Raw genomic sequence first — 55,965 nt, 5'->3', positions numbered from 1 at the left:
GTCTGCGCTTGATCAGCGGCTTGGTTCTTTTCGGCTATGTGCTGACGCATCTCCTGAACCTGACGCTGGGGCTCATTTCCTTCGAGGCCCTGGAGGCTGGTCGGGCAGTTTTCCTCACCGTCTGGCGGTCCGGGCCAATGACCATCCTGCTGTACGGCGCCCTGCTGGTGCATCTGGCCCTGGCGCTCACCGCCATCTTCGTGCGCGAACGATTGAGCATGCCGCCGGTCGAGGCGCTCCGCTACCTCCTGGGACTGGTCATCGTGCCGCTGGCGGCGCTGCACCTCGTGGGCACCCGCTTCGCGCACGAGGTCTACGGACTGCAGGACAGCTATCTCTACATAGTCACGGTGCAGGTCGCCTTCGACATCACCACCGCCATACAACAGGTCGCTCTGGTGCTGGTCGTCTGGCTGCACGGCTGCATCGGCGTGCACCTCTGGCTGCGCCTGAAGGACTGGTATGCCCGCGCGGCGGCGCCTTTGCTGGCTTTGGCGGTCCTGGTGCCGACGCTTTCGCTGAGCGGCTATCTGGTGGCCAGCCTCGAGGCCCTGCGCCTTGCCGCCGATCCGGACTGGCTGTCGGCGATGCTGCGCCGCTCCGGCTCTCTGGAGACGGAACAGATCCACGAAGTCCTGGCCGTAAGCGACGCTCTGGTCTACGGCTACCTGGCGCTGCTCGCAGTCACCGTTCTGCTGCGCCTGGTCTGGCGGTTCTGGAAACGCCGCCGCGGGATGGCGCGCCTGATCTATCCGGGCGGGCGCAAGGTTTCGGTCGCCAAGGGCACCACCGTGCTGGACGCCAGTCGCGCCGCCGGCATCCCCCATGCCTCGGTCTGCGGCGGGCGCGGGCGCTGTTCGACCTGCCGCGTCCGGGTTGGCCGCGGCGGGGCCCGGCTGTCGCCGCCGGCGGCCGACGAGCGCAAGGTGCTGGCCAGGGTGGGTGCCGCCCCCAACGTGCGGCTGGCCTGCCAGACGTCGGTCTTTGCCGACTGCGAGGTGACGCCCTTGCTGCCGCCGGCGGCCGGCCCGAAGCAGGCTCAACCCCGACCCGGTTACCTGCAGGGCGACGAGCGGGAGATCGCCATCCTCTTCGCCGACCTGCGCGGCTTCACCACCTTGTCGGAGGACCGCCTGCCCTACGACGTGGTTTTCATCCTCAATCGTTATTTCACGGCCATGGGCACGGCCGTGGAGGATGCGGGCGGACGGGTCGACAAGTTCATCGGCGACGGGGTGATGGCCCTTTTCGGGATCGAGAAAGGCGTCGCCGACGGCAGCCGCAACGCCCTGGAGGCGGCCCGGCGCATGGCGGAGAACCTGCAGGAACTGAACCGCAGCCTCGCCAACGACCTGCCCGCGCCGCTGCGCATCGGCATCGGGCTCCACGCCGGCCCGGTGATCGTCGGCGAGATGGGCTTTGGCCCGGCCACCTCGATCACCGCCATCGGCGACGCGGTCAACACCGCCAGCCGGCTGGAAGCCCTGACCAAGGAGTTCGGCGCCCAGCTCATCGTCTCCTCGCCGCTTGCCCGCCACGCCGGGCTCGATCTCAGCGGCTTCCCGAGCCATCAGATCGATGTGCGCGGGCGCAGCGCGCCGCTGGATGTCCATGTGCTGGAGGACGCCGAGGCGCTGCCCGCCAAAGCCGCCGAGGAAGCGCAGGCTAGCTCCCGGTCTTAGCCTTGTAGTCGGCGATCGCCTCCTTCAGCGCGGTATACTCCTTGCAGCCGAAGAAGCAGGCGTCGTCCAGCACCTCCAGCCGTTCCTCCGCTTTGGCCAGCTCGCCCAGGGTCAGGTAGAGTTCACCCATGTATTCGTTGGCCCCACGGTGGCGCGGCTCGACCTTCAGCGCCGCCTCGTAGTGGCCGAGGGCGACCTCGTTGTTGCCCAGCTTGCGGTTGGCGTAGCCCAGGAGGTTGAGGGCATCGGCGTTCTCCCTGTCCTTGGCGAGGACCTTTTCCAGGAGAACGATGGCGTCGGCATAGTGGCCGTCATCCACTTTTTGCTGGGCCAGGGTGTAGTCCGGATTGGCCTTGTTCTTGGCTGCGGAGTCAGCAGCACTCGAATCCGCCAGCGCCGGGCCGGCGGCCAGGCTGAGAGCAAGGGCAAAAGGCGTGAGAAACCGCAGGAGATTGCTCATGAGATCTCGGTTCCTTTTCCAGTCTCCATCCGGGCCTCGTCTTCCGGCGGGACCCGATGGAGCCTCTTTACGCAGCGCGGCTTTACTATGGTCAGGCGCACCGGTTCCTCCAAGTCAAAAGCCGTTGATCCTTTGTGTCACCCCGGTTACGGCGCCGGCGGCAGCACCTGCTCGACCGCCGAGACGATGGCCTCGGACAACGGGGCGGTTCTCGCACCCCAGCCGGCCACCACGCCGCCCTCGGGCGTGATGAGGAACTTGTGGAAGTTCCAGCGCGGCCTGCCGTCGCGGCCCAGCTCCGCGGCAATCCAGCGGTAGAGCGGATGGGCGTCGCGTCCGATGACCTTCTGCTTCTCGGTCATCGGGAAATCGATCCCGAAGTGGACCTCGCAGAACTCCTTGATCTGCGCCTCGCTGCCGGGCTCCTGACCCAGGAAATCGTTTGAGGGCACCCCCAGCACGATGAGTCCGCGCGCGCGGTACTGCTCCCAGAGGTTCTGCAGGCCGGCATACTGGGGCGTGAAGCCGCAGCGCGAGGCGGTGTTGACCAGAAGCACCGCCTTGCCGGCGTAGTCGGCCAGCGGCAGTGGCTCACCCTCGATGGAGGTGAAGCGGAAGTCGTGCGCGGAGGCGGCGCCGGCCGGGGCGGGTCCGGCGGCCAGCAGGCCGGCGACGGCCAGAACGGCAAGGGCAAGCGATCGCAAGTCCATGGTCGACAAAGCTCCTCCACAGGCCGCTTCCGGTGTCTTTGCGGCCATCTTCCCGCCCCCTTTCCGCGTCTTGATCAGACTATCTAGTTTATACGCCGGCCAGGGCAAATGGGATGCCCGGTTGCAGTCCTTCGTTTTCGCCGAGCCGGCCCTCCTTTGGTGCCGATCCGCCCCTCGACCTACCCCTTTGTGCGGATTGCCATATCGGCCGAGTACCATAGGCTGAGCGCTCTCCTGGTCGCTCGACGTCAGGTGTGTCCCAGCAGCCTGCCTTGGAGGCCCTGCGGACGGTCACGCCCGGCTTCATGTGCCAGCCGCGTCGGTGCAGTGACACTTCTCTTCAGGTCCAAGGAGGACGGCCCATGACGTTCATCAAGCCATGAGCAGAGAGGCGCTGTTTCCCGCGATCGAGCCCTATGCGACCGCCGAGCTGCCGGTCTCGGATCTGCACACCCTCGTCTATGAGGAGGCCGGCAATCCCGAGGGGCGCCCGGCGCTGTTTCTTCACGGGGGGCCCGGCGTCGGCATCCGCCCGGACTACCGCAGGTTCTTCGATCCCGCGGCCTACCGGGTAGTCCTGCCGGACCAGCGGGGTGCGGGGCGCAGCAGGCCCTTGGCCGAGATCCGCGAGAACACGACCTGGGAACTGGTCGAGGATCTGGAACGGCTGAGGCGCCATCTGGGTATCGAGGACTGGATCGTAATGGGTGGAAGCTGGGGCAGCCTGCTCGGGCTCTGCTATGCGATCCGGCATCCGGAGAGCGTCGCCGGGCTGATCATGCGCGGGGTCTTCATGGGGCGGCCGTCGGAGATCGCCTGGCTGCACGAACCGGGCGGCGCCTCCAAGGTCTATCCCGACGAGTGGGAGCGCTATCGCGCCGGCGTTGGGGACACCGGCGCGGCCAGTCTGGTGGGCGCCTACTTCCAACGGCTGACCGGCGGCGACGAGGCCGGGATGACCGCCGCCGCCAAGGCCTGGGCACGCTGGGAAGCCGCCATCATGGCCCTGATCCCCGATGAGGCGGCCATCGTCCAGGGCTTGGGGCAAAGCACCGTTCTGGCGAAGGCCAGGATCGAGTGCGCCTACACCCACAACGGCTTCTTCCTGGAGGGCGACAACTACGTCCTGGACAACGCGGCGCGCATTGCGGATATCCCCTGCCGCATCGTGCAGGGGCGCTATGACGTGATCTGCCCGGTGATCTCCGCCTGGGAGCTGCACAGGGCGCTGCCGAAGTCCGAGCTGCGCATCGTGCCTGACGGCGGCCACTCACCCATGGACCGCGGCATGGCCGCCGAGTTGGTCCGCGCCAGCGAGGACTTCAAGGCGCTGAGCGCCTGATCCACCCGCCAACGGCCGGCGCCGTCATTCCTCCGGCGACAGCGCTGCCAGCAGCTCCTCGGCATCGCCGCAGTCGATGACCCGCCGGGCGGTCTCGTAGTCGAAGCCCTGGCGGCCGAGGGCGGCGAGGTCGCGCTCGCGGCGCTCCTGCCTGTCCTCCAGCCGGAAGGGACCGAGCCGGCGGCGCTTCGCGTAGGTGACGGCGGCCGGGAAGTCTCCTTGCTCTAAAGAGCCTTCGAGCTCCGCGGCCAGCGCCGCGTCGATGTCCGCCTTGGACAGGCCCTTGGCGGCGAGGCGGGCACGGATCATGGCCCGGGAGGTGCCGCGGCCGCGCAGGCTCTCAACCCGCTGGCGCGCGTAGCGGGCGTCGTCCAGCACGCCGGCCTCGAGGAAGCGTTGGACCAGCCGCTCGACGGTGGCCGCGCCCTCCTGCGGGTCGGTGCCGTGGATCCGGGCGGAGAGGGCGACCTTGGCCAGCAGCAGGCGCCGCAGGTGGCCGCTGGCGGTGTCGTAGCGCTCCAGATAGCGCTGTGCCGCGCGCTCCAGGCCCTCGGCCGTGGCCTTCAGTGGCTGGCGCCGCCGCTTGCGCGATCCGCCGTAGCGGACTATGTCATCGGCCATGCAACACCAGACTGTTTCCTTCGCCGCCCGCTCGGTCCGCCGCATGGGGCGGGTCAACGGGCGCGGCCTTTGGACCCTCTACATGAAGGAAGTGCGCCGCTTCCTCAACGTCTTTACCCAGACGATTCTGGCGCCGATGGTGACGACCCTGCTGTTCCTGGCCATCTTCACCTTGGCCCTGGGTGGCGGCGGGCGTCAGGTGGGCGGCGTCGACTTCGCGGTCTTTCTGGCGCCGGGCCTGATCATGATGTCCATGGTGCAGAATTCCTTTGCCAACACCTCCTCCTCGCTGGTGATCGCCAAGGTCCAGGGCAACATCGTCGACATCCTGATGCCGCCGCTCTCGGCCAGCGAGCTCACCCTGGGCATCGCCGGGGGTGGCGTCACGCGCGGGCTGCTGGTGGGCCTGGCGGTGGGCCTGGGCATGTGGCTCTTCGTGCCGATGCAGATCCACGCGCCGCTCTTCGTGCTCTATCACGCGGTGATGGCCTCCCTGATGCTGGCGCTGCTCGGCATGATCGGGGGCATCTGGTCGGAGAAGTTCGACCACATTGCCGCGGTCACCAACTTCGTCATCACGCCGTTTTCCTTTCTTTCCGGCACCTTCTATTCCATCGAGCGTCTGCCGCCGGTGTGGCAGACCGTCGCCCACTTCAATCCTTTCTTCTATATGATCGACGGCTTCCGCTACGGCTTCATCGGCCATGCCGACGGTTCGCTCGTGGCCGGTCTAATCGTCATGGCGCTGTTCAACCTGTTCCTCTGGACGGTCACCCACCGCATGTTCGCGACCGGCTATCGCCTGAAGCCATGAGTGAGGGGACACCCGCCTCGCGGCGCGGTGCGGCGAAAGCCCTGCTGTCATTTCGTGCCTGGCAGCCGCCCACATTCCGCCACTTCAACAAGAGAGGCTTCTGGGCGCTCTACTTCCACCGCGGGGTCTGGCGCTTTTACCGCTTTGGGCTGGAACTGCTGGTCGGCCCGCTGGTCTCCAGCCTGCTCTTCGTCATGGTCTTCGTGGTCGCCCAGAGCGAGCGCGCCGCCATGGTGCCGGGGGTCGATCTGATCCAGTTCATCACCCCGGGCATCATCCTCTACGCGGTGGCCCACACCGCCTTCGAGAACGCCGCGGCCATGCTGGTCTTCGAGAAGATGGAGGGCATGATCGCCGATGTGCAGATGGCCCCGCTCAGCCCGCTGGAGCTGCTGGCAGGCTATGCCCTCTCTTCGGCAACCTGCGGGCTTTCGGTCGGTCTTCTGGTGGGCGGGGCGGCGGCGATCTTTGTGGATTTTTCATACTTCGATGCAACGTTGGTCTTCGGTTTCGCAGTAGCAACGGCCCTGCTTTTCGGCCTCCTGGGCACCGTCGTCGGGCTCTGGGCCGAGCGTTGGGACCACTACTCGGCGGTCGAGGGGTTCTTCGTGGTGCCTCTGGGCCTGCTGTCGGGAACCTTCTTCTCGGTCGAACGCCTGCCGGAGGCCCTCAAGGAATGGATCTATTTCAATCCCGTCTTCTACGCGATCGACGGCTTCCGGGCCGGCTTGATCGGCTATGCCGAAAGCTCGTTGACCGTCGGCCTGACGCTGCTGACGGCGCTGATCGTCGCACTGGCCCTGCTCGGCTGGCGGCTTTTTGCCATCGGCTACAAGATCAAGCCCTAGCACTCTTCGCTACGCTCATACTGGCCCTCGCTCTGGTCGGCGGCGGGATCGCTTCGGCCTCCGACGAAACCCCCTTCGGGCGCGGCATTCTCTGGAAGGTCGAGCGCGACGGCGGCCCCAGCAGCCACCTCTTCGGCACGGTACACGCCACCGACCCGCGGCTGCGCGACCTGCCGGAGCAGGTGCGCCGGCCCTTCGTCGAGGCCCGCGCCGTGGTCTTCGAACTGCCCAGCGATCCGCAGGGCCAGGCCCGCATGGCCCAGGCCATGGTGCGACGCGACGGACGCCGTCTGGGCGATGTTCTGGGACCGGAGCTCTTCGCCCGGGTGAGCGAGGCAGCGGCCCGCTATGGCCTTGCGCCCCAGGCGCTGCAGCCCTTGAAGCCCTGGGCCCTCAGCTCCTTTCTGATCTTTCCGCCGCCGGAGCTGGCGCGCATCGCCGGCGGCGAGAAGGTCCTCGACGAATGGCTGAGGAGCGAGGCCCAGCGCCGCGGCAAGGCGGTGCACGGCCTGGAGAGCTTCGACGAGCAGATCGCCGTCTTCAGCGAGATGACCGAGCCGGAACAGATCGCCATGGTGCGCGATCTGCTGGCCGACAACGCCGACATCGATACACATTTCGCCGATCTTCTGAACGCCTACCTGCGCAGCGACATCGGCCGTCTCCTGGCCGAGATGAACGACGTCTCCGGGGTCAGCGACGTGGCTGCCGCACGGCGCTTTCAGGCGCGTCTGATCGACCAGCGCAATGTCCGCATGGCGGCGCGCATGGAGCCCTTCCTGGCCCGCGGCGGTGCTTTCGTCGCCATCGGCGCGGCCCATCTGCCGGGCGAGACCGGTGTATTGGGCCTGCTGCAGGAGCAGGGCTACCGGGTGACCCGGGTCTACTAGAGCAGATCCTGGTTCGATGGAATCGCGGGAGCGATCCATCGAGCCTGGTGAATCTGCTCTAATTCTTGAGTGTAGAGCGGATTCACATGTTTAGACGCAAACACGCAGGTGTTTCCGTCTAAACATGATCCGCTCTAATGTGATGGTTCCAAAGTTCGTCACATTTGATGTGACGATCTTTGGAAGCCGAATCACACTAGCCGGAGATTCCCCGGGTCGCGGCGCCGCTGCAGACGTCATCCCCGCAAGTTGAAAAATCAGACTTCAATCTTCGCCTCTGAGATGCAATTCTCTTGCTCCTTCAGGGACTGGGGAGATGCCAGAGGATGATGGTTAAGCTGTCTTGGACCGCTGCGAATCTGCGGTGGCGATCCGCGCTGCTGTTCCTTGTGGGGGTGTCGGCGCTGCTGCTCTCTGCCTGTACGCCACGCCAACCCTATGTGCCGGAGTCCTCGCAAATCCCGTTCGGCCAGGGGCGCCTGTGGAAGGTGGAGGGGGACGGCATTGAGACCAGCTACCTCTTCGCCACCTTGGATTTCTTCGATGAGCGGATTCACGAACTCCCACCGGAGGCCGAGACCGCGTTTGGCAAAGCAGAAGTCCTGGCGCTGGAACAAATTGAGGATCCCTACATCCTGAGAGACCTCTACAAAGAAGAAAATCTGGAAATGTCCGGCGACCGGACCCTGCACGATCTGATCGGCGCCAGAACGTACGGCACCTTGAGCTGGCACATGAAGCGCAACCTGCGAAAACCGAACGACAAGATCAAGCCCTGGGTCCTCTGGGCCTACCTGGGCGGCGAGCACTTCGGTTTCTTCGACTATGACTACGAAGTCGACACCCGCTCCGACAAGAGTCAGGCGGATTGGCTGGAAGACCGTGCCGTTACGGATGGAAAGAAGCCCATTGCGCTGCAGACGGAGCAGGAAGTCTTCGACATATACGACAAGATGCCGTTGGAGCACCAAGCGGCAATGCTGCAGGAAAGAGCGGATCGCCTCGGTGAGATGAGTCCTGGTCCGCAGATGATGCAGTTCTACCTGGATGGTGATCTCGCGCGCCTGAAAGCGCTGTGGCTTGAGTATCTGAGCTGGCTTCCTCCCGCCACCGCCGAAGTGCTGGACGCCCGCAGGATTACCGACCGTAACCTTGTCATGGTCGAGCGCCTACTGCCGCTGATGAAAGAGCAGCCCGTTTTCACCGCCGTGGACCACCTCCATTTGACAGGTGAGAAAGGAATGCTGCGCCTTTTGGAGCAACGGGGCTTTTCCGTCGTGTCGTTGCGCTGAGGATGGCGGTGCGCTGCGTGTTGCCGCTCTTTCCCACCGTCCTTGCCCTAAGGGTTCTGCGCCTGCCGGCGTTGATTTTGGCCGCGACTGCGTTCTTGGTCTCGGGCTGTGCGAGCCCGCTGCCGCTGCCGGGACGCCCGGACATTCCCTTTGGTGAGGGCCGGATTTGGCAGGCCGAGCGTGCCGGACAGCCGCCAAGCTACTTCTTCGGGACCATTCACGTCACCGATCCGCGTGTCTTTGAGCTGCCGGAGGCGGCGGAGACGGCATTCGAAAAGGCGGAGACGGCCGTCTTCGAGATCGACTACCGGCGGCGCTCCAGCCGCAAGGAATTGAACCAGTTCTTCTATCTGCCTGAAGATCAGAGCCTGCGCGATGTCCTTGGCTACGATACCCACCGGGACCTGCGCCAACTGGACCGGTCTCTTTCGATTTCCAGATACCAGCCCTGGGTCGCCTGGATGGCCCTTACCGATCGAGAGATCCCGGTCGGAGAGCAGGAAGACCCAGAGCGTCCGGTCCTCGACGACTGGCTCATACTGCGCGCCAGAAAAGCGGGCAAGGAACTCGTCTTTCTGGAGACCGACGTGGAGCAGTGGCGGGTTTTCGGCGGTATCCCCATGGACGACCAGGTCTCGATGCTGCGCTCCGCCATCGATACCTATTACAGCGCGCGCACGCGGGTTGATCGCATAGACCTCTATCTGAAGGGCGATCTGGCGATGATCTATGCATTGCGGCAGCGCTCCCTCAGCCATCTCGATCCTGCGCTGGCACGGCGCTATCTCGAACGCCTCCTGCTGGATCGCAACCGCCGCATGGTCGAACGCATACTCCCGATCATGGCGGAAGCCTCGATCTTCGTCGCCGTCGGTGCCCTGCATATGCCGGGCGAGGAGGGGATCCTCGACCTTCTGGAAAAGCAGGGCTATCGGATCACCCGGCTGAATTGAGACAAATCCCCGATTTGCCGGAATCTTAAGGTTTCCGGGGCAGTCTGGATCAACCGGCAATTGATCTGATGCGACAATGCGCCGGTCTGGGGCCTGCTGCGAAACCCGGGAACCTGCCATGATCGCAAATCGCTGGGAAAAGCCGCTGTCGCGCGCCATCGGCGTGCCTTTCGTCGCTCTCTTCCTGGCCTTGTGGGCCGGCCTCGCCGCAGCCTCCGACGTCCACCCGGTCAAGCACGGCGAAGGCCGCCTCTGGCGGGTCGAGCGCCCCGGCGGTCCGCCGAGCCATATCATGGGCACCATCCATGTCGCCGATCCGCGGGTGCGCGATCTGCCCGTGCCGATCCGCGAGGCCTTCGAGTCCTCCAGGCGCGCCGCCTTCGAGCTGCTGCCGGACCCGGAGGTGCGCCAGACCGTCCAGCAGGCACAGCGGCTGCCGACCAAGAAGTCCCTGGCCAAGCTGCTCGACAAGGACACCTATCGGAAGACCCTGGCCGTGGCCGCCCGCTACGGCCTGCCGGCCGAGGCGGTGGATCAGATGCAGCCCTGGGCTCTGGCGATTCTCTTCCAGACGCCGCCGGACGAGTTCCGCCGGCGCCTCGACGGGGATCTCATCCTCGACGCCTGGCTCATCCAGTGGGCCTACGATCTCGGCATGCGGGTGGTGGCCCTGGAGAAGCCCGAGGAGCAGATGTCGCTCTTCGATGCCTTCGAGCCCCGCGACCAGGTGGAGATGTTGCGCGAGATCCTGACCCAGCTCGAAGAGGAACCGAACGGCGTCGAGCGGCTGATCGACGACTATCTCGACGGCTCCATGACCGCGGCCTACCGTCGGGTGGAGGAGATGGCCCGCGCGGACAAGGAACCCGGCGCCCGCCAGTTCAAGGAGCTGTTCCTCGACGCCCGCAACCACACCATGGTGCGGCGCATGATCCCGCTGCTGCAGGAGGGCCACGCCTTCGTTGCCGTCGGAGCCCTACATATGCCCGGCGAAGAAGGCATCCTCAATCTGCTGGAACGGCGGGGCTACCGCGTCACACGGCTCTACTGAAGCACCCCCGGCCGCTGACGACCGCCCCTCGGCCCTGACGAACTGCGGCCTTAGCGATTGCCGGGAGATGAAATAGGCTGGCCCGATCCTATTTAGGATTGGGGGACGGCGGCGTCCGGATCGATCAAGGGGGAAATCGGCAATGCTAGGTACACGCTATCCGGACATGATCCGCGAATTCCTGCGCATGGAATCCGCAGGCGGCATCCTTTTGGTGCTGGCGACGATCCTGGCGATGATCCTGGCCAACTCCGGGCTCGGTCCCTTGTACGACGCCTTCCTCGAAACGCCGGTGGCCATCCAGTTCGGGGCGCTGGAGATCGCCAAGCCGCTGTTGCTGTGGATCAACGACGGCCTGATGGCCGTCTTCTTCTTCCTGGTCGGCCTGGAGATGAAGCGCGAGTTCAAGGTGGGGGAGCTTTCCAGCCCCGCCCGCGTGGCCCTGCCCGGTATCGGCGCCATCGGCGGCATCGCCCTGCCGGCGCTGATCTATGTCGCCATCAACGCGGGCTCGCCCGAGAACCTGGCGGGCTGGGCCATCCCGGCGGCGACGGACATCGCCTTTGCCCTGGCCGTCATGTCTCTGCTCGGGAACCGCATCCCGGTCGCCGCCAAGGTCCTGCTGCTGGCCATCGCGATTTTCGACGACCTGGGGGCGATCCTGATCATCGCCTTCTTCTACACCGGCCAGCTTTCCCAGCTCTCCCTGATCCTGGCCGTGATCCCCATCGTCGGCCTGCTGATCCTGAACCTCAGCGGCACGACGCGGCTGGCGCCCTATGTCGTGCTCGGCATCATCCTCTGGGTGCTGGTCCTCAAGTCCGGGGTCCACGCCACCCTGGCCGGGGTGATCACGGCCCTCGCCATCCCGATGAAAAAGCGCGAGGGGGCCGAGCACAGTCTGTTGGAAGAGCTTGAGCACGCGCTGCACCCCTGGGTGGCCTTCGGCATTCTGCCGCTCTTTGCCTTTGGCAATGCCGGCGTCTCCTTCGCCGGCATGGGGCTGGAGAGTTTCGTCGAACCGGTCAAGCTGGGCATCTCCCTGGGACTCTTCGTCGGCAAGCAGATCGGCATCTTCACCTTCCTGTGGCTGACCATTCGCTGGGGCATCGCACCGATGCCGCAGGACACCAGCTGGCGCCAGCTCTACGGCGTCTCGCTGCTGGCAGGCATCGGGTTCACCATGAGCCTCTTCATCGGCTCTCTGGCCTTCGAGCATACCGACTTCGACGCGCCGATCCGTCTTGGCGTGCTGACCGGATCGCTGCTCTCGGCCGTTGCCGGCTTCCTGCTGCTGAGCACCACCGACAGCCGGCAAGCTGCGGCACAGAGGACACAGCAGGCTGCCGTCCCCGAAGAGGTCAGACCGTCTTAAGTGCCCGCCGGTCGCGTCTGGCTGTCGTCGCCGGGGAGCAGGCCGGCGGCGAGGGCGATGACGGCGACGATGCCGGCCAAAACCAGCAGCAGATGGTCGAAGCCGGCAGCCTCGTCGAACAGCCAGGAGACGAGCTGCACGCCCAGGGGGCCGGCGGCGATGGCAATGCCGTTGCGGATGCCGTAGGCCAGGCCGCGGCGCCGGCTGGAAGTGAAGCGTGCGATCAGCACGCTCTCCAGCGGTGCGGCGATGTCGAAAACGAAGATGACCACCACCGCCACCGCGACCACCGGCCAGCCCGCGACGGAGAGCGCCAGCAGCAGGGCCGCGAGCTTGAGGCCATAGCTGAGGACGTAGACCCGCTTGGCCGCGCCGCGGTCGGCGAAATAGCCGCCGACGAGTTGGGCCGTCGCGCCGAGCAGATAGACCGCGGTCACCAGGGCGCCGAGGCCGAGCAGGCCGTCGCCGAGAGCTGCGCCTACCTGGCGGTCGAGCCACTTCGGCAACATGGTGGTGAAGGCGTAGTAGACCACGGTGGTCAGCGACATGGTGACCGCCAGCACGGCGAAGGCCTGGCGCACGTCCTTGCGGCTCGCTTCCGGCGTGGGGAGGACGTCGCTCTCGCGGTCGCGGAGCAGTCCGGTGGCGAGCGCCCAGGCGAGGGCGGCACCGGCGAAGATGGCAAGAAGACCCGGCAGGACGAAGGCCAGGCGCCAGTCCAAGAGATCGGCGAGCACGGCGGCCACCAACGAAGCCGCGGCGGCGCCGATGCTGCCGGAGATGCCGAGCACCGCCACCGAGCGGCCCCGCCGCGTCGCATGCTTGATCACCCAGGCGGTCCCCACGGGGTGATAGATCGCCCCGAAGAGGCCCATGAGGCCGAGGGCGGCGGTGAGCATGGCCGGGCCGGTGGCGAAGCCGCAGAGCAGCGTGGCGATGCCGATCCCCAGGAAATAGACGACCATCAGATTGGCCTCGCCCCAGCGGTCGCTCAGCCAGCCGGCAAGCGGCGCGGCAAGCCCCAGCAGCAGGGCCCCCAGGGTCCAGAGCCCGATCAACTCGTCATAGGGCCGCTGCCAGACCGGCTCCAGCACCAGGACGAGGGTGAGAAACAGGGCCACCAGGACATGGAACCAGGCATGGCCGAAACAGGCGAAGACCATGATGAGCCGCAGGTTGTTGTCTCGCATGGCCGCCGCCTCCCTCGCCGATCCGGGGTGTCGCCTGCCATCAGCCTAGCGGGGAGCCCGAGCATGAGAAGCCGCGAAAGCTGCAGGCAATGCATGCAGATTTGTCGGTCTTCTTGGCGGTCTCGGTCAGGTCTGTCTGTGGCCGAGAAGTCGGTCTTGCCGGTCCTGGATCAGTTCGGTCAGCGCGTCGGCGACCCGGCGCACGGCGGGCTGGTTTCGCGCGGTCTCGTGCATCAGCAGGTAGATCTCTTCCTCCAATTCGGCGATGGGCGGATGCACGCGCGCCAGGTCGTCGGCTGCGTCACCCAGATGGCAGGGCAGGATGGTGATGCCCAGGCCCTGGCGGGCGGCTTCGTGGCGCAGGTGGAGTTCGCTGACCCGAAGGGGAAAGGTGCCGTGTTGACCGAAACGGAACAGCCAGCCCGACTGCGATTTCTTGCGCGGGTTCTGGCGGAAGCCGATGAAACGGGCCCGCCGGTTTTCTTCAAGAGGCTCGCCCGCCACTTCGCGCGCGTAGGCCGGGCTGGTGTAGAGGGCGAAGGCGAGGCGGCCGACCTTGCGGCAGACGAGGTCGCCGCGCGCGGGCACCGCATTCATGCGAAAGGCGATATCGGCCTCCTGGCGGGCCAGGTTGAGCCGCTCGCCGGTGCTGATGAACTCGACAGCAGAGGGCGCGCAGCGCGCTTCAAGCTCCGCGAAGGACCGCGCGAAAAACAGCGCCAGGGAGCCGATGGCGGTGACACGCACGAGGCGCTGGTCCGGCTCCGCGATGCCTTCCAGTGCGCGGGAGAGGTCGTGGCTCTGCCGTTCCATGTCCTCGGCGAAGGGCAACAGGGCGCGCCCCGCCTCCGTCAGAACCACGCGGTCGGTGTGGCGTTCGAAGAGCGTTGCGCCGAGCTTTTCTTCCAGGGCTTTCAGCCGCCGCCCGACGGTCGGCTGGCTGACCCGCAGGCGGCGCGCCGCCTCGGTCAGGGTTTCGGCGCGGCTGACCGCCAGGAAGTAGCGGATGTCGTCCCAGGCGAAGTCGTGCGGCATCGGGCTCCTACCCTGTTCCCGGCACTGCGGCGCTTCGGTCATCGCCGGGCGCAAAGGAGTCTGCCTGACTGGTCTCGATGATCCAGTCCCTCACCGCTTCTGCCTGGGCCGAAAGCGCCGCGGTCTTCGACCAGATCAGATAGAAGCCCTTGGGCGTCCGCCAGCGCCAGGGGCCGACCTGGGTCAGCAGTTCCTGGCGCAGCAGCCCCTCCACGATGTAGCGCCAGCCAAGCGCGATGCCTTCGCCCGCCATGGCGGCCTGCACGACCAGCGCATAGTCGTTGAGGCGCAGGCCGCCGCCGCTGTCCCGGTAGGGGCCCTTCATCGCGGCGAACCACTCGCGCCAGGTCGGGCAGGGGCGAAAGGGCTCTTCCAGGTGAATCAGCCGCTGCCCGGCCAGGATCTCCAGGGAGGTGACCGGCGGATAGGCTTCGGCGAAGCGCGGGCTGGCCACCGCGATCAACTCCTCGTCGGCGATGCGGGCGGCGCTATAGCCGCGCCACGTGCCATCGCCGCGCCAGACCGCCAGGCTCAGGCCCTCCCCGGCCAGGTCCGGGTCCCGGTCGGTGGTCTGCAGGCGCAGGTCGATCTCCGGGTTGAGGCGGTGGAATTGGGCCAGCCGCGGCACCATCCAATAGTTGGCGAAGGCGGTGGAGACCGAGAGGGTGACATGGCTTTGGCGGCCCTGGCGCCGCAGCAGGCGCGCCGTCTCCAGGATGCGCGCGAAGCCGGCAGAGACGTCGCCGAACAGCATCTCCCCCGCCTGGGTCAGGCTGACCGAGCGGTGCCCGCGCACGAAGAGGCGGATGCCCAGGGCCTTCTCCAACTGGCGGACCGCCAGGCTGACCGCCGGCTGCGAGACGTTCAGCTCCGCCGCCGCCCGGGTGAAGGAGCTGTGCCGGGCCGCCACCTCGAAGACCCGCAAATGATGGGTCGAGTGGACCAGATCCTGGAAATCTTCCATAAGCCCAGTTTATGTCATGGCCCAGCTTTTTTGAAGGTCACAACAGGCGGGAATTCCCCTAATTGGTAAGCGTTGCGGAACCCAGAGTGAGGACTGCGCAGCGTACGGGAGGAACCGGACATGGCGAGAGCGGCACTGAGGCGCAGATCGCGCCGGGCGCAGAGGTCCCAGGAGGCCGTACAAGGGTCTGCTCCCGCTTATGTCCGACGGCGTATTCCGTTCTATGCCTTTCTCGAGGAAGAGGGCCTGGTCCGCCTGGAGGAACAGGCCGACTGGCTGATCCAGGAGATCGGGATCGAATTCCGCGACGACCCCCAGGCCCTGATGACCTGGCGCCAGGCCGGGGCCAGGGTCGAGGGCACTAGGGTGCGGGCCTCCGCCGAGATGATCCGGGCGCTCTGCAAGACCGCGCCGGCGGAGTTCACCCAGCTTGCCCGCAACCCCGCGCGCTCTGTGCGCATCGGCGGGGCCAACCAGGTCTTCGCCGCGGTCTACGGGCCGCCCTTCGTGCGCGACCTCGCGGGCGGGCGCCGCTACGGCGCCATGCAGGACTTCGAGAACCTGGTGAAGCTGACCTACCTGCTGCCCGCCATCCACCACGGCGGCTTCGTGGTCTGCGAACCCTGCGACGTGCCGGTCTCCAAGCGCCACCTCGACATGCTGTATTTGCACATGCGCTACAGCGACAAGCCGCACCTCGGTGCCATCACCGAGCAGAGCCGCGCCGAGGACTCGGTGGCCATGGCGCGCGTCCTGCACGGCGAAGAGGCTTTCGAGTCCAACTGCGTGATCCTCGGCAACGTCAATACCAACTCGCCGCTGCTGGTGGACAAGGTGGTGACCGAGGCGATCCGCACCTACTGCGGCGCTGGCCAGGGGATCATCGTCTCGCCCTTCATCCTCGCCGGGGCCATGGGCCCGGTCTCCACCGCCGCCTCCATCGCCCAGGCCCTGGCGGAGGCGATGATGTGCTGCGCCTACAGCCAGCTCGTGCGGCCCGGCGCGCCCTTCATCTTCGGCAGCTTCCTCTCCTCCATGAGCCTCAAGTCCGGCGCCCCCACCTTCGGCATGCCGGAGCCGGTGATCTCCCACTACGTGATCGGCCAACTGGCCCGGCGCCTGGGTTTGCCGCTGCGCAGCGGCGGCTCCCTCACCTCGGCCAAGACCGCCGATGCCCAGGCCGCCTTCGAGAGCGCCGATTCCATGCACTCCACCGCGCTGGCTGGGGTCAACTTCGTGCTGCAGGCCGCCGGCTGGCTGGAGGGCGGTCTTTGCACCGGCTACGAGAAGCTGGTGATGGATGCGGACCGCCTCGGCGCCTATCAGCTCCTGCTCGCCGGCCTTGCCACCGACGACAACGCCCTGGCGCGGGACGCCTATCACGAGGTGGAGCCGGCCGGGCACTTCCTCGGCTGCGGCCACACCATGCGCAACTACCAGACCGCCTTCTACGAGCCGGCACTGTCCGACAGCGAGAACGTGGAGAGCTGGGAGGAGCGCGGCAGCCAGGAGATGCAGCAGCGCGCCTACGAGCACTGGAACGCCCTGCTGCGCGACTATGAGGCGCCGCCCATCGACCCCGCGACCGACGAGGCGCTGAAGGACTTCGTGGCGCGGCGCAAGCGCGAGCTCCCCGACGCCTGGTACTGAAGGCCGTTATTTCCGCGGTTTGGTTGACAGAACGCGGCTTTGCCCCAATAGTGTCGCCCCTTTTTCACCGGCCGAAAGCCATGTAGGCTTTGCCAGGGCTTGTGGAACCGCTGGACCCCAGGAGATCAGAGTGACGATGGGTTCGGGCCCCGCCCGGCCGTGGGGCCTTCGTTGGTTCGACTGCCCGGCCAGACCTGAGGCCAGAGCCTAGGAGTGTAGTCCGTGAGCGACGTCTTGATGCCGACCTATGCGCGTGCCGAGCTCGCTTTTGAGCGCGGCGAGGGACCCTATCTCTATACCGCGGGCGGGCGACGCTATCTCGATTTTGCCGCCGGCATCGCAGTCAACGCCCTGGGCCACAGCCATCCGCATCTGGTGGAAACGCTGCAGGCGCAGGCGGGCAAGCTTTGGCATGTCTCCAACCTCTATACCATTCCCGAGGGCGAGCGCCTGGCCGAACGGCTGGCGGCCAACAGCTTTGCCGAGCGGGTGTTCTTCTGCAATTCCGGCGCCGAGGCGGTGGAGGGCGCGCTGAAGATCGCGCGTCGTTATCACTACGCCGCCGGCCACCCGGAGAAGACGCGGGTCATCTCCTGCTCCGGCGCCTTTCACGGCCGCACCCTGACCACCCTCTCCGCCGCGGCGAACCCGAAGTATCTCGAGGGCTTCGGTCCGGCCTCCGAAGGCTTCGACAATGTCGCCTTCGGCAACATGAACGAACTGCGCGCCGCCATCACACCGGAGACCGCGGCGATCCTGGTGGAACCGATCCAGGGCGAGGGCGGCATCCGCGCCGCCGACCTGGAGTATCTGCGCGCGTTGCGGGCGGTCTGCGACGAATTCGACCTGCTGCTGATCTTCGACGAGATCCAGTGCGGAATGGGCCGCTCAGGCAGGCTCTTCGCCCATCAGTGGGCCGGTATCGCGCCCGACGTCATGGCGCTGGCCAAGGGCCTCGGCAGCGGCTTTCCCATCGGCGCGATCCTCGCCACCGCCGAGGCGGCGAGCGCGATGAAGCCGGGCACCCACGGCAGCACCTTCGGCGGCAACCCCCTGGCCATGGCCGTGGCCAACGCGGTCCTGGACGTGATGCTGGAAGACGGCTTCCTGCCGGAGGTCGAGCGCGTGGCGCGGCTGCTCCGCGACAAGCTGAACGAGCTTGCGGGGCGCTACCCCCAGGTGCTGGCCGGGGTGCGGGGCAGCGGCCTGATGATGGGCCTGGTCTGCGTGGTGCCCAACACCGAGGTGATCGCCAAGCTGCGTGACGAAGGCCTCCTCACCGTGGGGGCGGCGGAGAACGTGATCCGCCTGCTGCCGCCGCTGATCATCGAGGAGAGCCATGTGGACGAGGCGGTCGAGGCCATCGAGCGGGCCTGCGCCACCTGGGCCAAGGCGGCGTGACATGACCTCCGGCACTGCGACCCAACCGAAGCACTTCCTCGATCTCGACCGGCTGGATACCGCCGAGCTGCGCTGGATGCTCGACGTGGCGGGCCAGATGAAGCGCGGCGAGGCCGGCAACGGTCAGGCCAAGCCGCTGGCGGGCCGGACCCTCGCCATGATCTTCGAGAAGCCCTCGACCCGCACCCGGGTGTCATTCGAGGTGGCGGCGGCCCAACTGGGCGGCCAGGCGGTGGTGCTGGAGCCGAGCGGCACCCAGCTCGGCCGTGGCGAGACGGTGGCCGACACGGCCCGCGTGCTCTCGCGCTACGTCGACGCCATCATGATCCGCACCACCAAGGAAGAGATCCTGCTGGAGTTGGCCGACCACGCCACGGTGCCGGTGATCAACGGCCTGACCGACGTCACCCATCCCTGTCAGCTCATGGCCGACGTCATGACCTTCGAGGAACACCTCGGCAGCATCGACGGCAAGGTGGTCGCCTGGTGCGGCGACGGCAACAACATGGCGGTCTCCTGGATCCACGCCGCCGTGCGCTTCAATTTCGAGCTGCGCCTGGCCTGCCCCGAGCCGCTGCGCCCGCCGCAGGCCGTGTTGGACTGGGCGGCGGCCGCCGGCGGCAAGATCGTCGTCTCCACCGACGTGGAAACCGTCGCCCGCGACGCCGATGCCGTGGTCACCGATACCTGGGTCTCCATGGGCGATGACGACGGCGAGAGCCGCCACAACCTGCTGCGCTCCTATCAGGTGGACGAGAGGGTCATGGCCCTGGCCAAGCCCAACGCCATCTTCATGCACTGCCTGCCGGCTCACCGTGGCAACGAGGTCACCGATGCCGTCATCGACGGGCCCCAGTCGGTGGTCTGGGACGAGGCGGAGAACCGGCTCCACGCCCAGAAGGGCATCCTCGCCTGGTGCCTGTCTTGATGCCTGAGGGCGAGAGGACTGCGGTCCGCCCCCAAGCCGACCCCGAAGCCGATCAGGTCCAGCCGTTCCTGCTGGAGTCCTCGGAGATCCGGGGACGGCTGCTGCGCCTGGAACGGGTGCCCAGCGAGATCCTGCGCCGCCACGACTATCCCGAGCCCGTCGCCCGGCTGCTGGCGGAGATGCTGGCGCTCTGCGGCGGCCTGGCGTCCCTGCTGAAGTACGAGGGCATCTTCACCCTGCAGGCCAGCGGCGACGGCCCGCTGCGGGTCATGGTGGTCGACGTGACATCGGAGGGGGCGATGCGCGGCTATGCCGGCTTCGACGAGGATAGGCTCGACCGCTTGGTGGCCGAGGCCAACGGCAGCCAGCCGACGGTGGCGGCGCTCTTCGGCAAGGGCTCCCTCGCCTTCACCGTCGACCAGGGCGTCCACAGCGAGCGCTACCAGGGCATCGTCGCCCTCAACGGCGACACCCTGGCGGACTGCCTGCAGCACTACTTCATGCAGTCCGAGCAGTTGCAGAGCGGCATCGTGCTGGCCGCCGGGCGCCGCGGCGGCGCCTGGGTCTCGGCGGCCCTGGTGCTGCAGCGCCTGCCGGAAGAACACATTGCCGACATCGAAGACGAGGACGACTGGCGCCGGGCCATGGTGCTGCAGGCGAGCTGCAGCGCCGAGGAACTGCTGGACGACAGCCTGCCGCTGAACGACCTGCTCTACCGGCTGTTCCACGAGGAAGGCGTGCGCGTCTACGAGCCGCGCGCGCTGACCGAGGCCTGCCGCTGTTCGGGCCAGCGCCTGGAAACGGTGCTGGCCGCCATGCCGCGCGAGGAAATCGAAGACCTGAAGATCGACGGCGCGGTTGAAGTGACCTGCGAGTTCTGCACCAGGGTCTACCGCTTCGATGACAATGATCTGCAGCGCATCTACGCGCCTTGATCCTGCCCGATTCTCTGCCTATGCCTGTCGTTTCCTGTCAGTGACCATTCAGGGACTCTTGGGCATGCGTATCTTGTTTAGGCCTTTCTTTGCGATTTCTCTCGCGGTCGGGCTCCTGGCCGCCTGCACCTTCGATGACCCGCAGAACCGTTTCGCCGAAATCACCTTCGCGCACCTTCCGGAAATCCGCCTCGACGTTGGCGATGTCCGCATCGAGCAGGCCTATCTGGCGTCGGTCAAGGACCCCAACGTGGAGCACCGCTTTCCGGTCAAGCCGATGGACGCCGCGGTGCGCTGGGCCCAGGACCGCCTGGAGGCCGAGGGCAGCCGCCTGGTGCTGCGCTACATCGTCCGCGAGGCCTCGGTGGTGGAGACGGCGCTGGAGACCAAGAGCGGCGTCACCGGCCTGCTGACCACCGACCAGGCCGAGCGCTACGACGCGCGCATCGTCGTCGACCTGCAGATCCTCGACGGCCGCCAGGTGCAGGCGACCGCCAACGCCGAGGCGCGGCGCTCCGTCACCGTGCCGGAAGGCATCAGCCTGAAGGAGCGCGAGCTGGTCTGGTACAAGCTGACCGAAGACGCGATGAACGACCTCAACAGCCAGCTTGAAGAGACCATCCGCAGCGCCTTCTTTCCTTATGTGATTCTCTAGGGCGTTTTCGACTTGCGTCGAAGCGGTTCCAGCCCGCACCCCCTCCCGGCCACCCAATACGATTATCCTGGTGGGTGGCCGGGAGGGGGAGCGGGCCGACGCCGTCAAACCACCAAGGCCTCAAATCCGGAGGCCGCGCGATGATCGGGGTGTTTGATTCCGGTCACGGCGGGCTGACGGTCCTGCGGCAGTTGACGGCGCGCCTGCCGCAACAGCAGTTCGTCTATCTCGGCGACCACGCCCATGCGCCCTACGGCCGGCGCGCGCCCGAGGACATCTACGGGCTGACCCTGGCGGCGGTGGAACGGCTGTTCCTCCAGGGCTGCCGGCTGGTGCTGCTGGCCTGCAACACCGCCTCGGCCGTCGCCCTGCGGCGCATGCAGCAGGACTGGTTGCCGCAGAACGCGCCCAACCACCGGGTCCTCGGCTGCTTCGTGCCCATGGTGGAGGCCCTGACCGCCGTCTCCTGGCGCGACGGCCTGCCGGTGCCCGGCCGCAGGGCGGAGGACGGCCTGGTGGCCGTCTTCGCCACCCAGCGCACCGTGGCTTCCGGCGCCTACCCCCTGGAGGTCTCCCTGCGGGCGCCGCGGTTGCGGGTGGTCTCCCAGGCCTGCCGCAACCTGGTCGCCGCCATCGAGGGGCAAGAGCCCGCCGCGCGGCTTCAGGAGATGGTGTCCGGCTACGTGGCCGAACTGATGGCCGCGGCCGGCGGCGAAGCGCCGACCGCCGCCGTGCTCGGCTGTACCCACTACCCGCTGGTCGCCGACTGCTTCGCCGCCGCCCTGCCGGCCACCACCCGCCTGCTCGACCAGCCGCGCATCGTCGCCGAAAGCCTGGCGGACTACCTGGACCGCCACGGCCGCTTCCTCGGCGCTCCCTCCGAACGCGGCGGCGTCCGCTTCCTCACCAGCGGCGACCCCGACCAGGCCTCGGCCTTCGCCAGCCGCTTCTTCGGCGCGCCGGTGGCCTTCGAAGGCATTGCCGATCACGAACCGCCGGGACCTCGTTGACTCGCAAATTCGAAGCGATTGGGGCGTTGCAGCCAGCTTGAATCACAAGGCGACACCTTGCCTCAAGTCTCAACTACTGTTTCCGACTCTCTCCTCAGAGCGGACGTCAGCCTTTGGTCGCAGTTTGACCCGTTCCGGAAGTTGCGCGTCCCCATCGATGAGGCGCAAGCGCGAGACTAACAAGTGGGAGTGGTCTTGCGCCGTCGCGCTGTAATACCCAGGGCCAGCAGGCCAAATCCGAAGAGGATCAAGGTCGCGGGCTCAGGAATGGCAGTTGTATCGTGCTGGACGCTGAGATCTACAACAAATGACGCGATATTTTGACCCGACCAGCCAGTGACATTGGTGAGATCCACGGTGATTTCATCCGACAAAAAGGAAACTGTCGGTGTCCCTCCAATTCCTATTGAGGAAATTGAAGCTCCAATGATGCTGCCGGAAGGCCCGGTCCAGTCCAGGTCGAAAACTCTCAGGAATGTGAGGGGCAGGGATGCAACCCCAACCGAGATGGCTCCAGTCAATGTCACGGCGATAGAAGAATCTTCGACATCCAGGGTCCAAATCGGTCCAGCATTATGCAAATTGAGATCGGTAACCTCCGAGGGCCCGGCCTGTACCAAGAACGATCCCGAATCAATTACGACGCTTGAAAAAATAACGGACTCGAACTGGACAGTGTCTCCGATCAGGGTGGCCTGTGCGGGAGCCGGCGAGAGCGCGATTAAAGAATAGCTGCAGAGAATGCTTGCAAATAGATTCCTGAACATCGCTCAGAGTACCCCTGTCTATCCGATTGTGTATGGGATATCACCTGGAAGAGACACCATGATGAGTAGGTATGATCTATAACTGTGGTTAAGCAATTTTGATGCCATGAGAGAAAGATGCGACGCGGCAATGGCTTAATCCGACAGCAAGGAAGGGCATCTCTAAAGTTGTAAAAATAGATTACAGATTCTCGCTCTCTCTGATTGAGGCGATGGATTGGATTTTCGGCCTCTTTGGCTTTGAATTCTGCGGTTTTCCGCGCCCAGGTATGGCCCTGAATTCGCAACGTGCGAGGCGCTGCTTGTGGTGGGTCGCGGCAATCTTACATCTGTCAAGCAATTCAATGACCTGATCAAGACGGGTGTAAAGGGATTTGACAGGCCGGGCCCGGCGCGAATGGCTTGGCTTACCGATGATTGAGGGAGATCGGGGATCGCGCGCCCTCATGGGCTAAGCCACAAAGGCCAAGGGTGTCGTGGGCTTGCGCCGCGCCGCTGGATGTCGGCTCGTGGCACATCAGCGACATGCACAGTGGGCTCGCCCTAGCCCGCGGCCCAGTCGCGCAGCTTCAGGAGAAAGGCCTCGCAGGCGGCCACCTGCTCCAGGCTGATGAACTCGTTGGCCTGGTGGGCTTGGTCGATGGAGCCGGGGCCGAAGACGATGGTGGAGAGGCCTGCTGCCTGGAAGAGGCCGCCTTCGGTGCCGAAGGAGACCACGGCGGTGTCGTTGGCGCCGGTGAGGCGCCGCACCAGGGTCTCCGCTGCCCCCTCGTGTTCCGGCGCCAGCGGCAGCACGGTGGCCGGGCGCCGCGTCTCGATGGTGGCATGGGGCGCCTGTGACTGCAGCTCCGGCAGCACCTCTTCGCGGGCGAAGCGCTCCACCTCGGCGATGATGGCGTCGGTGTCCTCGCCGGGCAGCGGCCGGAACTCCCAGGTGAAGGTGCAGTCCTGGGCGACGATGTTGATCGCCTTGCCGCCCTCGATCTCCCCCAGATTGAAGCTGGTGTAGGGCGGGTCGAAAGGGTTCGCCGGGTCGGCGGCGGCGCGCTTGGCGGCAGCCAGCTCGGCGATATGGGCGATGATGCGCCCGGCGGCGAAGATCGCGTTGGCGCCGAGCTGCGGCAGGCTGGAATGGGCCGCCTGGCCGGTGATCCGCGTTTCGAAGAGGAAGCAGCCCTTGTGGCCGTTGACGATCTGCATGGAGGTGGGCTCGCCGACGATCACCAGGGCCGGTTCGGGGACCGCGCGGGTCAGGTCCTCGATCAGCGCGGGCACGCCGGTGCAGCCGACCTCCTCGTCGTAGGAGAAGGCGAGATGGATCGGCCACGTCAGGGGCCGGGCCGTGAACTCGGGGACCAGCGCCAGGGCGACGGCGAGAAAGCTCTTCATGTCGGCGGTGCCGCGGCCGTAGAGGCGGCCGTCGCGCTCGACCAGGGTGAAGGGATCGCTCTCCCAGGGCTGGCCCTCCACCGGCACGACATCGCTGTGGCCGGAGAGCACGACCCCGCCCGGCGCCTCCGGCCCCAGGCTGGCCAGCAGGTTGGCCTTGCTGCCGTCGGGGCTGGCCGTGCGCCGGCAGCGGGCACCCTGGCGCTCCAGGTAGTCCTGGGCGAAGTCGATCAGCGCCAGGTTGGACTTGGCGGAAACGGTGTCGAAGCCGACCAGCCGCGCGATCATCTCCCGCGATTCCGGGCGGATCATGGCGGTCTCCTCAGCCGCGCCAGAAGGCCGGCGCCAGCAGGATCAGCACCGTGAAGAGCTCGAGCCGGCCCAGGAGCATCCCCACGCAGAGCAGCAGCTTGGCGCTGTCCGGCAGGGTGGCGTAGTTGCCCGCCGGGCCGATGACGTCGCCCAGGCCGGGGCCGACGTTGGCGATGGCCGAGGCGGCGCCGGAGACGGCGGTGACGAAGTCCAGCCCCGTCATGCCGAGCCCGATGGCCAGCAGCGCAAAGCAGGTGACGAAGAGAAAGAAGAACGACATCACCGAGGCGGCCACGGCCTCGGGAATCGGCTTCTTGTTGTAGTAGGCGAAGAACACGCCGTTGGGCTGCATCAGCCGGCGGAGCTGGGCGTTGGCGGTGGAGTAGAGCACCTGCAGGCGGAAGATCTTGACCCCGCAGGTTGTGGAGCCGGCGCAGCCGCCGACGAACATCAGGATGAACATCACCGAGACGACGAAGCTGCCCCAGGCGTTGTAGTCGGCGGTGGAAAAGCCGCTGCCGGTCATCACCGAGATGACGTTGAAGGTCGAATAGCGCAGGGCGTCCAGCGGCTCCATCATGGCGCCGCTCAACAGCCAGATCGCCACCAGCACGATGGCCACCGCCAGGATGCAGAGGAACCAGCGCACCTGCGCATCGGCGAAAACGGGGCGCAGGTCGCCGCGGATGACCCGCAGGTAGAGCACGAAGGGGATCGAGCCCAGCACCATGACCACCGACATGGTCCAGTCGACGGCGGGGTTGGCGAAGTGCCCGACCGAGGCGTCGTAGGTGGAAAAACCGCCGGTGGCGATGGAGGTCATGGCATGGGCGACGGCGTCGAAGGCGGACATGCCCACCGACCAGAGCAGGATCGCCGCCACGCCGGTCAGGAAGACATAGATGATGGAGATCCCGCCGGCGATCTGGGCGGCGCGTGGCAGCACCTTGTCGGTGTCGAAGGCCTCGACCCGGAACATCTGCATGCCGCCGACCTGCAGGACCGGCAGGATGGCGACGGCCATGACGATGATGCCGACGCCGCCCAGCCACTGCAGGATCGCCCGCCACAGCAGGATGCCGGGCGGCGCGAAGTCGAGGCCGACGATGACCGTGGCGCCGGTGGTGGTGACGCCGGACATGGACTCGAAGAAGGCATCGGTGACGCTCAGCTCCAGCTCCGAGAAGGTGAAGGGCAGGGCGCCGAAGGCGGCGATGACGAACCACGCCAGATTGGTCATGACGAAGGCCTGGCGCAGGGAGAAGTTGCCGAGGCGCGAGCGGGTGGTCAGCATCATCGAGACGCCGGTGAAGAGGGTCACCGCCGCGGCCTTGGAGAAGACCAGCCAGTCGGGATGCCCCACTGCGGCATCGACGACGGCCGGGATGATCATGGCGATGGCCAGGACGCTGATCAGGATCCCGATGACGAAGATGACCGGCCGCAGTTCGATCATCGCCGCCGACCTTCCGCCGATGCGGACAGCGCCATTCCTGTGCGCCCCTCTCTTGCGCGCAATGACAGGGATGTGTGAACCGGATGAACCATGCCTCGAGACGACCGCGACTTAGTGGGCGCCGCTGCCCTGGGTGGGATGGCCGGTGAGGGCGAGGAACTCGCGCCGGGTCGAGGCGTTGCTGCGGAACAGGCCCAGCATGCGGCTGGTGACCATGGTGGTTCCCGGCTTGTGGACGCCGCGGGTGGTCATGCACTGGTGGGTCGCCTCGATCACCACGGCAACGCCTTTCGGCTTCAGGACCTCTTGGATCGTGTTGGCGATCTGCGCGGTCATCTTCTCCTGGATCTGCAGACGGTGGGCATAGGCCTCCACCACCCGCGCCAGCTTGGAGATGCCGACGACCCGGTTCTTGGGAAGATAGCCGACATGGGCCCGGCCGATGATCGGCGCCATGTGGTGTTCACAGTGGGATTCGAAGCGTATGTCGCGCAGCAGCACCATCTCGTCGTAGCCCTCGACCTCCTCGAAGGTGCGCTCCAGCAACTCCATGGGATCGATGCGATAGCCGGCGAAGAACTCTTCGTAGGACTTGACCACGCGCTCCGGCGTGCCGATCAGGCCCTCCCTGGCGGGATCGTCGCCGGCCCAGCGGATCAGCGTTTCCACGGCCTCCAGGGTTTGTTGGCGGCTGGGCCGCTGGTGGGCCGCGATCGGCCGGATGTTCGGACGGTTGGTCAAGCGCCCCGCCTCCCCCCGGACGGTCCCGCCCCCGCGCAGCGGCAATAACAGGCGAGTTGGATCATGTCTCAGTTGAGTTGCACGGGCTGGTGGGGACTGTCCAGCGAAAAGGCCGGGATCTCAACGTCGAAGCGGCGGCCGTTGGCGCTTTCCATCTCGTAGCTGCCCACCATGATGCCCGAGGGCGTCGTCAGCGGCGTGCCGCTGGTGTATTCGAAGCTCTCCCCCGGTTCCAGGGTCGGCTGTTCGCCGACCACGCCTGCGCCCCGCACTTCCTGGACCCGGCCCATGGAATCGGTGATCCGCCAGTAGCGGTTCAGGAGCTGCACGGTCTCGAAGCCGGTATTCTCGATGGTGACCTGATAGGCCCAGACATAGTGGCTTTCGGTGGGGGAGGATTGGTCGTCCAGATAGATCGGCTTGACGGTGACGTTGATGGATTCGGTGGTCGCGCTGTACATCGTGCTGAGGGTCCCTTCTCGCCCGACCGCATCTGATCCCCCGCAGTCTACGCCTTGATGGGCCGACAAGGAAAGGGCCGCAGACTCGCCCTGGCGGCACCGGTCCCAATCGAGGATAAAGCGTTGTTATTGGGGAATAATTTCCACCCTGCGGTTGGCCTGATCGCGCACGCCGTCGGCGGTGGGCATGGCCGGTTCGGCCTCGCCGCGGCCGGCCACAAAGATGCCGTCCGGATCCGCACCGCGGGCTGCCATGGCCGCCCGAACGGCGTCCGCGCGGCGCAGCGAAAGCGCGAGGTTATAGTCCGCCGCGCCGGCGCGGTCGGCGTGTCCCGTGACCGAGAATTCGGTGAAGCCGGCGGCGCGGGCGGCGGCCAGCGCCTCGTCGATGACCGCTATGGCCTCGGCGGTGATCTCTTCGCTGTCGAAGTCGAAGAACAGGACGTAGGCCTGCGGCCGGACCGACGGCGGCGGCGCGGCAGCCGCCTGCGGGGCCGGCTCGGCGGCGGGTGCGGGTGCCGCTGCCATGATGCTGTCCAGGCGCTCAAGGGCGCCAAAGAACTCGTCCCGGCAGCGGGCGATGTCTTCGGACTGATGGCCCTCTTCCTGTTGTTCGATCCAGCAGTCGAAGCGCGCCTGGGCGATGGCCGCGTCCTCCGGCGCCTTGGTCCGGGCGTTGGCGTCCAGCAAGGCGACGAGGCGGCCGCGCGCGCTCGCGAGCTCGCCGGCCTGGGCATCCGATAGCCGGCGTTCGCCGACGGGTTCCGGCGGCACCGCGTTGCCCGCGGCGGCCGCCAAGCCCTTGCCGGCGAAGTAGTCGGCGGACTCCCAATCGACCATCTCGTCGGCCTCGAAAACGCTGAGGTCGCGGTATTCGCGGGCCAGGCTCTGGGTGAAGGAGGCGCCGCCGGTCTCCGTCTGGCGCAGACGGTCGGTGTCATAGCCCAGCGCGCAGCCGCCCACGGCGGCCGCGGCCGTCAAAGGAATCAGAATTCTATGCAGCATCGTCCCCACGCCTCCCTGTGATCGAGCCTTCGGCTCACCCCTGTGCCCACCACAGTAGGCATTCCGGAGGGCACATCACATGTGAAAGTTTCTTGCTTCAGGAAAGTCTACTTTAACGGCCCCGGTCTGCGCCCCTGCAGCGGCCGATCTTAGAGCATGGGAGCGGGCGGGTAAGGTCTTATTCTGTGGTGCGGCGCGGCTCCGGCCCGCGCTGTTCCAGGGGCCGGTCAGTGCCGGCGCAAACCTTGCCGGCCGCGTCGATTTCCAAGACCGGTCCGCCGGCGTCCAGGGCGTCCTGGGGATCGTGGGTGACCAGAAGGGTCGGCAGCGCCTGGGCCCGGGCGTGATCGAAGACGAAACTGCGGAAGCGTGCGCGCAACGCCACGTCCAGCTTGGCGAAGGGTTCGTCCAGCAGCAGGGCGCAGGGCTCCGACAATAGGGTGCGCAGCAGGGCGACCCGGGCGCGCTGGCCGCCGGAGAGCGTGGCCGGATCGCGGTCGTAGAACTCCGCCATGTCGGCTTCGGCCAGGGCCTCCTCGATGCGCGCACGCCGCGCCCTGCGGTCGCGGATCTGCGGCGGCAGGCCAAAGGCGAGGTTGCCGGCGACCGAGAGGTGGGGAAACAGCAGGTCGTCCTGAAACAGGATGCCGACATGGCGCTCTTCGGGGAGGCGCCGGCTGATGTCCTCGCCGTTCAGAAGGATGCGCCCGGAACCCTCCAGCGCCGGGTCGAGGGTGCCGCAGACGAAGGCCAGCAGGCTCGACTTGCCGCAGCCGCTGGGCCCCATCACCGTGACCACCTCCCCCGGGGCGACGGTGAGGCTGAGGGGGCCGAGCAGGCGCTGGCCGCCGTGGGCCAGTTCCACCTGGCGCAGCACCAGGCCGTGCTCCTTGGCGACCGAAACCACTGTCATGCGTGTCGCTCCGGGGTCACGCGCGCTGCTCCCGCAGCGCGCGGCTGCGCGCCAGGCGCTTGGGCAGGGCCAGGGCGGCGGCGAAGGCGGCAAGCGGCAGTGCCGCCTGCAGGAAAGCAAAGACGCCCATGACGCGGCGGTCTCCTCCGGCGGACAGGCTCACGGCTTCGGTGGTCAGGGTGACGAAACGGCCGCCGCCGGCAAACAGGGTCGGCAGGTACTGTGTCACACTGACCGCGAAACCGACAGCGGTGGCGAAGAGTACCGGGCGCAGCAGCATCGGCAGCTTGACCCGCCAAAACACCCGGTTGGGGCTGGCGCCCAGGCAGAGCGCGGTGCGGCTGTAGCGTTCGTCCAGCGCGCGGTAGGAATCCTCCAGCGAGAGGAAGACATAGGGCAGGACGAACAGCAGGTGGCTCCACACCAGGGCGATCCAGGTGGCGTCGATGCCGATCTGGATGGACAGCACCTGGCTGCCGAAGAGAAAGGCCACCTGGGGCACCAGGAGCGGCGCATAGAGCAGCCAGAGGGCCCGGGTGGAGATCGTCAGCCCGCGGCGCTGTTCGTTCTCCAGGCAGCCGAGCACCAGGGCCAGGGCGATGAAGGCGGCGGCCAGTCCGCTGATCAGGGTCGTGCCTGTGGTCCAGACGATATCGTTTCCAAGGCGCGACCAGATATCGAGGCTGAGGGAGGACGGCAGGGCGTCGGGATAGCGCCAGCGCCGGGTCACCGACCAGAGGGCCATGGCCAGCAGGCCGGCGGCCGCCAGCACCACCAGGGTCTGGATCGCGGCCTTGACAAGAACGCGCAGGGCCCTGCCCTTGCCGCCGCGGCGCCCGCCGGCGATCCAGGCCCGGCCGAGGCGGGCGGCCAGGATTTCCCCGAGGCGCCAGAGGGCGATGGCGGCGACCACCACGAGAAGCTGCAGCACCGCGCCGGCGGCGGCGACGAAGCGCATGGTGAGGTCCGGATCGTTGAACCAGCGGAAGACCTGCACCGCCAGGGGCGGCGGCGACAGCGGCGCCAGGATCATCGCCATGTCGACCACCGAGAGCGAATAGGCAAGCACGGCATAGATCGGCAGGCGGATCTGGCGGTAGACCGCCGGCAGCACCGTCTTCATCCAGGCCATCACCGGCCCGTAGCCGAGGGAGCGGGCGATGGCCAGGCGCTCGTCGGCCCGGCTGTGCTCCAGCGCCGAGAGGGTCATGAGCAGGAGGAAGGGCAGTTCCTTCATCACCAGGCCCAGGGTGAGGGCGAGGCCGTTGGGGTCCGGCAGGCTCGCCACATCGGGCGGCAGATCCCAGCCGGTGGCCCAGGGCGAGACGAGGCGCACCAGCCAGCCGCTGGGCGCGATCAAAAAGGCGAGGCCCAGGGCCATGGCGGCATGGGGCACCGCCAGGAGCGGCGCCATCAGCCCGCGGATCGCCAGAATGATGCGCCCGCCGTGACAGGCGGCGAGGAAGACGATGGTCAGCAGGAACGACGTCAGGGTCGCCAGGAAGCCGGACAGCAAGGTCAGGCGCAGGGACTCGGGCAGCCCCGGATGGGCCAACAGCATCTGCCAGGGCAGCAGGCTGAAGCCGTGTCCCTCCAGCGCCGGAAAGTAGCCGAAGGCCGGCAGCCAGGTCCCGATCAGCCCCGCCGCCACCGGCGCCAGGAACAACAGCAGCGTCAACCCCGGCAGATAGGCCAGCAGATCGCGGCGGGTCATGGCGCTTGTCTTGCCGGTGGATGCGGTGTTTCACCCCCACCCCGGCCCTCTCCCATCAAGGGAGAGGGGGTAAGAGGGGTGCCTTCATCCGCCGAGACAACCAAGAGAGCTTCTTCGAGGGTACCAAAAAAGAATCCCCTCCCCCCTTGATGGGGGGAGGTCGGGAGGGGGGTGAATACGGGATGCATTCTCTATGTGCCGGACAAACTCTGTCCGCAATCTGCCGGACAGAGCTAGCGCGCGTAGCGGCGCTGCCATTCGGCTTCGATGCGGGTCATCCAGGAGGGGTGCGGTTCCAGCAGGGTGGGCCCCAGGGCCTCCGGCGCCAGGGTGGCAACGCCGATGGGCAGGTCCTCGAAGCGCTTGCGGTCGGCCGGCGCCAGCTTGGCCATGGCCAGCACCGTGTCGTCGCCCCAGACCTCCGGGTTCTGCTTCTGCGCCTGGGCCTCCGGGCCCATCAGGAAGTTGGCCACCACCAGGGCGCCGGCGGCGGCGCTGGCGTTGAAGGGGATGGCGACGAAGTGGGTGTTGCCGATGGTGCCCTCGTCCAGCACGAAGGTGCGCGCGGTTTCGGGCAAGAGGCCGTTGGCGATCGCCGAGGAGGCCTCGGAGGGATAGAAGGAGAGGGCGAAGTCCACCTCGCCGTCGTCCAGCAACTGGCGCTGGGCCGGGCCGCTGGCGGGGAAGGTCTTGCCGCCGCGCCAGAGGTGCGGGTGCAGGGCGTCCAGGTATTCCCAAAGCGGCCGGGCGACCTGTTCCACCTGGGCGTCGTCGGCCACCGGCTGCTGCAGAAAGGCAGGATCGGGTGCCAGCTCGATGAGCACCTGCTTCAGGAAGGTGGTGCCGAGGAAGTCCGGTGGGGTGGGGTAGGTGAAGCGGCCGGGATTGGCCTTGGCCCAGTCCAGCAGCGCCGGGATCGAGCCGGGTGTCTCGGCGACCCGGGCGGAGTCGTAGATGAAGTTCAGCTTGGCCATGCCCCAGGGCGCTTCCAGGCCGTCGGTGGGCACGGTGAAGTCCACCAGGGTGGTGGGCTTGTCGGCGAAGTCGACCAGCGCGAAGTTGGGCAGCGCCTCGGTGAAGGGGCCATAGAGCAGGCCGTTGTCCTTCATGGTGGCGAAGTTCTCGCCGTTGATCCAGATGAGGTCGACGGAGCCGCCCTCGGTCTTGCCGGCGGCGCGCTCGGCCAGCACGCGGGAGACCGCATCGGCGGTGTCCGCCAGCTTTACGTGGCGGACCATGATGCCGTAGTCGTCCCAGACCCGTTCGCCCACCCAGGCGATGTAGGCGTTGATGCGCTCGTCGCCGCCCCAGGCGTTCCAGTAGACGGTCTGGCCCTTGGCGGCCTCGACGATCTCGGGCCAGGCGCGGGTTTCCGCTGCCGCGGCCTCGCGCTGTGCGCCCCCCAGGGTGCCGGTCAAGAGGGTGGAGAGGCAGGCGGCCAGGAGCGGCAGGAGCGCGATACGGCGGCGCATAGGCGTGGATCTCCCGTGTTTCATCAGTGTCGGGTCTTCAGGGTCCAGCAGCCCCGCGAGGCGGCATCTGGCGCCGCCGGCCGGCTGCTCCCGCCAGGACGGCGGCCCGGGGAAAGGATCGGGCCTTCGGGGTCTCTGGCATAGGTCGGGGGCAGCCTACAGGCGCGCCTGGGCCCTGTCATCCGTCAGGGGTCGATGATCACAGGGCTTTTATTGGATGGCCGCATCTCGTGAGCGGTTACGCGGGCCGGGCTACCAATCTGCAGGGTATCACTGCGCGTCGTGGAAGATGACGCCGGCGGCGAAGCGCTGGCCGGCGCGGATGCGGCTGACCCCGTGGCGCAGCTTCACCCGGTGGTAGCCGCGTTTGCCTGCGCGCGGGCGCTCGCTGACGGCGAAGAGCGCCGCCTCGCCCTGGCGCAGCGGCACCACCTCGGCGCGGGACTGCATGCGCGGGCGCTGTTCGGTGAGCACGAACTCGCCGCCCTCGAAATCGCGCCCGGGTTCGCTGAGCAGGACCACGAGCTGCAGCGGAAAGACCTCGGCGCCGTAAAGATCCTGGTGCAGGCAGTTGTAGTCGCCGGCCCCGTAGCGCAGCAGCAACGGCGTCGGCCGTGTCTGCCCGGCGGCGTGGCAGCGCTTCAGATAGGTCTTATGGTCCTCGGGGAAGGCCGGCGGCTGCCCCAATCGCCCGCGCCAACGGTTGGCGACCCGCGCCGCCCGGGGATAGACGGCCTCGCGCAGCGCGGCGATGACCGCCGGCAGGGGATAGGTGAAGTACTTGTACTCGCCGCGCCCGAAGCCGTGGCGCGCCATGACCACCCGGCTGCGGAAGGGCTCCTCCCGGCCATAGAGCGCAGTGAGGGCGGCGCAGTCCTCCGGCGTCAGCAGCGGGCCGAGGCGGCCGACGCCGAGTTCGTCCAGTTCCGCCTCGATGCGCGGCCAGTCGCAGGCGGCGACCCGCTCTGCGATCCCGCTGCGGGCCGGCGCCGTCACCACGACCCCATCGGGCCGGCAGCGCTTGCAGGTGCGAAAGCCCGCCGCCTCGGCCGCCGCGTTGTCCGGGAAAAATCGCACATTGTGCCGCTTTGCCGGGCCGGAGGGGCAACTCGGCCGGCAGTAGATCCCAGTGGTCTCCACGCCATAGACGAAGCGCCCGTCCATGGCGGCATCGCGCCGCAGAACCGCCGCCCACCTCGCATCATCCAGGGGCCCTTGAACATCCAGTATTCCATCCAGAACAGCGGCATCGGCCATGGCTCGTCTCCTCGCTCAGGCCGTACTCATAGCCCTCCCGCGTGGCCGCGATACATCCGAATCTTGCGGTCTCAGGCCGGAAAGACCGCGGGCCTTCCTCCCTTGCCTTGGGCCCACGGAATCCGTACCTTCTGACCCAGCGCGGGTATGATGTAATGGTAGCCTGTCAGCTTCCCAAGCTGAACGCGCGGGTTCGATTCCCGCTACCCGCTCCAACCCCAAAGCGCTCCCAATCGGGAGCCTTTTTCATCACTGCCACCGCTTCCCAAACCGTCACCCCGGACGTGATCCGGGGTCCATGGTAGAGGCGGACCGGAACTTCACGGGATGGGTTCCTGCGGGCAGGCCGATGGATCCCGGCTCAAGGCCGGGATGACGGTGGAAGCGGTTGCCCTCGACGAACAATTCGTCCTAAGGCACGCGGAGCGAGGGGAAGATGGCCTCGGTGAGGATGCGCACGGAGATCTTCCAGGCGTCGCGCTGGTTGTAGTTGCCGGCCAGCACCACGGCCACGAGGTCGAGGTGGGGGATGATCACCAGCCGCTGGCCGCCGTTGCCGAAGCCGGCGATCCAGTCGCGGCCGTCACGGCTTCCGGTCCCCAGCCACCACTGATAGCCGTAGAAGAGACCGTCCTCCGAGGCGGTGTGTTTGGTGAAGGAGTCGGCCAGCCAGGCTTCGGGTACCACCTGGCGCCCGTCCCAGCGCCCGCCGTTCAGCACCATCTGGCCGATGCGCGCGAGATCGCGAGCGGTGAGCCGCAGGCCGGAGGCGGCGGCCGCCTCGCCGTTGGTGCCGGGGGTCCAGGCGCTTTGGGTGATGCCCAGGGGCGTGAACAGCGCCTCGCGCGCATAGTCGATCAGGGGCTTGCCGCTGCCCTGGCTGACCAGATGGGCCAGGAGCGCGGTGCTACCGCCGCTGTAGGTCCAGCGGCTGCCGGCCTCGGCGACGATGGGCCGCTCCAGGATATAGCGGTAGCGGTCCCCCGACATTTCCATGGCGATCTCGCTGTTGCGCGGATCGCTGTAGGGCAGGGATTCGTCCCAGTCGAGCCCCAGGGTCATAGTCAGCGCGTGCTGCACGGTGATCTTCCGGCGCGCCGGGTCGGCGGCGAGGTCGGGATAGTCGAAGAGCGTCACCAGGGGTGTATCGACCGCCGGCACCTCGCCCGCCGCCAGGGCGATGCCGTAGAGCAGGCCGACGACGCTCTTGGAGACCGAGCGCAGGTCGTGCAGCACCTCCGGGCCGAAGGCCACGGTCCCAAGAGGCGTGCCCCAGACCTCGTCCTCGCCCTCGTAGTAGCGTTCGAGCACCAGCTTGCCGTGGCGCACCACGACCACGCCGTGCAGGTTGGGCAGCGCGCCGCTGTCATAGAGGCGGTCGAGTCGCTCGCCAGTGTCCGCGGCGAAGCCGGCCTCCGTCAGGGAGGCCTGCGGCCAGTCCGATGCCGCGGCGGGCGGCGCTGTTGAAACGAAGATCATTGCAAGAACGCCCAGGGCGAGAAAGGGCCGGAGGCTGGGTCCCGCCATCTTTGCTCTCCTTCTACCGGTCGGCCGAATGCTAAGCGCGAAAGCTGCCGTCTTTCCACCGCAAGCGCCAGCGGTTTTGCTGTGGGACCGACGGCGGGAATAGGACCGCTCTCCCCGCGTTGTGCTTTCGTCGTTCCGAAGCCGGCCTGTGCCTTCCCTAAAGGCCGTGGCGGCGCCCCGGGCCGGCGCCTATACTGCGGCGCGAAACCGGAACCTTCGCCACGCCCGGATCAGGGGCCTTCAGGGGCGGACCCTGCTCCGTGAGACAATCGGGGAAAGAGCGCGTGAGTCCATCCCGCATCGGCGGCGCCCGTCCGCCGTTCCGCAAGCTGCTGGTGGCCAACCGCAGCGAGATCGCCATCCGCGTGCTGCGCGCGGCCAACGAACTGGGCATCCGCACGGTCGCCATCTACTCCCACGAGGACCGCTTCGCCCTGCACCGCTTCAAGGCCGACGAGGCCTTTCAGGTGGGCAAGGGCAAGGAGCCGGTGGCCGCCTATCTGGACATCGACGACATCCTGCGGGTCGCCCACGACGCCCGGGTCGACGCGATCCATCCGGGCTACGGCTTTCTCTCCGAGAACCCCGACTTCGCCGAAGCCTGCGCCAAGGCCGGCATCACCTTCATCGGCCCCAAGCCTGACGTGATGCGCCGCCTGGGCAGCAAGGTGGAGGCCCGGGCGTTGGCCGAGGAGGCGGGTATCCCGGTGATGCCGGCCACCGGCGCCCTGCCCCGCGACGAGGCCGAGGCCGCGAAGCTGGCCGAGGCCGTCGGCTATCCCATCATGGCCAAGGCCTCCTGGGGCGGCGGCGGGCGCGGTATGCGGGTGGTCGAGAGCGCCGATCAGCTCCGTGAGCAGGTGGCCGCCGGCCGGCGCGAGGCCAAGGCGGCCTTCGGCAACGACGAGATCTTCCTGGAAAAGCTGGTGCGCCAGGCGCGCCACGTGGAGGTGCAGATCCTCGGCGACACCCACGGCAACGTGATCCACCTCTTCGAGCGCGACTGCTCCATGCAGCGGCGCAACCAGAAGATCGTCGAGCGCGCGCCGGCGCCCTATCTCAGCGAGGCCAAGCGGGCCGAACTCTGCGATGCCGCGGTGCGGCTTGCCCGCGCCGCCAAGTATGAGTGCGCGGGCACCGTCGAGTTCCTGATGGATGCGGAAACCGACGCGCTCTACTTCATCGAGGTGAACCCGCGCATCCAGGTGGAGCACACGGTGACCGAGGAGGTCACCGGCGTCGATCTGGTGAAGGCGCAGATCCGCATTTCCGCCGGCGCGCGCATCGGCGAGCCGGAAAGCGGCGTGCCGGTGCAGCATCAGCTTTCCCTGGACGGCCATGCCCTGCAGTGCCGCATCACCACCGAGGACCCGCTGAACAAGTTCATCCCGGACTACGGCCGCATCTCGGCCTATCGCGGGGCGACCGGCTTCGGTATCCGGTTAGACGGCGGCACCGCCTATTCCGGCGCGCTGATCACGCCGTTCTACGACTCGCTGCTGGAGAAGGTGACGGCCTGGGGCTCGACGGCCGAAGAAGCGACGGCGCGTATGGACCGGGCGCTGCGCGAGTTCCGCATCCGCGGCGTGGCGACCAACCTCTGGTTCCTGGAAGCGGTGATCGCCCACCCCAAGTTCCAGAGCGGGGAGGCGACGACCCGTTTCATCGATTCGACGCCGGAGCTCTTCGACTTCCACCGCCGCCGCGACCGCGCAACCCGCCTGCTGACCTTCATCGGCGACGTCATCGTCAACGGCAATCCCGAGGTGGCGGAACGGCCCGACCCCGGCCCGATGAGCCCTGCGATCCTGCCGGAGTTCCCCGCCGCGGAACTCACCAAAGATCCGCCGCCGGGCAGCAAGCAGCGCCTGAATGACCTGGGGCCGGAGGACTTTGCCAAGTGGATGCTGGAGCAGGAGCGGCTCCTCCTCACCGACACCACCATGCGCGATGCCCATCAGTCGCTCTTCGCCACGCGCATGCGCTCTCACGACCTGGTGGCCATCGCGCCCGCCTATGCGCGCCTGCTGCCGCAGCTCCTCTCGCTGGAATGCTGGGGTGGGGCCACCTTCGATGTTGCCCTGCGGTTCCTCAAGGAGGACCCCTGGGAGCGGCTGGCGGCGCTGCGTGAGGCGGTGCCCAATACGCTGTTGCAGATGCTGACCCGCGGCTCCAACGGTGTTGGCTACTCCAACTATCCCGACAATGTGGTGCGCCACTTTCTGGCCCAGGCGGCCGACTGCGGGGTCGATCTCTTCCGCGTCTTCGACTCCCTGAACTGGGTCGAGAACATGCGGGTCTCCATCGACGCCATCCGCGAGACCGGCCTGCTCTGCGAGGCGACGATCTGCTACACCGGCGACCTCTGCAACCCCAGGGAGGAGAAGTACGACCTCGCCTACTACGTCGGCCTCGCCAAGGAGCTGGAGGCCGCCGGCGCCCACATCCTCGGCATCAAGGACATGGGCGGACTCTGCAAGCCGGCGGCGGCGCGCCTGCTGGTCACCACCCTGAAGCAGGAGATCGGGCTGCCGATCCACTTCCACACCCACGACACCTCCGGCATCTCGGCGGCCTCGGTGCTGGCGGCGGCGGAGGCGGGGGTGGACGCCGCCGATGCGGCCATGGACGCCATGAGCGGCCTCACCTCCCAGCCCAACCTCGGCTCCATCGCCGCCGCCCTGGCCGACAGCCCGCGCGATCCGGGCCTGGACCGCGAGGCGCTGCGCCGGATCAACACCTACTGGGAAGGGGCAAGGCGCTACTACGCCGGCTTCGAGAGCGAGATGCGCGCCGGCGCCTCCACGGTCTACGAGCACGGCATGCCCGGCGGCCAGTTCACCAACCTGCAGGAACAGGCCCGCGCCCTGGGCCTGGCGCGCAAGTGGGGCGAGGTGGAGAAGGCCTATGCCCAGGTCAACGCCCTCTTCGGCGATATCGTCAAGGTGACCCCCACCTCCAAGGTGGTGGGTGACATGGCGCTCTACATGGTCTCCAACGGCCTGACACCGGCGGAGGTGCAGGACCCCAAGCGCGACATCGCCTTCCCGGCCTCCGTCATTGCTCTGTTCCGCGGCGAGGTGGGTCAGCCCTATGGCGGCTTCCCGGAAGCGCTGCAGAAGAAGGTGCTGAAGGGCGAGGAGCCCTTCACCGAACGGCGCGGCGCCTCCCTGCCGCCGGCCGACCTGACGGCGCTGCGGGCCGAGGCGGAGAAAAAGGCACGGCGTCACATCGGCGAGCGGGAGCTATCCTCCTACCTCATGTACCCCGAAGTCTTCGTCGACTACGCCAAGCACCGCCGTGCTTATGGCGACACCTCGGCGCTGCCGACGCCGGTCTACTTCTACGGCATGGAGCCCGGCCAGGAGATCGCCGTGGACATCGAACGCGGCAAGACCCTGATCATCTCCTACCTGGCGCTCAGCGATGCCGACGAGGAGGGCCAGCGCACGGTCTTCTTCGAACTGAACGGCCAGCCGCGCACGGTGAAGGTGCTGGACAAGCACCTGGCGGCCTCCGGCAAGGTGCGGCGCAAGGCCGACGAGTCCGACCCCGGCCAGGTCGGCGCGCCCATGCCCGGGCTGATCGTCAACATCTGCGACGTCGGCAAGCGGGTCGCTGCCGGCGACCGCCTGTTCACCATCGAGGCCATGAAGATGGAAACCGCCGTCTTCGCCGAGACCGCCGGGCGCGTCAGCGAGGTGGTGGCCGCCGCCGGCAGCCGGGTCGAGCCCCACGACCTGGTGGTGGTTGTGGAATCGGCGGAGGCCTGAGGGTCTCGGTGCATGAATGGCCTCGCCAACCTTTGTCGCAAAGCCGGAAACCACACGACCGACGACTTCGGCGGATTGCAGTTGAGAGACCCCAGCTCACCCACTGCGGACTTTTTTTTCGGACACGGCGGCACGCGCGGGCGTTCGTGTTGAAAGTTTCTGATTGGCCGGTTTCGAAGCGGCTAGAGTATCACCCGGCCCCTCCCGGCGGCGGATTCAGGATTTGATCCAGTTCCTCATCTTCGGTCCAGGTGTCGATCTGAATCCACAGCGGTAGATGATCCGACAGCTGGTACGTAAAGTCGGTCTTGCTCATATCCGGATAGTGAGCCTGCGGGAACAGGTCACGCCAATTGCCGCGATAGAAATCCAAGATGCCCCCAACCGAATTCTCCAGATTGGTGTGCCGGGGATGATGGAGAATTTGGTCGTAGTGCTTGGTCCGAGCCAGATTTGATCCGTGGTCCGTGCCTCGGAGTCCGCGGGGAATGGCAAGGCCTTTTGAGGTGATCGCGTCGAACAAGTCGTCGTCGACCTTTGGAATATTGAAGTCGCCCATGACGAGGATGTCCTTGTCGAAAACGTGCCGATCCCTCTGACGTTTGTCGATCCACTTTGCCAGGGTCTTGAGCGGCTTGATCCGTGCACTCGCGCCGCTGCCCCAACGGATGTGTGCGGTCAAGAGCGTGAAGTCGAAGTTACCGGCCCGAAACGAGGCCATATAGGGCGAACGCCACCACTCGATGGTTGACTCATAGTCTCCGGTTTCTGGATTTTTCTTTCGGGGCGGTTCGGCCTCGGCTGCAAGCCCTGTGAACACGGCGGCACGCTTGTCGAAGAGGTAGCCGACCCTTTCGCGGTTGCCAGCTCGATCGGAGTTGAAGTCGGAAAAAACGACCTGCCAGTAGGGTCCGAGAATATCCATCACCCGGCGCAGATCGGACAAGTTGTCGCGCAGTTCTGTGATAGCGATCAAGTCGAACTGATACATGATCTCTGCGATGTAGTGAATTGCAGCTTCGCTGCGTAGGTTGCCACTTTTTTCTTTCCCGAAATCTCGGATGTTCCATGTCGCGATGTTGAGACTCTCGTCCAATTTCGACGGCGGTATACCCTCTTCATCGATCCGCTCGCGCAGGATCTGAAGTCCACGAGCGACATGCGGTTCGATATCTCCATGAAACATAGATACCTCCCCAGGTCTGGTGTTCGAAATCGGCAAGGACTCTTTGAGCAGACCTCGCCTTCGAAATCCTACAACACCCTATTCGACTATGTCTCGTAAAAGTTGAGTAAATGTATTGTTTTTTCAATTACCTTTCAGAAGATCCATATGCGTGAGGTCGAGGTGCGGAGAAGGTGTTGCCGCCGTTTTCGCCGAGACCGCCGGTCGTGTCAGAGAGGTGGTGGCCGCCGCCGGCAGCCGCGTAGAGCCCCACGACCTGGTGGTGGTTGTCTCGCCTTAGGGTTTTGCAGGTCCTGTTCAGCGTGACCAGACCATCGTTAAGATCCGGGTATTCACCCTTCCTAAAGGACCGCAGTGCTAGTCGATACGACTAAGTTCGAACGGAAGGAATTCCGGTGATGGGGCGAAGGGGAAGGCTCGGCCAGGCATTGCTGTTTCTGGCCGCGATGGTGGTTGCAGTGGCGCCGGCCGAGGCAGGCTCCGGCGGGACCGCCTCGTCGACGGTGGGCTCGGTGACGCCCATCGGCGAAGAGGCATTTCAGAAGATGCTGAAAGATGCCACCGGCGAGAAGGGCGGCATGAAGGTCCAGGACGGCAGCCTGCTGCGGGTCGAACTGGCGACGGAAAGCACGGTCCTGTTTTTCACCACGCCTTCCCATCCGGCCCATCCCGCCGTCGTTTCCGTCAAGGTGATCCGCGAGGACGACGTACCCCGGATCTTCACCGACGGCTGGCGCGGCGGCGACCGGCGGGCCTTCGAGGAGTGGTTCACCGCTTTCACGCGGCGCAGCGCCCGCCTCGCCCGCAAGTGGAACGAGGCGAACTAGGTTTATTCTGTCGTCAGCGGTGCCGTGGAGTCTTCGTTGAAGGCCTTCAGGGTGTGCTCGAACATCTCCGGTTTCAGATCGCGGACGATGAAGACGAGGCGGGACTCCCGCGACTCGTCGGGCCAGGCCTCCAGCCGCGCCGGCGGATGGAAGACGTGCTGCACGCCGTGGATCACGATGGGCTGCTCCACCCCGGCGACGTTCAGCAGGCCCTTGATGCGCAGAATGTTGCCGCCGTAGAGGGTGATCAGCATCTCCACCCAGGAATTGAAGCGGTCCCAGTCCAGCGGCTTGTCGTAGCTCAGGCAGAAGGCACGGATCGACTCGTCGTGGCGGTTCACGTCGTGATGATGACCGTGATGGTGGTGCCCGTCGTGATCATAGGCCTCGGCCTTCAGCCAGGCCCGCACGTCCGGGCTTTTCTTCTCCGGATCGTAGAGCCCGGCGTTGAACAGCAGGCCTGGATCGATCACGCCCTGGACGGACTCATAGATCGGTGCCGCCGGGTTCAGGCCCTTCAGGCGCTGCTCGAGGGCGCCGCGCCTCTCCGCCTCGGCGATATCGCTCTTGGTCAAGAGGATGCGGTCGGCGACCGCCGCCTGCTTCACCGACTCCGGCTGCCGGTCCAAGGTCGCATCGCCGTTGACGGCGTCGACCGTGGTGATCACCCCGTCCAGGCGAAAGCGGCTGGAAAGCAGGGGATCGGTCATCAGGGTCTGCAGGATCGGCGCCGGATCGGCGAGGCCCGTGGTCTCGATGACCAGACGCTTGAAGGGCGGCACCTCGCGGTTCACCCGCCGTTTGAAGAGGTCGCGCATGCCGGCCACCAGATCGCCGCGCACGGTGCAGCAGAGGCAGCCGCTGTTCAGCAGCACGGTGTCTTCCGTGGCCTGTTCCACCAGCAGGTGGTCGAGGCCGATCTCGCCGAACTCGTTGACGATCACCGCCGTCTCGTCCATCGCCGGATGCGCCAGCAGGTGGCGCAGCAGCGTCGTCTTGCCGCTGCCGAGAAAGCCCGTGAGCACCGAGACCGCCAGCGGCTCCTCTGGGATTTCCAAACCCTGCTGCGGCGCTTCGGTCACGACGCCCCGCCCTGAGTTTGCGGGCGCAGGTGGTAGAGGCACCAGATGAGTGCCGTCAGCACCAGGATGGCGCCGGCTTGATGGGCCGCCGCGGCCCAGACCGGCACCACCAGCAGCAGCGTCACGATGCCGAGCGCCAGTTGACAGAGCACCAGGAGGGCCAGGACGGCAAAGCCGCCGCGTGCCGCCGGCGGCAGCATGCAGCGCAACGACCAAAGCCAGACCAGGAGGGCAAAGCCCACGGAGACCACCGCCAGCAGGCGGTGATTGAACTGCACGGCGGCGTGGTTCTCGAAGAGGTTCAGGTACCAGGGCGCCAGCATGCCATAGCCCGCCGGCACCAGGTCGCCGTCCATCAGGGGAAAGCTGTTGTAGACGAGACCCGCGTTGAGGCCGGCGACGAAACCGCCGGAGAGAATGGTCAGGGCGACGAGCGCCAGCAAGGCGAGGCCGGCCCGCCGCAGTCCTGCGATTGCCGGATCGGCTGTTGTCACCGGTTGCGGCCGCAACTGGCCCAGCGCCAGCCAGAAGAGATAGCCGTAGATGACCAGCGCCAGGGCGAGGTGGGCGACGAGACGGTACTGGCTGACGTCGGTGCGCTCGCCGAAGCCACTGGCGACCATGAACCAGCCGAGCAGGCCCTGCAGACCGCCGAGCAATAGAGCGATCAGCAGCAGCTTCGTGAGGCGCTTGTCCAGCCGCCCGGTGATCCAGAACCAGAGGAACGGCAGGGCAAAGACCAGGCCGATGAGGCGGCCCCAGAGACGGTGGATGTACTCCCACCAGAAGATGGTCTTGAACTCGGCGAGAGACATGCCGGCGTTCACCTCCCGGTACTCCGGGATCTGCCGGTAGAGATCGAAGAGGCGCTGCCACTCGGCCTGGCTGAGGGGCGGCAGGGCGCCGCTGATGGGCGCCCACTCCATGATCGAAAGCCCCGATTCGGTGAGCCGGGTGATGGCGCCGATGACCGCCATGGCCAACACCATGGCGCAGCAGCCGAGCAGCCAGAGGCCGACGGCACGGCCGCTCGAGGCGCGGCGCGCGGCGCTGTAGGCAAGGGGTGTGGCGGTGGTCATCGACGCTAACCTAGTGGCGAGACGCCATCAGGCCAAGCGTCCGGACGGATCAGGAGGAGAGGGAGGCGGCCGGAACTGGATAGCTGCGGCCTTCTGCCGCGCCGCAGGTCGGCACGGGGGCTTCAGGGCGGCGGTTGCGGCGGGCGCTTACTGCAGGGTCAGGCAGCAGGCGGCGAAGCGGGTTTCCGGCGGGGAGATGATGGGAATGTTGGCCACTTTCACCGAATGCAGGGGCCCGTCGAGGTTACGGGTCCAGAACTCCAGGAACTTGTGCAGTTCGGGGTAGCGCGGGGCCAGATCGTATTCCTGCCAGATATAGGTCTGCAGCAGGGTCGGATGATCCGGCAGATGGTAAAGGATCTCTGCCGTGGTCAGCCGGTAGTCGTTCAACTGCAGTGCAAGATCGCTCATCTTCCCTCCTATCTCACCGTCCCTCGGGACCCGACAGGGATCAAGCTTGCCCACCTGCGCCTAAAAGCTCAACAGAATAACATTAATAAATCAATAAGTTAGCAGCCTATTCGGGGGAGTGCTGCTACCTCCTTCGTAGACTCCAAAAGGATATCCGCCGGCGACTGCCGGCGAATCATCATGCTCGTTTGTGCCGAATTTCGGAGATGCGGTGAGGAGGGATCAGGTCCCTAGAGACGCATGTTGCGGGCCCGGGTGCCGCGCTCGATGGCGGCGGCGGGCAGCCGGCCCACCTGCAGGCGGTGGCGCAGCAGCTCCAAGAGGCGCAGCTCCTCCTGGCTCACAGCGGCATCGGCCGCGGCGACGTCGAGGGCGATGGCGTAGGCGGTTTCCGAGAGCTTGGCGGGCAGGTTCTCGATGATGAAGGCCAGTACGGCCTCCAGCCCGTTCTCCTGCGACAGCAGTTCGGCGCAGGCTTGGGCCGCCTTCGGCAACTGGTCCAGGTCGTAGTCGGCGAAAATCGGCAGGTGCTTCACCGTGTCGCCAATGGTCATCAGCTCGGAGTCGGTCATTTCGCGGTCTGCTGCAGAGACCAGAACCATGGTGTAGACGAGGGCCGTGTGATGTTGGGACATGGGGGCTTCGCTTCTCGATGAATGCGGATTGACGGGGCTTCCGAGCGACACGCCGGGCCCGGCGGCGGCAGAGACTAGGCAGGCCGCGGCGGCAGCGTCAAGCCCGCAGAAAGCGCAAGGTAAGAGCGCCGCATTTGCGCTCGACAGCCCGCATCCCGGGCGGCATGGTCCGCGCCATGGGCCCCATCCTGAACGTCGTCTTTCCGGTCTTCGCGATCATGCTGGCCGGCTATGCCTGCGGGCGCTTCCGCATCCTGGGAAACGAGAGCAGCGAGGCGCTGAACCGCTTCGTCTACTTCATCGCCCTGCCGGCGCTGTTCTTCGTCTCCATGGCCCGGGTGTCGCTGGACCAGGTCTTCAATCTGCCCTTCCTGGCGGCCTATGGCGGCGGCGTGGCCGTCACCTTCGCGCTGGCCTTCGTGGTGGCGCGTGTCGCCTTTCCCAACCGCCTGGGGGCGCTGGGGCTGGCCGGGCTTTCGGCGATCTTCTCCAACACCGGCTACATGGGCATCCCGCTATTGATGCTGGCCTTCGGCGAGGCCGGCATGCTGCCCGCCATCATCACCACCATCCTGAATGGCGCGGTCATCATGGCGGTCGCCATCGCCCTGCTGGAGCTCGACGTGCATCAGGGCAAGGGCGGCCTGACGGTGCTGCGCGGAGTGCTGGCCGGCATTCTGCGCTCGCCGCTGGTGATTTCGGCGGTGGCCGGACTGGCGGCTTCTGGCTTCGGCATCCCGGTGCCCAAGGCGGTCGCCACCTTCTGCGACATCCTCGGCGCGGCGGCCGGCCCCTGCGCGCTCTTCGCCATCGGCCTCTTCATGGTCGGCAAGTCGTTCACCGCCGGCATGACCGAAGTCAGTTGGCTGGTGCTGCTGAAGCTCCTGGTGCAGCCCCTGGTGACCTGGTGGCTGGCCTTCCATGTCTTCACCATGGACCCGGTCTGGGCGGCGGGCGCGCTGGTCCAGTCGGCCCTGCCCACCGGCGCGCTGGTCTTCGTGCTGGCCCAGCAGTACGGCCTCTACATCCAGCGCTCGACCGCGGTGATCATGATCTCCACCGTAGTCTCTCTTGCCACCCTCTCACTGCTGTTCGTCATCCTGGGGATCGGCTAGGCGGCGATGGGTGAAGAGCGAGCATGGCGGGTGATGCGCGAGGACGACAACGGCAACCGCTTCGTCGTCGCTGAGGGCCTGTCGCAGGCCGAGGCCGCCCGGCGAGTCGAGGAACTGACGGCGCGTGGCCACAAGCAAAGCTATTGGGCGGAACCGCTGGACCGCTAGAACATCTCCCGGTTCACCGTGTTTTGGCCGTGGCCTTGGCGGATTGCCTTGATCGAAGTCTCCCTGCCGCGCCAGGAGAGTTGCCGGCCCAGGGCCTTCTCCAGCGCGCCGTCCAGCCTGGGATGGCGGAACACGAAACCATGGGCCTCGGCCTTCGCGGGCAGGACCCGCTGGCCGCCCAGCAGCACCTCCTCGGCGAAGTCGCCTAGGAGAATCCGCAGCGGGCGCGCCGGGGCGACCAGCACCGCCGGGCGCCCGAGGGCGCGGCCCAGCGCCTTGGTGAAGTCGCGGTTACGTGCGGGGTTCGGGGCGGTGCCGTTCACTGCGCCGGCGAGGCTGCGGTCGGCGATGGCCAGGAGGATCAGGCGCACCAGGTCGTCCCGTTCGATCCACGACATCCATTGCTGTCCGTCGCCGAGGCGCGCGCCCAGCCCGAATTCGAAAGACGGCAGCAGGCTGGCCAGCAGGCCGCCCTCGTGCCCCAGAACCAGGCCGATGCGCAGACGCACCACGCGCACCCCCTGCGCGCGGGCCTTCAGGACTTCGCGTTCCCAGGCGCTGCAGACCTCCTGGGTGAAGCAGGGGCGGCCGTCGTCGGTCTCGCGGAGTTTCTCGTCGCCGCGCAGACCGTACCAGCCGATGGCCGAGGCGTTCACCAAAACCTCCGGCTTGCGGGTCAGGCGGGCGATCAGGGCGATCACCCGGCGCGTGCCCTTCTGCCGGGACCGCAGGATGCGCCGCTTCTTCTTCGCGGTCCAAAGGCCCGAGGCCACCGGCTCACCGGCCAGGTTGACGATGGCGTCGATGCGCTCCCCGGCATCGATCTGATCCAGGTCGGTCACGATGCGCAGCGGTGTCGGAAGAGTCGCTGCGCGGCGGGCATCGCGGGTGAGGAGGGTCACCGCCTGACCCCGGGCCACCAGGGCTGCGATCAGGCGGCGGCCGATGAAGCCGGTGCCCCCGGTCACCAGGATGTGCCGCCGTGTTCCGCCGCCATCCCAAAGGCCGCCATCCCAAAGGCCGCCCTCCCAGATCTCCTGCGGATCGTCCGATCGCAGCGCGGGCGCCCGCCGCGCGGCCATCAAGTCGCGCAGGCCGAAGAGGAAGACCCCCAAGGCCGCCGCGGTCAGGAACAGGCTCCAGAGCCCATAGGAAACCGGCGGGAGGGCGCTCTCCGCCCCGGCCCAGGCGAAGAGGAGCGGCAGCAGCAGGACCAGGATGGCGCCGAAGTTGATGGCCATCAGACTGTGAAGGACCCGTTCGCTGGCCGGCAGGCTGCGGGTGCGGTCTTCCTCGACGAAATCCCAGAGCGTGATCAGGCTCTCGGCGAGCAGCACCGCGATCAGGACCATCGCCCAGATGCCCCGGGGCTGCAGCCAGGCGAGGGTCAGGAACAGCCCGGCGTAAAGCAGGTTGCGGCTGCCGTGCAGGGCAAGCTCCCGCCGCTGGCTGCCGCGCCAGGCCAGGCGTTGCGTCAGCTCGTGATGATAGAGCGTGTCGACAAGGCCCAAGAGAATCTGGACGGCAAGGAGGCTCCACAGCAGCGGATCGGTCATACCCTGATCTCCTCTGCAGGATCTGCAGGATTGGTCGCCGCCTCCTGGTCGCGGAACAGCGCGGTCTGGCTCAGCAGGCAGCCGAAACGCGGATGATCGAGGGTCAGTTCGAAGAGAAAGCGCCCGCCATCGAGGTCGCGGTGGCAGACCCTGAGGTCACCCGGGCTGAACCAGGCCGGTAGCCGCAGGCGCCGGCCCAGGATCGAGAGGAAGTAGCCGGCGCTGCGGAACACCAGGGCGCCGCCCTCCTCGTGCAGGGTGAGCGCGACACCCACGCCGCAGCCGACGTATTCCTCAAGCCCGGTAGGGCCGGCGAAGCGCTTGGAGCTGTGGACGATCTGCGGAAAGCCCCGGCCCCAGCCGTAGAGGCGGGTCCAGAACTGGCCCTGGCTGGCCTTGTCTTCGGTGACCGTCACCACCGTCGGTTCGCCGGCACCATAGGCGCGCAGCGGAAAGGGCCCGCCGATCAGCCGGGCCGCCGTCACCAGTAGCCGGCCGAACCCGCTGAGGCGGGTTTCGACGATCTGGCCGCTGTAGACCAGGCTCTCGCCGGCGGCGAGGCGATGGCTGAAGCGCCGGCGGACGTCCGGGGCCAGGGCCTCCCAGGCTTTCTGGCCCATCAGGGCGCGGTAGCGCAGGTCGCCCAGGTTGGTGGGCGCAGAGGGCCCCGCCCGTTCCGGCTTGTCCGCCTCTCTCCCCCGGTGCGCAGCCTCGTACATCATCGTCGGGCCTTTCTGTTATTTCTGTTTAGACAGAAATCTTCATGCAAAAATTTTTGTCCCGTCAGCCCCTCTTACTTCCTTTCTTGCGCTTACCGGGTGTGAGGACGTCGACGATGCGTCCGCCCATCTTCAGAAGCGTGAAGGCCTGGCTCTTCGGCAGACGGATCATCTGCGCGTACCAGCGGTCCACGTTTTCGATGAACTCCATCATTGCCCGCAGCCGCTTCAGGGCGACCGGGTTGATGCGCGGGTCATCCTCCGCCTCGGCGAGGCAGCGGCGCAGTACTTGGGCCGCCGGGTCGATCTCCCGCTCCTTGCGCACCTGGGAGATGCGGGTGACGATCTCCCAGATATCGCTCTCCGCCTGGAAGTGGTCGCGGCGGTCGCCAGGCAGCGGCACCCGTTCGATGAGCCGCCAGCCCAGCAACTCCTTCAGGGAGTTCGAGACGTTGGAGCGTGCGATCCCGAGACGCAGCGCAATCTCCTCCGCCGGCAGCGGGCGGTCGCTCAGGTAGAGCAGGGCGTGGATCTGCGCGACGGAGCGGTTGACCCCCCACTGCCCACCCATGTCGCCCCAGTGAAGGATGAAGCGTTCCACGGCCGCCGGGGTTTCAGCACGAAATTCTGAAATTTCTGTCATGACAGAATTATATGAAACTCCAGAATTGCAGTCAAGCCCGTCGGTTTTGGCTAGGCAGTCTACGCGGACCGCTCAGATTCGCCTGGAGATTGAGCATGGGGCTTGCATATCAGCCTACAAAGGTATGACTATGGGCGATGCAGGAGGTGCTCTCGACCATCAAGGCGGCGGAACTCGACCTCGCCGCTGGGCTCGCCCGCTATCCGGACCTCGTCCGGGCCCTCGACTATTGGCGAAGCAAGTGCGGTAACCGCTTCGCGCCCAGCCGTGAGGCGATCGAGCCCACGGAGATCACAGACTTCCTGGCCCGGATCATGCTGGTCGAGGTCGTGCGGAACGATGGCGGCGCCCTCGACTTCCGCTATCGCTTGAGCGGGACCGGCATCTGCGACGTCCACGGCTACGACCTGACCGCCCTCAGGCCCCGCGACCTCAGCCCGCCGGACTATGGCGACCTGGTTCACGAACACTACTGCAACGCCGTGGAGCGCCGCGAGCCCCTGGCCCACGTGCTGGCCCTGCAGACCAGGACCAAGCAACGCTCCTACGCACGCATCATCCTGCCGCTCTCCGCCGACGGCGAGAGGGTCACCATGCTGATGGTCGTGGACAGCGAGAAGCAGAACTCCCTGCACGAGTTCCTCGAAGTGATCGAGGTCTACGGCAAGCCGGTTTAGCTACCGTCTGTTCCCAAGAAATCCTTCACCGTTGCCACCGCCTCGGCGAGGCCGACGCGCTGGGCCGTGACCTCTGGCGGGAAGGCGTCCAGCAGGCGCGAGGGCAGCGGGTCGAGCAGCACGAAGACGCCGCGGTCGTCGGCCCGGCGGATGAGGCGGCCATAGGCCTGGCGCAGCTTCAGGCGGGTGAGCTGTTCGTCGTAGGCGCGCCCGCCGAAGGCCTTGCGCCGGGCTTTGTGGATGATGTCCGGGCGCGGCCAGGGCACCCGGTCGAAAGCGATCAGGCGCAGCGAGCGCCCGGGCACGTCGACCCCGTCGCGCACCGCGTCGGTGCCCAGCAGGCAGGAGTCCTCCTCCGCGCGGAAGATGTCCACCAGAGTGCCGGTGTCGAGGCCGTCGACATGCTGGCTGTAGAGCGGCAGCCCGGCCTCGGCCAGGGCCGGGGCGATGCGCTGCTGGACCGCGCGCAGCCGGGCGATGGCGGTGAAGAGGCCGAGGGCGCCGCCGCCGGCGGCCAGGAACAGCACCCGGTAGGCAGCGGCAAGCTGGTTGAGGTCGCCGCGTTTCAGGTCGTGGACGATGAGCACCCGGGTCTGGGCGGCGTAGTCGAAGGGCGAGGGCAGGCTGTGGCGGGAGACGGCGGCGGTCATATGGGCGATGCCGAGGCGCGCGTCTGCCGCCTTCCAGGCTGCGGCCTCGTCCTCCCCGGTCTCTGCCAGGCTGTGGTCGGTGAGGGTGGCCGAGGTGATGAGCAGGCCGTGGGCCGAGCGGCCCAGGCTCGCGGCGAAGGGCCGGCTCGGGTCGATCCAGTGGCGGTAGAGGCCGACATCGACGTTGCGCCCGTCGATGCGCTCCACCGCGAACCAGTCGCAGAACTCCGGCGGGGTTTCCTCGTCGAGGGCGCGCAGCATGTCCTGCCAGGCGGCCAGCGGCAGCAGCGCCCGGCTTTCCAGGCTGCGGGCCGCCGCCTCGATGCGCCGCCGGGCGTCGCTGTCGAGGGTCTCGCTCTCCTCGTCCAGGCGCGCCAGCAGGCGGCGGCGCAGGGCTGTCAGAGGCGCCGTCAGGCTGCCGAGCGCCTCGGCCAGCGCGGCTGCTGCCTCCGGCAGGCCCTCCACTGGCGGCTGGGCCGGCGCTTCCAGGCTGTAGGGCTGGTCCTGGCCGCCGGCGCGCGCAAAGACTTGGCGCGCCGCCAGGGCGAGGAAGCGCTCGCTTGCGCCCTGGGGCCGGTCCTCCTCGACCCGCTGATGCCAGCCCTCGCCGGCCAGCACCCGTCCGGCATTCAGCACTTCCTCAAGGGCCTGCAGGGCTTCGCCGTCGTTGACGATGAGGTCTTCCAGCCGGCGCTTCAGGCCGCGCAGCCGTCCGCTGCCGCGCCGCCCGCCTTCGGCCCCAAGCAGCCAGCGCCGCAGTTCGCGGCTCTCCCGGCCGGTCAGATGGGCGGCGAAAGCACTGTCCGCGGCCTCGAAGAGATGGTGGCCTTCGTCGAAGACATAGCGAGTCGGCAGTTGCCCGTCGTCGCCGCCGCCCATGGCCGCCTGGATCATCACCAGGGCGTGGTTGGCGATGACGATCTCTGCCTGGCGGGCACTGCGCACCGAGCGTTCGATGAAGCACTTCCGATAGTGCTGGCAGGCGGAGTAGATGCACTCGCCGCGCCGGTCCGCGAGGCCCAGGGTGCGCGCCCGCCCGAAGAGGTCGGCGAACCAGCCGGGAAAGTCGCCGCCCACCATGTCGCCGTTGCGGCTGCGTGCCGCCCAGCGCGCCATCAGCCCCAGGGCGACGGCGTCCTGCGGGCGGCCCGGAAGCTGGCCCACCGCCTCGGCCAGATTGAGCAGGCAGAGATAGTTCTCCCGCCCCTTGCGGATCACGACCTTGGCGGCGCGCTCCCGGGGCTCGGGGAAGAGGGCGGCCAGCTCGTCGTCCACCTGGCCCTGGAGGTTGCGGGTGAAGGTGGAGATCCAGGCGGCGGCGTCGTTGCGCTCGGCCCAGAGGCTGGCGGCGGCCAGGTAGCCCAGGGTCTTGCCGGTGCCGGTGCCGGCTTCGGCCAGCACCACCCGGGCTTCGTCCTCCTCGGCGCGCGGGGCGAAGGCGCCGGCGGCCGCGGCGGCATAGTCGGCCTGCTGCGGACGGGGCTCCGTCTCTTCGCCGCTGCGTTCCTCCAGCAGTGCGGCGAGGCGGTCGCGGCTTTCCTCGGCGAGCACCGGCAGGCTGCCGGGCGCGCCGCGCGGCGGCCGCTCCTCCCAGTCCGGCAGGCGCTCCCAGACCCTGAGACCCAGGTTGCGTTTGGGCAGCAGCGCGCCGCCCTCGCCGTAGCCCAGCGCGGCGATCACGAAGGGCCCCCAGGGCCAGCCCGCCTGGGCCATGATCCAGGCGATGCCCGGGGCGTCGCGATCCCGCTCCCCGCGTGCCGCCAGTTCGGTCAGCAGGGCGCGGGCGGCCTGCGGCAGGCTGGCTGCGGCGGCCTCCGGATCGGCGGGCTTGGCGAGACCCAGGACCGAGGCCAGGCCGTAGGGTGTCGGCGGGCAGAAGCTGGCGGGCCGCACGAAGGCGTAGAGTTCCAGCAGGTCGAAGGCGGGAAAGGGATCGCCCTCCAGGCGCCGGGCCAGGGCCCTGGCATGACACACCAGGGGTGGCGTCGACCGCGCACGGCGCAGCGCCTCTTGCGGGTCCAGGCTGTGCACCTCACCGTCCAGATCGATCCACACCGTCCGCCCGGGCCCGGCCAGCAGCACCGGCGCCGCCGGCAGCCGCAGGGGAGACGATGCCGGGGGAGACTCCAGCGGAACGGATGAGGAACCCATGGCCGGACTATAGCCGCTGGCGGTCAAGCCCGTCATGGCCCGAATCTCCGCCGCTGCGTTATGGTGCCCCCCATGGTGAGGGATCAATGCAGGCCGCCGCGCGGCGGCGAAGCGGGTATGCGTGGGTGAGGAGCAGACCGACCTTCCGGCCCTGCTCGACGGGGACAAGGGCGCCTGGGACCGCTTTGTCGCGCGCCACGCGGCGGTGATCTTCTCCGCCGTGCGGCGGCGCCTGCTGCCGGCTGGGCGTGGCGGCGACGCCGAGGACGTGGTGCAGGACGTCTTCGTCCGCCTCTGCCAGCACGACTTCCGCCTGCTGCGGCGCTATGACGCCAGGCGCGCGAAGCTCACAACCTGGCTCACCGTGGTGGCCAACTCCGCGGCCATCGACCACCTGCGCCGCCACAAGCGCCGCACCGAGGACATCGACAGCCAGCCGCAGTCGGTCCTGGCCGTCGACCCGGTGGTGCCGGAGCGGGTGAAGATTCCGGAGGGCGTGGTCTCGCCGCGCCAGGCGCTGGTGCTGGAACTGCTCTATCGCCGCGACATGACCCCGGCCGAGGCGGCGGCTGTGATGTCGGTGGATCCGCAAACCATCCGCTCCATGCACCACAAGGCCCTGGCCAAGCTGCGCGCCCATTTTCGGGCGGAAGTGGACGAAGGCGAAGGGGGATAGATCCCATGGAGTCGACGTATGATAGTGATAGGTCCCTGGGGCGGGACCTGAGGGGAAGAAAGGTTAAGCAGAGGTGAGCGACGACAAGACCGAGGAGGGCGCCGCGCTCTGGCGGCGCGCCCACGACGCCTGGACGGCTGACGCGGTGAACCCGGACGGTGCGGAGCCCGATCCGATGGTGCTCGCGGCCTATCTCGATGGCCGCCTGTCGGAGGCCGAGGCCGCCGCCCTGGAGGCCCGCATGGCTGCCGACCCATCGCTTCTGGATGAGGTCCTTGCCTTGCGGGCGGGCCTCGCGGAAAGCCCGCAGGAAGCGCCGCCGGCGGCGGTCGCCGCGGCCCAGGCGCTGCGGCGGGATACGGGAGCCCGGTCCGCAGAGACCTCAGAGACGGCCTCCGGTTTCCTCGAGCGCCTCTTCGCCGGCTGGCTGCGCCCGGCGGTGCCGGCCCTCGCGGTCGTCGCCCTGGTCCTGGCCTGCGCCGGCGCCTTTGAACTCGGTCGTTACCAGTCGGAACGCATCCTGCCGCAGCAGGCCAACGGGACGGCCGACAAAGACCTGCCCGATCCGCTTTCCCTCGATGTCTTCCTCTAGGGCCTGTTGACATTCATTTCGCCGTTGTGGTCCGAGCAAATTTGGCCCGCGGTTAGGAGAGACGAGGAAGGACATGCCAAAGCATATTCGACGAGGAGCGACGCGGCCGCGGGCCAAATTCGCCGGATCCCTTCGGGACGGGGCAGATCTTCGCCAGAGCCGCGTCGCGGACGCCTTGTGGGGGACCACCCCACGGCGCCGCCCGCTTCTAGCCCTGGCGAAGATCTGCTCCCGCCACGACGGCGAAATGAATGTCAACAGGCCCTAGGGCGCCGGTCATGGGCGGACGACTTCCCTGGTATCTGCTGGCGGCTTCGCTGGCCGTGAACGTCTTCTTCCTGGCGGGACTTGCCTTTCCCCAGCTCTTCGGTGTTTCGGACACGCCGACACCGGACCCGGTCGCTGTGGTGGCCGAGGAACTGGAGTTGAGCGCGGCGCAGCGCGCCGACTTGGTGGCGCTGCGTGGGCGCGTGGCCGAACGCCGCGCCGCCGCCGGCGGCAATGGGGGCAGTTTCCGCGCCCTGCTGATCGCCGAGTTGGCAAAGCCGGCGTTCGACCGCGCCGGCCTGGAGGCGCGCATGCAGGACCGGCGCGCAATCGTGGGCAAGGTGGTCCTCGATGTCGCCGAGGACCTGCACGGCTATCTGGCGACCCTCTCGCCGGAGCAGAAAGCCGCTTTCCTCGAAAAGGCCAAGGAGCGGGCCTTCCTGCGCCGGCTGCTGTGGCCGCGCCGCGAGACTGCCAACAATAGCAATCGCTGAGTCCCGGCGGCGTTGACGGCGCTGTGCCTCGGGCCTAGGGTCCCCGGCAATCCGGGCGGCGGGCTGGACCGGCGCTTGATCTGACGAACGAGTGACAGCATGGCAAACGAGCGGGAACTGGCGGAAGGCACACGCGCCTGGCCCTTCGAAGAGGCGCGGCGCGTGGTCAAGCGCCTGGGCGGCAAGACGCCGGAGAAGGGCTATGCCCTCTTCGAGACCGGCTACGGCCCCTCCGGCCTGCCCCACATCGGCACCTTCGGCGAGGTGGCGCGCACCACCATGGTGCGCCAGGCCTTTCAGCGCCTGAGCGACGTGCCGACGAAGCTGTTCTGCTTCTCCGACGACATGGATGGCTTGCGCAAGGTGCCGGACAACATCCCCAACAAGGAGATGGTGGCCGAGCATCTGGGCAAGCCGCTGACCCAGATCCCCGATCCCTTCGGCACCCACGAGAGCTTCGGCCATCACAACAACGCGCGTCTGCGCGGCTTCCTCGACGCCTTCGGCTTCGACTACGAGTTTCAGTCCTCCACCGAGCTCTACAAGGCCGGCCGTTTCGACGCGGCCCTGCTGCAGGTGCTGCGCCACTACGAGGCGGTGACCAACGTGGTGCTGCCCACTCTGGGGCCGGAGCGGCGAGAGACCTACAGCCCCTTCCTGCCGGTCTGCCCCAAGACCGGGCGGGTGCTGCAGGTGCCGGTGGTGGCCTGGGACGCCGAGGCGGGGACCATCGTCTACCGGGACGAGGACGGCTCAAAGGTGGAGGTCCCGGTCACCGGCGGGCAGTGCAAGCTGCAATGGAAGGCCGACTGGGCGATGCGCTGGTACGCCCTCGAGGTGGACTACGAGATGTCCGGCAAGGACCTCATCGACTCGGTGAAGCTGGGCGGGCAGATCTGCCGCATCCTCGGCGGCCGCCCGCCGGAGGGCTTCACCTACGAGCTTTTCCTCGACGAGGAGGCCAAGAAGATCTCCAAGTCCAAGGGCAACGGCCTCTCCGCCGAGGAGTGGCTGACCTACGGCCCGCAGGAATCGCTTTCCCTCTTCATGTTCCAGAAGCCGCGCGCGGCCAAGCGGCTCTACTTCGACGTCATCCCGCGCGCCGTCGACGACTACCTGGCCCATCTCCAGGCCTACGACGGCCAGAACGAGAAGCGCCTGGAGAATCCGGTCTGGCACATCCACGACGGAAGCCCGCCGCTGCCCGGCACCAAGCTCGGGTTTTCGATGCTGTTGAACCTGGCCAGCGTCTGCAACACCGAGGACCCGGCTGTGCTCTGGGGCTTCATCAGCCGCTATGCGCCGGAGGCGACGCCGGAGGGCGACCCCCTGCTCGACCGCCTGGTGGGCCACGCCCTGCGCTACTACCAGGACTTCGTGAAGCCGGCCAAGCGGTACCGCGCGCCGACGGAGCCGGAGCGCCGGGCCATGGCCGACCTCGCCGAACGCCTGCGCAAGCTGCCCGCCGAAGCGGATGGGGAGGCGATCCAGAACGAGGTCTATGCCGTCGGCAAGGAACACGGTTTCGAGAACCTGCGCGACTGGTTCAAGGCGCTCTACGAGATCGTGCTGGGCCAGGACCAGGGCCCGCGCATGGGCTCCTTCATGGCCCTCTACGGCCTCGAAGAGAGCATCGCCCTCATCGACCAGGCCCTGGAAGGCCAGAGCCTGACGGGGTCTTAACTTGATGCTCTGACGCTGAGGCCGTCACTCCGCTCCCATGCGCCGGAGCTCCGCCTTTGATCCAGCATACTCGACAAAACTCTTCGGGCAGGTGTCCGACGCGTTGCGGAACAGTAGAGCGGCTTCATCGCCACGGCCTTCAACCAAACGAAGCTGGCCGATGTAAAACTGGGCTTCACAGAGCTGATCGCGGTTAACTGAGGGATCGTCATTCTGTGCTGCTGCTTGCACCTCTTCAGGCGTCCGCGTCCCGAGGAACATGGAGATCACCGGACCCGGCCACACGTCAAAGCTGATCATCTTGGCGTCGCCACGAAGCATGTCGATTTTGAGGTTGCCCGCACGTGCACGCGAAAGATGGTTCCAGATAACTGTATATCCATCTGTGGTGCGAAGCTTCGTACTCTTGGTAAGGTCTTGTTCCGCCTTTACAAACTGCCCTAGAATGAACCTCAATCTTCCCCGATTTTTGTAGGCGATGGCATCCTTGGGATCGAGCTCGATGGCCTTGTCGTAGTCGGCGACGGCTTTCTCGAACTGCTCTAAGTCGTAATGGACATTTCCCCGATTGTTGTAGGCGGCGGCATATTTGGGATCGAGCTCGATGGCCTTGTCGTAGTCGGCGACGGCCTTCTCGAACTGCTCCAAGTCGTCATGGGCATTTCCCCGATTGTTGTAGGCGGCGGCATACTTGGGATCGAGCTCGATGGCCTTGTCGTAGTCGGCGACGGCCTTCTCGAACTGCTCCAAGTCGTTATGGA

Annotated in this window: 51 protein-coding genes and 1 tRNA gene; 25 read left to right on the top strand and 27 right to left on the bottom strand. The window is 67.1% G+C overall.

Translation table 11 applies throughout. The features are described from left to right. Positions 1-8: 8 nt before the first annotated feature. A complete protein-coding gene (locus Q0996_RS19445; RefSeq protein ID WP_299623632.1) occupies positions 9-1,682 on the top strand; it encodes an adenylate/guanylate cyclase domain-containing protein in 1,674 nt (557 codons plus the stop codon). Here the strand turns inward: Q0996_RS19445 and Q0996_RS19440 are convergent. Next, complete coding sequence (locus Q0996_RS19440) at positions 1,666-2,142, bottom strand: tetratricopeptide repeat protein (RefSeq protein WP_299623629.1); 477 nt, start codon at positions 2,140-2,142, stop codon at positions 1,666-1,668. The two genes, Q0996_RS19445 and Q0996_RS19440, sit on opposite strands and share 17 nt — an antisense overlap. 146 nt (positions 2,143-2,288) lie before the next feature. Then, positions 2,289-2,852: a glutathione peroxidase gene (locus Q0996_RS19435; RefSeq protein ID WP_299623626.1), complete on the bottom strand. Its 564-nt coding sequence runs from the start codon at positions 2,850-2,852 to the stop codon at positions 2,289-2,291. 379 nt (positions 2,853-3,231) lie between these two features. Between Q0996_RS19435 and pip the strand changes: the two genes are divergently transcribed. Continuing rightward, positions 3,232-4,194: a prolyl aminopeptidase gene (gene pip, locus Q0996_RS19430; RefSeq protein WP_299623623.1), complete on the top strand. Its 963-nt coding sequence runs from the start codon at positions 3,232-3,234 to the stop codon at positions 4,192-4,194. Positions 4,195-4,218: 24 nt separating this feature from the next. Here the strand turns inward: pip and Q0996_RS19425 are convergent, their stop codons facing one another. After that, complete coding sequence (locus tag Q0996_RS19425; protein WP_299623620.1) at positions 4,219-4,815, bottom strand: regulatory protein RecX; 597 nt, start codon at positions 4,813-4,815, stop codon at positions 4,219-4,221. Here Q0996_RS19425 and Q0996_RS19420 point away from each other — a divergent pair. The 7 genes from Q0996_RS19420 to nhaA all read left to right on the top strand — a co-directional run bounded on the left by Q0996_RS19420 (position 4,814) and on the right by nhaA (position 12,038). Further along, entirely contained in the window at positions 4,814-5,629 is an 816-nt protein-coding gene (locus tag Q0996_RS19420; protein ID WP_299623618.1) for an ABC transporter permease, read from the top strand. The genes Q0996_RS19425 and Q0996_RS19420 overlap by 2 nt on opposite strands. Continuing rightward, positions 5,626-6,477, top strand: coding sequence for an ABC transporter permease (locus Q0996_RS19415; protein WP_299623615.1), 852 nt, complete (start codon positions 5,626-5,628; stop codon positions 6,475-6,477). Before Q0996_RS19420 ends, Q0996_RS19415 begins: the two co-directional genes overlap by 4 nt. After that, positions 6,438-7,367, top strand: a complete 930-nt coding sequence (locus Q0996_RS19410; RefSeq protein WP_299623704.1) for a TraB/GumN family protein — start codon at positions 6,438-6,440, stop codon at positions 7,365-7,367. Before Q0996_RS19415 ends, Q0996_RS19410 begins: the two co-directional genes overlap by 40 nt. 326 nt (positions 7,368-7,693) lie before the next feature. After that, positions 7,694-8,659 (top strand): TraB/GumN family protein, encoded by a 966-nt coding sequence (locus Q0996_RS19405; RefSeq protein WP_299623612.1) that lies wholly within the window; start codon positions 7,694-7,696, stop codon positions 8,657-8,659. Positions 8,660-8,676: 17 nt separating this feature from the next. Beyond that, positions 8,677-9,612: a TraB/GumN family protein gene (locus tag Q0996_RS19400; RefSeq protein WP_299623609.1), complete on the top strand. Its 936-nt coding sequence runs from the start codon at positions 8,677-8,679 to the stop codon at positions 9,610-9,612. Positions 9,613-9,730: 118 nt separating this feature from the next. Beyond that, a complete protein-coding gene (locus tag Q0996_RS19395) occupies positions 9,731-10,663 on the top strand; it encodes a TraB/GumN family protein (protein WP_299623606.1) in 933 nt (310 codons plus the stop codon). Positions 10,664-10,805: 142 nt separating this feature from the next. Further along, positions 10,806-12,038, top strand: a complete 1,233-nt coding sequence (nhaA, locus tag Q0996_RS19390; protein WP_299623604.1) for a Na+/H+ antiporter NhaA — start codon at positions 10,806-10,808, stop codon at positions 12,036-12,038. Here nhaA and Q0996_RS19385 read toward each other — a convergent pair. From Q0996_RS19385 to Q0996_RS19375, 3 genes are all read right to left on the bottom strand, one after another. Further along, positions 12,035-13,228: an MFS transporter gene (locus Q0996_RS19385; RefSeq protein WP_299623601.1), complete on the bottom strand. Its 1,194-nt coding sequence runs from the start codon at positions 13,226-13,228 to the stop codon at positions 12,035-12,037. The two genes, nhaA and Q0996_RS19385, sit on opposite strands and share 4 nt — an antisense overlap. 126 nt (positions 13,229-13,354) lie before the next feature. Then, on the bottom strand, positions 13,355-14,263 hold the full coding sequence (locus Q0996_RS19380) for a LysR family transcriptional regulator (protein ID WP_299623598.1): 909 nt from the start codon (positions 14,261-14,263) through the stop codon (positions 13,355-13,357). A gap of 7 nt (positions 14,264-14,270) precedes the next feature. After that, positions 14,271-15,227, bottom strand: coding sequence for a LysR substrate-binding domain-containing protein (locus tag Q0996_RS19375; RefSeq protein WP_299623595.1), 957 nt, complete (start codon positions 15,225-15,227; stop codon positions 14,271-14,273). 120 nt (positions 15,228-15,347) lie between these two features. On the opposite strand from Q0996_RS19375, the gene Q0996_RS19370 reads away from it, so the two are divergent. From Q0996_RS19370 to Q0996_RS19345, 6 genes are all read left to right on the top strand, one after another. Next, on the top strand, positions 15,348-16,877 hold the full coding sequence (locus tag Q0996_RS19370) for a trimethylamine methyltransferase family protein (protein ID WP_299623592.1): 1,530 nt from the start codon (positions 15,348-15,350) through the stop codon (positions 16,875-16,877). 222 nt (positions 16,878-17,099) lie between these two features. Then, entirely contained in the window at positions 17,100-18,278 is a 1,179-nt protein-coding gene (locus tag Q0996_RS19365) for an aspartate aminotransferase family protein (protein WP_322096757.1), read from the top strand. A gap of 1 nt (position 18,279) precedes the next feature. Beyond that, positions 18,280-19,206, top strand: a complete 927-nt coding sequence (gene argF, locus Q0996_RS19360) for an ornithine carbamoyltransferase (RefSeq protein WP_299623590.1) — start codon at positions 18,280-18,282, stop codon at positions 19,204-19,206. Further along, positions 19,206-20,141 carry an Hsp33 family molecular chaperone HslO gene (locus Q0996_RS19355; RefSeq protein ID WP_299623587.1) on the top strand — a complete coding sequence of 312 codons (936 nt, stop codon included), beginning with the start codon at positions 19,206-19,208 and terminating at the stop codon, positions 20,139-20,141. Before argF ends, Q0996_RS19355 begins: the two co-directional genes overlap by 1 nt. A gap of 64 nt (positions 20,142-20,205) precedes the next feature. Further along, positions 20,206-20,796: a hypothetical protein gene (locus tag Q0996_RS19350; RefSeq protein WP_299623584.1), complete on the top strand. Its 591-nt coding sequence runs from the start codon at positions 20,206-20,208 to the stop codon at positions 20,794-20,796. A gap of 140 nt (positions 20,797-20,936) precedes the next feature. After that, on the top strand, positions 20,937-21,806 hold the full coding sequence (locus Q0996_RS19345) for a glutamate racemase (protein ID WP_299623581.1): 870 nt from the start codon (positions 20,937-20,939) through the stop codon (positions 21,804-21,806). 176 nt (positions 21,807-21,982) lie between these two features. Here Q0996_RS19345 and Q0996_RS19340 read toward each other — a convergent pair whose 3' ends face one another. From Q0996_RS19340 to Q0996_RS19295, 10 genes are all read right to left on the bottom strand, one after another. Continuing rightward, on the bottom strand, positions 21,983-22,573 hold the full coding sequence (locus Q0996_RS19340; protein ID WP_299623578.1) for a PEP-CTERM sorting domain-containing protein: 591 nt from the start codon (positions 22,571-22,573) through the stop codon (positions 21,983-21,985). A gap of 543 nt (positions 22,574-23,116) precedes the next feature. Beyond that, a complete protein-coding gene (gene argE / locus Q0996_RS19335; RefSeq protein ID WP_299623575.1) occupies positions 23,117-24,274 on the bottom strand; it encodes an acetylornithine deacetylase in 1,158 nt (385 codons plus the stop codon). Positions 24,275-24,284: 10 nt separating this feature from the next. Beyond that, the gene (locus Q0996_RS19330) at positions 24,285-25,730 is read right to left on the bottom strand and encodes a TrkH family potassium uptake protein (RefSeq protein WP_299623572.1); all 1,446 of its coding nucleotides are present in this window, start codon (positions 25,728-25,730) and stop codon (positions 24,285-24,287) included. A gap of 111 nt (positions 25,731-25,841) precedes the next feature. Further along, positions 25,842-26,471 carry a GTP cyclohydrolase I FolE gene (gene folE, locus Q0996_RS19325; protein ID WP_322096755.1) on the bottom strand — a complete coding sequence of 210 codons (630 nt, stop codon included), beginning with the start codon at positions 26,469-26,471 and terminating at the stop codon, positions 25,842-25,844. Between the two features lie 68 nt (positions 26,472-26,539). Continuing rightward, positions 26,540-26,932: a Co2+/Mg2+ efflux protein ApaG gene (apaG, locus tag Q0996_RS19320; RefSeq protein WP_299623569.1), complete on the bottom strand. Its 393-nt coding sequence runs from the start codon at positions 26,930-26,932 to the stop codon at positions 26,540-26,542. Positions 26,933-27,058: 126 nt separating this feature from the next. Then, positions 27,059-27,937 (bottom strand): OmpA family protein, encoded by an 879-nt coding sequence (locus Q0996_RS19315; RefSeq protein WP_299623565.1) that lies wholly within the window; start codon positions 27,935-27,937, stop codon positions 27,059-27,061. A 178-nt stretch (positions 27,938-28,115) separates the two neighbouring features. Beyond that, a complete protein-coding gene (locus Q0996_RS19310; protein WP_299623562.1) occupies positions 28,116-28,850 on the bottom strand; it encodes an ATP-binding cassette domain-containing protein in 735 nt (244 codons plus the stop codon). A 16-nt stretch (positions 28,851-28,866) separates the two neighbouring features. Further along, positions 28,867-30,564, bottom strand: coding sequence for an ABC transporter permease (locus Q0996_RS19305; protein ID WP_299623559.1), 1,698 nt, complete (start codon positions 30,562-30,564; stop codon positions 28,867-28,869). A gap of 233 nt (positions 30,565-30,797) precedes the next feature. Further along, entirely contained in the window at positions 30,798-32,036 is a 1,239-nt protein-coding gene (locus Q0996_RS19300; protein ID WP_299623556.1) for an ABC transporter substrate-binding protein, read from the bottom strand. Positions 32,037-32,306: 270 nt separating this feature from the next. Continuing rightward, entirely contained in the window at positions 32,307-33,293 is a 987-nt protein-coding gene (locus tag Q0996_RS19295) for a 2OG-Fe(II) oxygenase (protein WP_299623553.1), read from the bottom strand. 141 nt (positions 33,294-33,434) lie between these two features. Here Q0996_RS19295 and Q0996_RS19290 point away from each other — a divergent pair. Beyond that, positions 33,435-33,508: transfer RNA gene (locus Q0996_RS19290), tRNA-Gly, on the top strand. A gap of 196 nt (positions 33,509-33,704) precedes the next feature. Here the strand turns inward: Q0996_RS19290 and Q0996_RS19285 are convergent. Then, a complete protein-coding gene (locus Q0996_RS19285; protein WP_299623550.1) occupies positions 33,705-34,820 on the bottom strand; it encodes a serine hydrolase in 1,116 nt (371 codons plus the stop codon). A gap of 284 nt (positions 34,821-35,104) precedes the next feature. Between Q0996_RS19285 and Q0996_RS19280 the strand changes: the two genes are divergently transcribed. Then, positions 35,105-38,593 (top strand): pyruvate carboxylase, encoded by a 3,489-nt coding sequence (locus tag Q0996_RS19280; protein WP_299623547.1) that lies wholly within the window; start codon positions 35,105-35,107, stop codon positions 38,591-38,593. 190 nt (positions 38,594-38,783) lie between these two features. Here the strand turns inward: Q0996_RS19280 and Q0996_RS19275 are convergent, their stop codons facing one another. Then, positions 38,784-39,779 carry an endonuclease/exonuclease/phosphatase family protein gene (locus Q0996_RS19275; RefSeq protein ID WP_299623544.1) on the bottom strand — a complete coding sequence of 332 codons (996 nt, stop codon included), beginning with the start codon at positions 39,777-39,779 and terminating at the stop codon, positions 38,784-38,786. Positions 39,780-40,177: 398 nt separating this feature from the next. On the opposite strand from Q0996_RS19275, the gene Q0996_RS19270 reads away from it, so the two are divergent. Continuing rightward, entirely contained in the window at positions 40,178-40,606 is a 429-nt protein-coding gene (locus Q0996_RS19270) for a hypothetical protein (RefSeq protein WP_299623541.1), read from the top strand. 2 nt (positions 40,607-40,608) lie between these two features. Here Q0996_RS19270 and Q0996_RS19265 read toward each other — a convergent pair whose 3' ends face one another. The 4 genes from Q0996_RS19265 to Q0996_RS19250 all read right to left on the bottom strand — a co-directional run bounded on the left by Q0996_RS19265 (position 40,609) and on the right by Q0996_RS19250 (position 43,813). Continuing rightward, positions 40,609-41,688 (bottom strand): GTP-binding protein, encoded by a 1,080-nt coding sequence (locus tag Q0996_RS19265; protein ID WP_299623538.1) that lies wholly within the window; start codon positions 41,686-41,688, stop codon positions 40,609-40,611. Further along, entirely contained in the window at positions 41,685-42,767 is a 1,083-nt protein-coding gene (locus tag Q0996_RS19260; RefSeq protein ID WP_299623535.1) for a COX15/CtaA family protein, read from the bottom strand. The genes Q0996_RS19265 and Q0996_RS19260 overlap by 4 nt, the downstream gene beginning before the upstream one ends. A 147-nt stretch (positions 42,768-42,914) precedes the next feature. After that, a complete protein-coding gene (locus Q0996_RS19255; protein ID WP_299623532.1) occupies positions 42,915-43,178 on the bottom strand; it encodes an usg protein in 264 nt (87 codons plus the stop codon). Between the two features lie 230 nt (positions 43,179-43,408). Further along, positions 43,409-43,813, bottom strand: coding sequence for a tellurite resistance TerB family protein (locus tag Q0996_RS19250; protein WP_299623526.1), 405 nt, complete (start codon positions 43,811-43,813; stop codon positions 43,409-43,411). 134 nt (positions 43,814-43,947) lie between these two features. On the opposite strand from Q0996_RS19250, the gene Q0996_RS19245 reads away from it, so the two are divergent. Then, positions 43,948-44,928 carry an AEC family transporter gene (locus tag Q0996_RS19245; RefSeq protein WP_299623523.1) on the top strand — a complete coding sequence of 327 codons (981 nt, stop codon included), beginning with the start codon at positions 43,948-43,950 and terminating at the stop codon, positions 44,926-44,928. 6 nt (positions 44,929-44,934) lie between these two features. Next, a complete protein-coding gene (locus tag Q0996_RS19240) occupies positions 44,935-45,096 on the top strand; it encodes an SPOR domain-containing protein (RefSeq protein ID WP_299623520.1) in 162 nt (53 codons plus the stop codon). On the opposite strand, the gene Q0996_RS19235 is transcribed toward Q0996_RS19240, so the two are convergent. The 3 genes from Q0996_RS19235 to Q0996_RS19225 form a co-directional block, all read right to left on the bottom strand. Continuing rightward, positions 45,093-46,652 carry a TIGR01777 family oxidoreductase gene (locus tag Q0996_RS19235; RefSeq protein ID WP_299623517.1) on the bottom strand — a complete coding sequence of 520 codons (1,560 nt, stop codon included), beginning with the start codon at positions 46,650-46,652 and terminating at the stop codon, positions 45,093-45,095. The genes Q0996_RS19240 and Q0996_RS19235 overlap by 4 nt on opposite strands. Next, positions 46,649-47,374: a DUF4166 domain-containing protein gene (locus tag Q0996_RS19230; RefSeq protein ID WP_299623514.1), complete on the bottom strand. Its 726-nt coding sequence runs from the start codon at positions 47,372-47,374 to the stop codon at positions 46,649-46,651. The genes Q0996_RS19235 and Q0996_RS19230 overlap by 4 nt, the downstream gene beginning before the upstream one ends. A gap of 61 nt (positions 47,375-47,435) precedes the next feature. Next, complete coding sequence (locus tag Q0996_RS19225; RefSeq protein WP_299623512.1) at positions 47,436-48,014, bottom strand: GbsR/MarR family transcriptional regulator; 579 nt, start codon at positions 48,012-48,014, stop codon at positions 47,436-47,438. A 137-nt stretch (positions 48,015-48,151) separates the two neighbouring features. On the opposite strand from Q0996_RS19225, the gene Q0996_RS19220 reads away from it, so the two are divergent. Beyond that, a complete protein-coding gene (locus Q0996_RS19220) occupies positions 48,152-48,691 on the top strand; it encodes a PAS domain-containing protein (protein ID WP_299623509.1) in 540 nt (179 codons plus the stop codon). Here the strand turns inward: Q0996_RS19220 and Q0996_RS19215 are convergent. Next, positions 48,688-51,528 (bottom strand): ATP-dependent DNA helicase, encoded by a 2,841-nt coding sequence (locus Q0996_RS19215; RefSeq protein ID WP_299623506.1) that lies wholly within the window; start codon positions 51,526-51,528, stop codon positions 48,688-48,690. The two genes, Q0996_RS19220 and Q0996_RS19215, sit on opposite strands and share 4 nt — an antisense overlap. Before the next feature lie 85 nt (positions 51,529-51,613). Here Q0996_RS19215 and Q0996_RS19210 point away from each other — a divergent pair, with 85 nt between their 5' ends. From Q0996_RS19210 to Q0996_RS19195, 4 genes are all read left to right on the top strand, one after another. Then, the gene (locus Q0996_RS19210; RefSeq protein WP_299623503.1) at positions 51,614-52,168 is read left to right on the top strand and encodes an RNA polymerase sigma factor; all 555 of its coding nucleotides are present in this window, start codon (positions 51,614-51,616) and stop codon (positions 52,166-52,168) included. A gap of 73 nt (positions 52,169-52,241) precedes the next feature. Then, a complete protein-coding gene (locus tag Q0996_RS19205) occupies positions 52,242-52,760 on the top strand; it encodes a hypothetical protein (protein WP_299623501.1) in 519 nt (172 codons plus the stop codon). A gap of 278 nt (positions 52,761-53,038) precedes the next feature. Next, positions 53,039-53,521 carry a periplasmic heavy metal sensor gene (locus Q0996_RS19200; RefSeq protein WP_299623498.1) on the top strand — a complete coding sequence of 161 codons (483 nt, stop codon included), beginning with the start codon at positions 53,039-53,041 and terminating at the stop codon, positions 53,519-53,521. A 99-nt stretch (positions 53,522-53,620) separates the two neighbouring features. Continuing rightward, positions 53,621-55,204, top strand: coding sequence for a lysine--tRNA ligase (locus tag Q0996_RS19195; RefSeq protein WP_299623495.1), 1,584 nt, complete (start codon positions 53,621-53,623; stop codon positions 55,202-55,204). A 24-nt stretch (positions 55,205-55,228) separates the two neighbouring features. Here Q0996_RS19195 and Q0996_RS19190 read toward each other — a convergent pair. Then, on the bottom strand, positions 55,229-55,965 hold a 737-nt coding region (locus Q0996_RS19190; RefSeq protein ID WP_299623492.1), incomplete at its 5' end, for a tetratricopeptide repeat protein.

Origin of the sequence: Pelagibius sp. (genome assembly GCF_028289705.1) — a bacterium.
Classification (GTDB): Bacteria; Pseudomonadota; Alphaproteobacteria; order Kiloniellales; family Kiloniellaceae; genus Pelagibius.
The sequence above is the reverse complement of the archived record's forward strand: the minus strand, read 5'-3'. Positions and strand labels throughout refer to the sequence as shown.

Excerpts from the sequence above, each read along its gene's own strand:
- Q0996_RS19260 (WP_299623535.1), bottom strand. The coding sequence starts at position 42,767 with ATGACCACCGCCACACCCCTTGCCTACAGCGCCGCGCGCCGCGCCTCG.
- Q0996_RS19330 (WP_299623572.1), bottom strand. The coding sequence starts at position 25,730 with ATGATCGAACTGCGGCCGGTCATCTTCGTCATCGGGATCCTGATCAGC.
- Q0996_RS19435 (WP_299623626.1), bottom strand. The coding sequence starts at position 2,852 with ATGGACTTGCGATCGCTTGCCCTTGCCGTTCTGGCCGTCGCCGGCCTG.
- Q0996_RS19220 (WP_299623509.1), top strand. The coding sequence starts at position 48,152 with ATGCAGGAGGTGCTCTCGACCATCAAGGCGGCGGAACTCGACCTCGCC.
- Q0996_RS19215 (WP_299623506.1), bottom strand. The coding sequence starts at position 51,528 with ATGACGGGCTTGACCGCCAGCGGCTATAGTCCGGCCATGGGTTCCTCA.
- Q0996_RS19285 (WP_299623550.1), bottom strand. The coding sequence starts at position 34,820 with ATGGCGGGACCCAGCCTCCGGCCCTTTCTCGCCCTGGGCGTTCTTGCA.
- Q0996_RS19340 (WP_299623578.1), bottom strand. The coding sequence starts at position 22,573 with ATGTTCAGGAATCTATTTGCAAGCATTCTCTGCAGCTATTCTTTAATC.
- Q0996_RS19415 (WP_299623615.1), top strand. The coding sequence starts at position 5,626 with ATGAGTGAGGGGACACCCGCCTCGCGGCGCGGTGCGGCGAAAGCCCTG.
- Q0996_RS19395 (WP_299623606.1), top strand. The coding sequence starts at position 9,731 with ATGATCGCAAATCGCTGGGAAAAGCCGCTGTCGCGCGCCATCGGCGTG.
- Q0996_RS19405 (WP_299623612.1), top strand. The coding sequence starts at position 7,694 with ATGATGGTTAAGCTGTCTTGGACCGCTGCGAATCTGCGGTGGCGATCC.
- Q0996_RS19355 (WP_299623587.1), top strand. The coding sequence starts at position 19,206 with ATGCCTGAGGGCGAGAGGACTGCGGTCCGCCCCCAAGCCGACCCCGAA.
- Q0996_RS19370 (WP_299623592.1), top strand. The coding sequence starts at position 15,348 with ATGGCGAGAGCGGCACTGAGGCGCAGATCGCGCCGGGCGCAGAGGTCC.
- Q0996_RS19195 (WP_299623495.1), top strand. The coding sequence starts at position 53,621 with ATGGCAAACGAGCGGGAACTGGCGGAAGGCACACGCGCCTGGCCCTTC.
- Q0996_RS19300 (WP_299623556.1), bottom strand. The coding sequence starts at position 32,036 with ATGCGCCGCCGTATCGCGCTCCTGCCGCTCCTGGCCGCCTGCCTCTCC.
- Q0996_RS19380 (WP_299623598.1), bottom strand. The coding sequence starts at position 14,263 with ATGCCGCACGACTTCGCCTGGGACGACATCCGCTACTTCCTGGCGGTC.
- Q0996_RS19440 (WP_299623629.1), bottom strand. The coding sequence starts at position 2,142 with ATGAGCAATCTCCTGCGGTTTCTCACGCCTTTTGCCCTTGCTCTCAGC.
- Q0996_RS19270 (WP_299623541.1), top strand. The coding sequence starts at position 40,178 with ATGGGGCGAAGGGGAAGGCTCGGCCAGGCATTGCTGTTTCTGGCCGCG.
- Q0996_RS19250 (WP_299623526.1), bottom strand. The coding sequence starts at position 43,813 with ATGTCCCAACATCACACGGCCCTCGTCTACACCATGGTTCTGGTCTCT.
- Q0996_RS19305 (WP_299623559.1), bottom strand. The coding sequence starts at position 30,564 with ATGACCCGCCGCGATCTGCTGGCCTATCTGCCGGGGTTGACGCTGCTG.
- Q0996_RS19295 (WP_299623553.1), bottom strand. The coding sequence starts at position 33,293 with ATGGCCGATGCCGCTGTTCTGGATGGAATACTGGATGTTCAAGGGCCC.
- Q0996_RS19385 (WP_299623601.1), bottom strand. The coding sequence starts at position 13,228 with ATGCGAGACAACAACCTGCGGCTCATCATGGTCTTCGCCTGTTTCGGC.
- nhaA (WP_299623604.1), top strand. The coding sequence starts at position 10,806 with ATGCTAGGTACACGCTATCCGGACATGATCCGCGAATTCCTGCGCATG.
- pip (WP_299623623.1), top strand. The coding sequence starts at position 3,232 with ATGAGCAGAGAGGCGCTGTTTCCCGCGATCGAGCCCTATGCGACCGCC.
- argE (WP_299623575.1), bottom strand. The coding sequence starts at position 24,274 with ATGATCCGCCCGGAATCGCGGGAGATGATCGCGCGGCTGGTCGGCTTC.
- Q0996_RS19375 (WP_299623595.1), bottom strand. The coding sequence starts at position 15,227 with ATGGAAGATTTCCAGGATCTGGTCCACTCGACCCATCATTTGCGGGTC.
- Q0996_RS19200 (WP_299623498.1), top strand. The coding sequence starts at position 53,039 with ATGGGCGGACGACTTCCCTGGTATCTGCTGGCGGCTTCGCTGGCCGTG.
- argF (WP_299623590.1), top strand. The coding sequence starts at position 18,280 with ATGACCTCCGGCACTGCGACCCAACCGAAGCACTTCCTCGATCTCGAC.
- Q0996_RS19310 (WP_299623562.1), bottom strand. The coding sequence starts at position 28,850 with ATGACAGTGGTTTCGGTCGCCAAGGAGCACGGCCTGGTGCTGCGCCAG.
- Q0996_RS19235 (WP_299623517.1), bottom strand. The coding sequence starts at position 46,652 with ATGACCGATCCGCTGCTGTGGAGCCTCCTTGCCGTCCAGATTCTCTTG.
- Q0996_RS19225 (WP_299623512.1), bottom strand. The coding sequence starts at position 48,014 with ATGACAGAAATTTCAGAATTTCGTGCTGAAACCCCGGCGGCCGTGGAA.
- apaG (WP_299623569.1), bottom strand. The coding sequence starts at position 26,932 with ATGTACAGCGCGACCACCGAATCCATCAACGTCACCGTCAAGCCGATC.
- Q0996_RS19345 (WP_299623581.1), top strand. The coding sequence starts at position 20,937 with ATGATCGGGGTGTTTGATTCCGGTCACGGCGGGCTGACGGTCCTGCGG.
- Q0996_RS19350 (WP_299623584.1), top strand. The coding sequence starts at position 20,206 with ATGCGTATCTTGTTTAGGCCTTTCTTTGCGATTTCTCTCGCGGTCGGG.
- Q0996_RS19230 (WP_299623514.1), bottom strand. The coding sequence starts at position 47,374 with ATGATGTACGAGGCTGCGCACCGGGGGAGAGAGGCGGACAAGCCGGAA.
- Q0996_RS19240 (WP_299623520.1), top strand. The coding sequence starts at position 44,935 with ATGGGTGAAGAGCGAGCATGGCGGGTGATGCGCGAGGACGACAACGGC.
- Q0996_RS19275 (WP_299623544.1), bottom strand. The coding sequence starts at position 39,779 with ATGTTTCATGGAGATATCGAACCGCATGTCGCTCGTGGACTTCAGATC.
- Q0996_RS19425 (WP_299623620.1), bottom strand. The coding sequence starts at position 4,815 with ATGGCCGATGACATAGTCCGCTACGGCGGATCGCGCAAGCGGCGGCGC.
- Q0996_RS19255 (WP_299623532.1), bottom strand. The coding sequence starts at position 43,178 with ATGAGCGATCTTGCACTGCAGTTGAACGACTACCGGCTGACCACGGCA.
- Q0996_RS19420 (WP_299623618.1), top strand. The coding sequence starts at position 4,814 with ATGCAACACCAGACTGTTTCCTTCGCCGCCCGCTCGGTCCGCCGCATG.
- Q0996_RS19315 (WP_299623565.1), bottom strand. The coding sequence starts at position 27,937 with ATGCTGCATAGAATTCTGATTCCTTTGACGGCCGCGGCCGCCGTGGGC.